Origin of the sequence: Arthrobacter phoenicis (genome assembly GCF_047238215.1) — a bacterium.
Taxonomy (GTDB): Bacteria; Actinomycetota; Actinomycetes; order Actinomycetales; family Micrococcaceae; genus Arthrobacter.
In genome coordinates this window covers 1,201,503-1,258,622 of sequence record NZ_JBDFMK010000001.1, presented here as the reverse complement: position 1 = coordinate 1,258,622, position 57,120 = coordinate 1,201,503, and the positions used below count along the sequence as shown (strand labels likewise).

Annotated in this window: 49 protein-coding genes (2 of these 49 running past the window's edge); 18 read left to right on the top strand and 31 right to left on the bottom strand. The window is 69.7% G+C overall.

The genetic code is table 11. The features are described from left to right. The 6 genes from ABC337_RS05745 to ABC337_RS05720 form a co-directional block, all read right to left on the bottom strand. Nucleotides 1-296, bottom strand: partial view of a sugar phosphate isomerase/epimerase family protein gene (locus ABC337_RS05745; protein ID WP_412884788.1) — the 5' portion only. The gene continues 460 nt to the left of window position 1, outside the view; only the first 296 of its 756 coding nucleotides appear in the window; the start codon lies at nt 294-296; the stop codon falls past the left edge of the window. Between the two features lie 42 nt (nt 297-338). Beyond that, on the bottom strand, nt 339-1,232 hold the full coding sequence (locus tag ABC337_RS05740) for a carbohydrate ABC transporter permease (protein ID WP_412884789.1): 894 nt from the start codon (nt 1,230-1,232) through the stop codon (nt 339-341). Further along, nucleotides 1,232-2,194 (bottom strand): carbohydrate ABC transporter permease, encoded by a 963-nt coding sequence (locus ABC337_RS05735; protein ID WP_412884790.1) that lies wholly within the window; start codon nt 2,192-2,194, stop codon nt 1,232-1,234. Before ABC337_RS05735 ends, ABC337_RS05740 begins: the two co-directional genes overlap by 1 nt. Before the next feature lie 10 nt (nt 2,195-2,204). Continuing rightward, nucleotides 2,205-3,515, bottom strand: coding sequence for an ABC transporter substrate-binding protein (locus tag ABC337_RS05730; protein WP_412884791.1), 1,311 nt, complete (start codon nt 3,513-3,515; stop codon nt 2,205-2,207). Between the two features lie 95 nt (nt 3,516-3,610). Then, the gene (locus tag ABC337_RS05725) at nt 3,611-4,414 is read right to left on the bottom strand and encodes a hypothetical protein (protein ID WP_412884792.1); all 804 of its coding nucleotides are present in this window, start codon (nt 4,412-4,414) and stop codon (nt 3,611-3,613) included. Then, nucleotides 4,411-5,493: a Gfo/Idh/MocA family protein gene (locus tag ABC337_RS05720; RefSeq protein WP_412884793.1), complete on the bottom strand. Its 1,083-nt coding sequence runs from the start codon at nt 5,491-5,493 to the stop codon at nt 4,411-4,413. Before ABC337_RS05720 ends, ABC337_RS05725 begins: the two co-directional genes overlap by 4 nt. A gap of 174 nt (nt 5,494-5,667) precedes the next feature. Here ABC337_RS05720 and ABC337_RS05715 point away from each other — a divergent pair, with 174 nt between their 5' ends. Both ABC337_RS05715 and ABC337_RS05710 read left to right on the top strand, forming a co-directional pair. After that, nucleotides 5,668-6,879 carry an ROK family transcriptional regulator gene (locus ABC337_RS05715; protein WP_412884794.1) on the top strand — a complete coding sequence of 404 codons (1,212 nt, stop codon included), beginning with the start codon at nt 5,668-5,670 and terminating at the stop codon, nt 6,877-6,879. Nucleotides 6,880-7,049: 170 nt separating this feature from the next. Continuing rightward, on the top strand, nt 7,050-8,237 hold the full coding sequence (locus ABC337_RS05710; RefSeq protein ID WP_412884795.1) for an MFS transporter: 1,188 nt from the start codon (nt 7,050-7,052) through the stop codon (nt 8,235-8,237). 174 nt (nt 8,238-8,411) lie between these two features. Here the strand turns inward: ABC337_RS05710 and aceB are convergent, their stop codons facing one another. Beyond that, nucleotides 8,412-10,076: a malate synthase A gene (gene aceB, locus ABC337_RS05705; RefSeq protein ID WP_412884796.1), complete on the bottom strand. Its 1,665-nt coding sequence runs from the start codon at nt 10,074-10,076 to the stop codon at nt 8,412-8,414. Between the two features lie 221 nt (nt 10,077-10,297). Beyond that, complete coding sequence (aceA, locus tag ABC337_RS05700) at nt 10,298-11,644, bottom strand: isocitrate lyase (protein WP_412884797.1); 1,347 nt, start codon at nt 11,642-11,644, stop codon at nt 10,298-10,300. Nucleotides 11,645-11,786: 142 nt separating this feature from the next. Between aceA and ABC337_RS05695 the strand changes: the two genes are divergently transcribed. Both ABC337_RS05695 and ABC337_RS05690 read left to right on the top strand, forming a co-directional pair. After that, nucleotides 11,787-13,298 carry a helix-turn-helix domain-containing protein gene (locus ABC337_RS05695; RefSeq protein ID WP_412884798.1) on the top strand — a complete coding sequence of 504 codons (1,512 nt, stop codon included), beginning with the start codon at nt 11,787-11,789 and terminating at the stop codon, nt 13,296-13,298. A 136-nt stretch (nt 13,299-13,434) separates the two neighbouring features. After that, entirely contained in the window at nt 13,435-15,183 is a 1,749-nt protein-coding gene (locus ABC337_RS05690; RefSeq protein WP_412884799.1) for a pyruvate dehydrogenase, read from the top strand. Nucleotides 15,184-15,195: 12 nt separating this feature from the next. Here ABC337_RS05690 and ABC337_RS05685 read toward each other — a convergent pair whose 3' ends face one another. Beyond that, a complete protein-coding gene (locus ABC337_RS05685; protein ID WP_364136458.1) occupies nt 15,196-16,044 on the bottom strand; it encodes a hydroxymethylpyrimidine/phosphomethylpyrimidine kinase in 849 nt (282 codons plus the stop codon). A gap of 142 nt (nt 16,045-16,186) precedes the next feature. On the opposite strand from ABC337_RS05685, the gene ABC337_RS05680 reads away from it, so the two are divergent. Beyond that, complete coding sequence (locus tag ABC337_RS05680; RefSeq protein ID WP_412884800.1) at nt 16,187-17,608, top strand: MFS transporter; 1,422 nt, start codon at nt 16,187-16,189, stop codon at nt 17,606-17,608. A gap of 87 nt (nt 17,609-17,695) precedes the next feature. Here the strand turns inward: ABC337_RS05680 and ABC337_RS05675 are convergent, their stop codons facing one another. The 10 genes from ABC337_RS05675 to ABC337_RS05630 all read right to left on the bottom strand — a co-directional run bounded on the left by ABC337_RS05675 (nt 17,696) and on the right by ABC337_RS05630 (nt 26,474). Continuing rightward, nucleotides 17,696-18,121, bottom strand: a complete 426-nt coding sequence (locus tag ABC337_RS05675) for a hypothetical protein (protein WP_412884801.1) — start codon at nt 18,119-18,121, stop codon at nt 17,696-17,698. Beyond that, entirely contained in the window at nt 18,118-19,020 is a 903-nt protein-coding gene (locus ABC337_RS05670) for a TIGR01777 family oxidoreductase (protein WP_412884802.1), read from the bottom strand. The genes ABC337_RS05675 and ABC337_RS05670 overlap by 4 nt, the downstream gene beginning before the upstream one ends. Before the next feature lie 26 nt (nt 19,021-19,046). Further along, the gene (locus ABC337_RS05665) at nt 19,047-19,706 is read right to left on the bottom strand and encodes a TetR/AcrR family transcriptional regulator (protein ID WP_412884803.1); all 660 of its coding nucleotides are present in this window, start codon (nt 19,704-19,706) and stop codon (nt 19,047-19,049) included. A gap of 114 nt (nt 19,707-19,820) precedes the next feature. Next, nucleotides 19,821-20,783: a hypothetical protein gene (locus ABC337_RS05660; RefSeq protein WP_412884804.1), complete on the bottom strand. Its 963-nt coding sequence runs from the start codon at nt 20,781-20,783 to the stop codon at nt 19,821-19,823. A 192-nt stretch (nt 20,784-20,975) separates the two neighbouring features. Continuing rightward, nucleotides 20,976-21,725, bottom strand: coding sequence for a dienelactone hydrolase family protein (locus tag ABC337_RS05655; RefSeq protein ID WP_412884805.1), 750 nt, complete (start codon nt 21,723-21,725; stop codon nt 20,976-20,978). A 22-nt stretch (nt 21,726-21,747) separates the two neighbouring features. Continuing rightward, nucleotides 21,748-23,046 carry a tRNA guanosine(34) transglycosylase Tgt gene (gene tgt, locus ABC337_RS05650; protein WP_412884806.1) on the bottom strand — a complete coding sequence of 433 codons (1,299 nt, stop codon included), beginning with the start codon at nt 23,044-23,046 and terminating at the stop codon, nt 21,748-21,750. Nucleotides 23,047-23,153: 107 nt separating this feature from the next. Continuing rightward, the gene (locus ABC337_RS05645; RefSeq protein WP_412884807.1) at nt 23,154-23,879 is read right to left on the bottom strand and encodes an SRPBCC family protein; all 726 of its coding nucleotides are present in this window, start codon (nt 23,877-23,879) and stop codon (nt 23,154-23,156) included. Nucleotides 23,880-23,942: 63 nt separating this feature from the next. Next, complete coding sequence (locus tag ABC337_RS05640; protein WP_412884808.1) at nt 23,943-24,992, bottom strand: DUF6707 family protein; 1,050 nt, start codon at nt 24,990-24,992, stop codon at nt 23,943-23,945. Between the two features lie 98 nt (nt 24,993-25,090). Then, a complete protein-coding gene (locus ABC337_RS05635; protein ID WP_290256702.1) occupies nt 25,091-25,630 on the bottom strand; it encodes an NUDIX hydrolase family protein in 540 nt (179 codons plus the stop codon). A gap of 46 nt (nt 25,631-25,676) precedes the next feature. Further along, nucleotides 25,677-26,474, bottom strand: a complete 798-nt coding sequence (locus ABC337_RS05630; RefSeq protein WP_412884809.1) for a VOC family protein — start codon at nt 26,472-26,474, stop codon at nt 25,677-25,679. 42 nt (nt 26,475-26,516) lie between these two features. Here ABC337_RS05630 and ABC337_RS05625 point away from each other — a divergent pair, with 42 nt between their 5' ends. Next, a complete protein-coding gene (locus tag ABC337_RS05625; protein ID WP_412884810.1) occupies nt 26,517-27,173 on the top strand; it encodes a YdeI/OmpD-associated family protein in 657 nt (218 codons plus the stop codon). A gap of 41 nt (nt 27,174-27,214) precedes the next feature. Beyond that, on the top strand, nt 27,215-27,934 hold the full coding sequence (locus ABC337_RS05620; protein WP_412884811.1) for a phosphatase PAP2 family protein: 720 nt from the start codon (nt 27,215-27,217) through the stop codon (nt 27,932-27,934). Here ABC337_RS05620 and ABC337_RS05615 read toward each other — a convergent pair. The 5 genes from ABC337_RS05615 to ABC337_RS05595 all read right to left on the bottom strand — a co-directional run bounded on the left by ABC337_RS05615 (nt 27,931) and on the right by ABC337_RS05595 (nt 35,176). Beyond that, complete coding sequence (locus ABC337_RS05615; RefSeq protein WP_412884812.1) at nt 27,931-29,805, bottom strand: glycogen debranching N-terminal domain-containing protein; 1,875 nt, start codon at nt 29,803-29,805, stop codon at nt 27,931-27,933. The genes ABC337_RS05620 and ABC337_RS05615 overlap by 4 nt on opposite strands. Nucleotides 29,806-29,841: 36 nt before the next feature. Next, the gene (locus ABC337_RS05610; protein WP_412884813.1) at nt 29,842-31,017 is read right to left on the bottom strand and encodes an ABC transporter ATP-binding protein; all 1,176 of its coding nucleotides are present in this window, start codon (nt 31,015-31,017) and stop codon (nt 29,842-29,844) included. Next, on the bottom strand, nt 31,014-32,606 hold the full coding sequence (locus ABC337_RS05605) for an ABC transporter permease (protein ID WP_412884814.1): 1,593 nt from the start codon (nt 32,604-32,606) through the stop codon (nt 31,014-31,016). Before ABC337_RS05605 ends, ABC337_RS05610 begins: the two co-directional genes overlap by 4 nt. 4 nt (nt 32,607-32,610) lie before the next feature. Next, complete coding sequence (locus ABC337_RS05600) at nt 32,611-33,663, bottom strand: iron ABC transporter substrate-binding protein (protein WP_412884815.1); 1,053 nt, start codon at nt 33,661-33,663, stop codon at nt 32,611-32,613. A gap of 163 nt (nt 33,664-33,826) precedes the next feature. Next, nucleotides 33,827-35,176, bottom strand: coding sequence for a glycoside hydrolase family 76 protein (locus tag ABC337_RS05595; RefSeq protein ID WP_412884816.1), 1,350 nt, complete (start codon nt 35,174-35,176; stop codon nt 33,827-33,829). Nucleotides 35,177-35,336: 160 nt separating this feature from the next. Between ABC337_RS05595 and ABC337_RS05590 the strand changes: the two genes are divergently transcribed. Both ABC337_RS05590 and ABC337_RS05585 read left to right on the top strand, forming a co-directional pair. Next, nucleotides 35,337-36,146 carry an SDR family NAD(P)-dependent oxidoreductase gene (locus tag ABC337_RS05590; protein ID WP_412884817.1) on the top strand — a complete coding sequence of 270 codons (810 nt, stop codon included), beginning with the start codon at nt 35,337-35,339 and terminating at the stop codon, nt 36,144-36,146. Next, the gene (locus ABC337_RS05585) at nt 36,143-37,405 is read left to right on the top strand and encodes an acyl-CoA dehydrogenase family protein (protein WP_412884818.1); all 1,263 of its coding nucleotides are present in this window, start codon (nt 36,143-36,145) and stop codon (nt 37,403-37,405) included. Before ABC337_RS05590 ends, ABC337_RS05585 begins: the two co-directional genes overlap by 4 nt. A gap of 40 nt (nt 37,406-37,445) precedes the next feature. Here the strand turns inward: ABC337_RS05585 and ABC337_RS05580 are convergent, their stop codons facing one another. Both ABC337_RS05580 and ABC337_RS05575 read right to left on the bottom strand, forming a co-directional pair. After that, nucleotides 37,446-38,318: a DUF1684 domain-containing protein gene (locus ABC337_RS05580; protein WP_412884819.1), complete on the bottom strand. Its 873-nt coding sequence runs from the start codon at nt 38,316-38,318 to the stop codon at nt 37,446-37,448. Between the two features lie 100 nt (nt 38,319-38,418). Continuing rightward, nucleotides 38,419-39,036, bottom strand: coding sequence for a TetR/AcrR family transcriptional regulator (locus tag ABC337_RS05575; protein WP_412884820.1), 618 nt, complete (start codon nt 39,034-39,036; stop codon nt 38,419-38,421). Between the two features lie 204 nt (nt 39,037-39,240). Here ABC337_RS05575 and ABC337_RS05570 point away from each other — a divergent pair, with 204 nt between their 5' ends. From ABC337_RS05570 to ABC337_RS05555, 4 genes are all read left to right on the top strand, one after another. Continuing rightward, nucleotides 39,241-39,840, top strand: coding sequence for an NADPH-dependent F420 reductase (locus ABC337_RS05570; RefSeq protein WP_412884982.1), 600 nt, complete (start codon nt 39,241-39,243; stop codon nt 39,838-39,840). Between the two features lie 176 nt (nt 39,841-40,016). Next, nucleotides 40,017-40,871 carry a Rieske (2Fe-2S) protein gene (locus ABC337_RS05565; protein WP_412884821.1) on the top strand — a complete coding sequence of 285 codons (855 nt, stop codon included), beginning with the start codon at nt 40,017-40,019 and terminating at the stop codon, nt 40,869-40,871. Between the two features lie 200 nt (nt 40,872-41,071). After that, nucleotides 41,072-43,909, top strand: a complete 2,838-nt coding sequence (gene ppc / locus ABC337_RS05560; protein ID WP_412884822.1) for a phosphoenolpyruvate carboxylase — start codon at nt 41,072-41,074, stop codon at nt 43,907-43,909. A 77-nt stretch (nt 43,910-43,986) separates the two neighbouring features. Beyond that, nucleotides 43,987-44,292, top strand: a complete 306-nt coding sequence (locus tag ABC337_RS05555) for a hypothetical protein (RefSeq protein WP_412884823.1) — start codon at nt 43,987-43,989, stop codon at nt 44,290-44,292. 3 nt (nt 44,293-44,295) lie between these two features. Here ABC337_RS05555 and ABC337_RS05550 read toward each other — a convergent pair whose 3' ends face one another. Next, a complete protein-coding gene (locus tag ABC337_RS05550) occupies nt 44,296-44,961 on the bottom strand; it encodes a DedA family protein (protein ID WP_412884824.1) in 666 nt (221 codons plus the stop codon). A gap of 27 nt (nt 44,962-44,988) precedes the next feature. Then, nucleotides 44,989-45,990 (bottom strand): pseudouridine synthase, encoded by a 1,002-nt coding sequence (locus ABC337_RS05545; RefSeq protein WP_412884983.1) that lies wholly within the window; start codon nt 45,988-45,990, stop codon nt 44,989-44,991. A gap of 203 nt (nt 45,991-46,193) precedes the next feature. On the opposite strand from ABC337_RS05545, the gene ABC337_RS05540 reads away from it, so the two are divergent. From ABC337_RS05540 to ABC337_RS05525, 4 genes are all read left to right on the top strand, one after another. Then, nucleotides 46,194-46,616, top strand: a complete 423-nt coding sequence (locus ABC337_RS05540; RefSeq protein WP_412882304.1) for a transposase — start codon at nt 46,194-46,196, stop codon at nt 46,614-46,616. Beyond that, nucleotides 46,580-47,626: an IS3 family transposase gene (locus tag ABC337_RS05535; protein WP_412882303.1), complete on the top strand. Its 1,047-nt coding sequence runs from the start codon at nt 46,580-46,582 to the stop codon at nt 47,624-47,626. The genes ABC337_RS05540 and ABC337_RS05535 overlap by 37 nt, the downstream gene beginning before the upstream one ends. A gap of 100 nt (nt 47,627-47,726) precedes the next feature. After that, nucleotides 47,727-48,356 carry a helix-turn-helix domain-containing protein gene (locus ABC337_RS05530; protein ID WP_412884825.1) on the top strand — a complete coding sequence of 210 codons (630 nt, stop codon included), beginning with the start codon at nt 47,727-47,729 and terminating at the stop codon, nt 48,354-48,356. A 4-nt stretch (nt 48,357-48,360) separates the two neighbouring features. Then, nucleotides 48,361-49,053 carry an SRPBCC family protein gene (locus ABC337_RS05525; RefSeq protein ID WP_412884826.1) on the top strand — a complete coding sequence of 231 codons (693 nt, stop codon included), beginning with the start codon at nt 48,361-48,363 and terminating at the stop codon, nt 49,051-49,053. Nucleotides 49,054-49,183: 130 nt separating this feature from the next. Here ABC337_RS05525 and ABC337_RS05520 read toward each other — a convergent pair whose 3' ends face one another. Continuing rightward, nucleotides 49,184-50,755 carry an aminotransferase-like domain-containing protein gene (locus ABC337_RS05520; RefSeq protein ID WP_412884827.1) on the bottom strand — a complete coding sequence of 524 codons (1,572 nt, stop codon included), beginning with the start codon at nt 50,753-50,755 and terminating at the stop codon, nt 49,184-49,186. Between the two features lie 59 nt (nt 50,756-50,814). On the opposite strand from ABC337_RS05520, the gene yczE reads away from it, so the two are divergent. Further along, the gene (yczE, locus tag ABC337_RS05515; RefSeq protein WP_412884828.1) at nt 50,815-51,582 is read left to right on the top strand and encodes a membrane protein YczE; all 768 of its coding nucleotides are present in this window, start codon (nt 50,815-50,817) and stop codon (nt 51,580-51,582) included. Nucleotides 51,583-51,607: 25 nt separating this feature from the next. Here yczE and ABC337_RS05510 read toward each other — a convergent pair whose 3' ends face one another. Further along, a complete protein-coding gene (locus ABC337_RS05510; protein WP_412884829.1) occupies nt 51,608-52,447 on the bottom strand; it encodes a DNA-formamidopyrimidine glycosylase family protein in 840 nt (279 codons plus the stop codon). Next, nucleotides 52,440-57,120, bottom strand: partial view of an Lhr family helicase gene (locus ABC337_RS05505; protein ID WP_412884830.1) — the 3' portion only. 389 nt of this gene lie beyond the right edge of the window; 4,681 of the gene's 5,070 nt are visible here — the last part of the coding sequence; the start codon falls outside the window, past its right edge — the gene reads right to left on this strand; its stop codon occupies nt 52,440-52,442. Before ABC337_RS05505 ends, ABC337_RS05510 begins: the two co-directional genes overlap by 8 nt.

The following is a 57,120-nucleotide window of genomic DNA, read 5'->3' as shown; positions in this document are numbered from 1 at the left end:
ATGTCCCCGGCGTCCTGCCAGTGCTCGGCCGGGAGGTACGGGTCGATCACTGTGGTGATGCCGAGGTCCTTGGCGGCGGCGAAGATCTGGTCTTGGTCCTGGCTCAGGAGCGGCGCGTGGCCGGTGGGGGCGGTCAGGCCGTTTTCCGCCAGCGCCGCGCCGAGTTCTGCGGCCGTGGCCACGAAGTTGTAGGGCTCGACCTGGGTAAACCCGATGGCGCTGACCTTCTTGATGGTGCCGGGGAGATCCTCGGCGATGGCGTTGCGGAGGGTGTACAGCTGAAGCGAGTACGACATGGGGTTCCTTTGCGGGGTGAGGGTGGTCGGGTGGGGGCTGGCCTAGCGGCCGGCGAGCGAGCCGCCGATGCCGCCCACGCTGAAATATTTGTTGAGTGTGGCGAACACGATGATCGGCGGGAGCATCATGATCACGGCCAGTGCCATGACGGAAGTCCAGTCCGTGGCGTTTTGCTGGAAGAAGGACTGCACGCCCATGGGGAGGGTGAATATTTCATTGGAGCGCAGGAAGACGATGGCGACAAGGTAGTCGTTCCAGGCCAGCAGGAAGGCGAAGATCGCGGTAGAGAGGACGCCGGGGAGGCTGTTGCGGAGCACCACTTTGGTGAAGGACCCGAAGACCGAACAGCCGTCGATCCAGGAGGCCTCCTCCAGACTGACGGGGATCGAGTCGAAGTACGCCGCCATCATCCAGGTGGCCACCGTCATGGTGGAGCCGACGTAGATGATCGTGATGCCCAGCAGGTTGTCCACTAACCCCATCCCGGCGAAGAGGATGAACAGCGGCACCACCGAGGTGATGATGGGCAGGGACTGCATGACAAAGAGCAGGAGCGAGTAGCCGGACACGGCCCGGCTGCGGCCGCGGGACAGGACGTACCCTGCCGGTGCGGCCACCGCGACGGACACCACCACGGTGGAGAGGGTGGTGATGAGGCTGTTTTGCAGCCAGGTGGCGGCCAGGGTGCCGGAGAAGACGCCGGTGATGTTCTCGAACGTCAGTCCCGTGGCGGTGCTGTGCGGGCCCGGGGTGAAGGCAAGGATCACCGTGACCATGATCGGGATCAGGACGATCACGGTGATGATCAGGATCAGGACGAAGCGCCACCAGCGGCCGCGCTGGCCGGCTTCGGAGAGAGCCCGGCGGGGTTTGCCTGCTGCGCTGGTTCCCGTGGTGAGGCCGGCCTCAGGATGGGCGTGGAGGACTGCGCTCATTATTCGACGCTCGACTTTCGGATCTGGCGGTACAGGAGAACGGAGATGACTACCAGGGTCATGGTCATCAGGAAGGCGATGGCCACGCCGGGTCCGGTCGCGAAGTCCTGGAAGACCGTGCGGTAGGCCAGGACCACGAGGGAGGTCGTGGCGCTCACGGGGCCGCCGCCGGTCAGCAGGTAGATCGTGGGGAAATCGTTGACGCAGAAGATCGTCATCAGGATCCACGAGATGTAGGTGGAGCGCGCGATCAACGGCAGGGTGATCTGGCTGAACTGCTGCCACCGGGTGGCACCGTCCATGCTGGCGGCCTCATACACCGTGGTGTCTACGGACGCGAGGGCCGCGGAGGTCATCATCATCATGAAGGGAAAGCTCACCCAGACCTTGAAGACCATAACGGTCCCCGCGGCGAGCGTTGGGTCCGCCAGGAACAGCGGGGTGCCCATTCCGAGGTTGCGGAACATGCTCGGGATCAGGCTGTCGGGCGTGGCGACTAGCCAGTTCCAGGCGGTGGAGGAGACCACGATCGGAACCACCCACGGCAGCAGCAACAGCACCTTGAAGGTGCCACCGGCGGGGATTCTGGTGCGCAGGAGCAGCGCCAGTCCCAGGCCCACCAGCCACGAGCCGAAGACGCCGACGATCGTGAACCACAGGGTGAACTGCGCCGCTTTCCAGAAGGCCGGGGAGGAAAGGACCGAAGCGAAGTTGTCCGTGCCCACAAAATTTCCGGACTGCAGCAGGTCCCCGTCGTGGGTGGCTTGGATCGCGGCGTAGATCAGTGGATAGCCGTGGATCAGGACCAGGAGGACAACGGAGGGAATCAGCAGCCAGAAGAAGGTCCGGGTGGTCTGCGCGCTGAGCTTGCTCTTGCGCTTCGCGGGGGACACTCCCGGGCCGCCGGGGGCCAGCCCCCGGCGGGCCCGGGCTAGGCCGGACGTGGCGGTGGTAGTTGACATGGCCGGGCCGTTACTTCTTGAGGACCGATTCGAGACCCGACTGGAAGGTCTGAAGCGCGGTCTTGGCGTCGGCCTTGCCGGTCAGGATGGTCTGGCTGAACTGGTTCAGGGCCTGGCCGCCGTCCAGAGCCGCGAGGTTGGCGTTGAGGGTGGAGCCCTGCGAGGCGAAGGTCTTGGCGATGGGCTGCCAGTCCTTGACGATCTTGACGTTGTTCGGATCGTTCGCAAACTCGGGGATCTGCGTGATCGATTTGAAGACCGGCAGCGCAGACATCAGCTTCTGGCTCCAGAGTTCCTTGAGCTGGCCCAGGTAGTAGACCAGGAACGCCTCCGACGCCTCCTGGGACGGCGTGTTCTTGTACATCATGATGTTGTTCGGGAAGACGATGGTGGCCTTGTCCCCGTGGGGGCCGGCGATGGGGTCGGCCACCAGCAGGTCGCCGGAGGTGTCGCCCACGCGCTGCGGGACGTTGACCTGGAAGAGGCCGTACCCGGCCTTGCCGTCCTTCCACTGCGCGGACATGTTGTCGGTGGTGTAGCTGACCGCCGCCGGATCGACGATGCCGTTGGAGACGAGTTCCAGAACGAACTCGATGGCCTCGACGTTGCGGTCATTCAGCAGGTCCAGCTGGCCGTCCTTGCTAAAGACGCCGCCGCCGTTGTTCACCATCATCATGATCATCGAGTGGTTGCCGTAGTTGTTGCCCGCGCCCGCACCGGTGGTGAAACCGAACGCGCCGACCTTCTTCAGCGCCTTGCCGGCCTCCAGCAGGGACGGCCAGTCCGTGGGAAGGGCGACATTGGCCTTCTCGAAGAGTGACTTGCGGTACCAGAAGACGCGCATGTCCAACTGCCAGGGCACGGCGACGTAGCCCTTGTCCGTCTTGAACGGATCCAGCACCCCGGGCAGGAAGTCGTCGTAGGTGCCGTTGCTCTTGAGGGTGTCGATGACCTTGTCGGCGTAGGCAATCTGTCCCTGCTGCTCGAACTGGAAGGCCTGGAAGCCGCCGCCGGTGGAGACGGCCGGGCCGGTCTTGGACGCGATCGCCGAAGAGAAGGTCTGGTAGAAGTTGTTCCACTGGATGATCTGGTAGCTGGCCTTGCTGCTGTTGGCCCCGGAGAAGCCTTCCGCGAGCTTCTTGGCCGCGTCGTTGTAGGCGGGGGTTGCCCACGGCATGTCCCAGAACTTAATGGTGCCGCCGCCCGCGGACTGGGTGGCGGAGCCGCCGCCGCAAGCTGCCAGGAGCGGGGCGCTGGCGGCGGCCGCGGCGAAGCCCAGAAATCCCCGGCGGGAGAAGGCGGAGGAGGATGTGTTGGTCACGATTTTTCCTTTCATGGCCGGTCCGTTGGTGCGGGCCGGCCGTCTCGACAGTGAGTTGATGTGGAAGTTAGTGCTGGTAGTGCGGTTGGTGCAGTTCAGCCTGTGAGGTTCCGGACGAGCGCTGCCACGGCGGCGAAGCGCTCCAGGTCGTCCAGCCCGTTTCCGGAATCGACGGCGGCGTGGAGCCGGAGCCAGCTCCGTCGGTGGGCCGACTCGAAGCGGGTGGGGAGTGTCGTGGAGCCGTCGGCGGTCACAGTGCGGACGTCCGCGGGCCAGGCCGCCGACGCCTCCGGGAGGGTGACGTCGGTCCGGCCGGTCCGGGTGAGGACCGAGATCCTGGCGGTGGAAGGAAGCGCCGCCGTCGTCGTTCCGTGCAGGGCAACGGGCGCGCCGCCCGGCAGCTGCCCCGCTAGCAGGTAGCCGCCAGGCTGCAGGCGGACCATCCGCAGCCCGGAGAGCTCCACCCCGCAGGCCAGCACGGCGCACAGGTGACGGGTCAACAGGGTCCCGGCCGCGGTGCCGGGAAGGGCGTAGGCCACCGAATCGCAGAGGACGGCGTTGGCCATGGCGCCGGCGACGGCGTCCAGGGCGGCGGCCGGCGGGGCGGTGAGCACAGGATTTCCCGCCCAGGCCTGGTCCAGTGCGACGGCGGCACCGGCGTCCGCGGCTTCCGCGGCGATGGCCCGGGGGTCTTCGGCGACGGGTTCGACGACGAGGACTCCGCGGGCGCCGCGGCGGATCGCCGCCGCGGCCCGCCCGGTCCATCCGGCGTCTCCGGCGACCGCAAGGACATCGGGCGCGCCGGCGGCGGGACCGAAGGACACGGGGAGCGACGCGAGCGCAGCCGCCGTCGTCCCGGCGACAGCGGTCTCCGCCGCGACCAGGAACCGGGCGCTCATGCCCGGGCCTCCGCTGCGGCCGCGGCCGCCGGACGGACCCTGCCGGCCGCGGCGTCGGCGATGGCCAGGGCGAATTCCAGGTCGTCGATGAGGGTCGCGGCGGAGGGCGCTGTTCCGGTGCCGCGGGCCAGGGCGGCGAGGCGGCGCCATTCGCCCTCGTAGCCGTTGTGGCCAAAGGGACCGAACACCGTCGTTTCTTCCCGAGTCCGGATCCATGCCGTTGCCGATCCGGCCTGGACGTAGGACGGGGTGAAATCGATCCGCAGGGCGGCGTCGTCGCCGATGGCTTCGAAACTCCAGTCGGGCTCCCAGGTGTCGTTCATGGCGGCGCGGAGTTCGATGGCGGTGTCTCCGGCCTGCAGGGAGAGGACGTAGCCGAAGGGTGCCAGCGCCTCGGCGTGGAGGACCCTGACCTGCGCGAAATCGGGGCAGAAGCGCCGCACCAGGGGCAGATCGTGGATGGCGAGCCCCATCACGCCGCCGGAGAGCATCGCGGCGTCGGCATCGGGGCCGGTCTGAGGCCGTCCCGGCGGGGGAGTGCGGCCCACTACCTCAGTGGCGAAGTCCTCGAAACGGGGGTTGGGCGGCAGCACGATCGAGGAACGGATGGTGTGGACCTGCCCGGGCAGGGATCCCCAGGCGGCTTCCGCCGCGAGCCAGGCCGGATCGAAGGTGTGCATGGCACCGACGATGATCGGCACGCCGGTTTCGGCCGATACGGCGGCGATGGCCTCCGCTTCCTGCCCGCTCATGGCGAAGGGCTTTTCGCAGAGGACGGCCTTCTTGCCGGCCCGGCAGGCGGCGATCACCTGCTCGGCGTGGAACTGGTGCGGGCTGCAGATAGCCACAATGTCCACCTCGGGATCGGCGAGCAGCTCGTCGGTGCTGGTGCTGAAGCGCGCCCCCACCCGCGCCGCCACAGACTCGGCGACCGCCGGGTCAACGTCCATGATGTGCCGTACCCGCAGAAGATCGCCCAGGCGTGCCAGGGAGGGCAAGTGGATTGCCTGCGTGACGGGTCCGCCCCCAAGAATCCCGACTCCCAATGGAGCGGCTGCCGCCTGTGGTTGGCTCGACACGTTGATTACCCCTTCGTAAGGCCGGCCCCGCCGGCTGAAGCCCGCCGCCTGTCGGTGACCTGGCTCACACCCAAGCTAGGGGGACTTTTGACGGGCGTCAAGCAAAAGTTGAAACATTTTCATCATTCTTTCTGCGGTGTGACATGCGTAAGAGCTTCGTGCTATCACTTACTCATGAGTACGACCACCGGTATAGACCCCGCCGCTCCCGACGCGGGCGGCAGCCTGTCCCGCGCCGGTGATCTCTTCCAGATCCTTCGCGACGGCAAGGCCCGGACGCGCGCCGAGCTGGCGCTGTCCACCGGGCTGGCGCGGTCCACGGTGGCGTCCCGGATCGAGGCGCTCATGGTCTCTGGCCTGGTCGGCCCGGCCGGGGAAGCCAGCTCGTCCGGCGGCAGGCCGCCGTCGCGCTTTGCTTTCAACCCGGCCGCCCGTTCGGTGCTGGCAGTCGACGTCGGAGCCACCCACGTGATCGTCGCCGTCACAGACCTCAGTGGCACCGTCCTCGCCGAATGCCGGTTGAAGCAGGACGTCGCCGACGGCCCCGCCGTGGTCCTGGACCGGGTCATCGAGGAAGCGCTGAAACTGCTCGACCGCGCCGGCCGGACCAAACGGGACCTGGCCGGAGTCGGCATCGGGCTGCCCGGGCCGGTGGAGCACGCCACTGGAATGCCGGTCAAGCCCCCGATCATGCCGGGCTGGGACGGGCACGACGTCGTCAAGCACGTCCAGCGTTCCCTTCCGGTCCCTGTCCTGGTCGACAACGACGTGAACATCATGGCCTTGGGCGAACAGACCGCCCACTGGCCCGGGGATGAGAACTTCCTTTTCGTGAAGGTGGCCACCGGTATTGGCGCGGGCATCATCAGCAGCGGGGAACTGCAGCGCGGAGCCAACGGGACGGCCGGAGATCTCGGCCACGTGCGCGTACCCCGAGGCGACGAGGTGCTGTGCCGGTGCGGCAACTACGGGTGCCTCGAAGCGCTGGCCTCGGGGCCCGCGGTGGCCCGCGCATTGCTCCAGCAGGGCCTCGATGCTAAGGACGGTGCGGACGTGCTGCGCCTGGTGGCCGGCGGAAACCTGCAGGCCATCCAGGCGTTGCGTCAGGCCGGGCGCGACCTGGGGGATGTCCTCGCGACCGTGGTGAACCTGTTGAACCCCTCCGTCATTGTGTTGGGCGGAAGCCTCGGCCAGGCCGGGGAGCACCTCATGGCCGGGGTGCGCGAAGTGGTCTACCGGCGCTCGCTGCCCCTGGCCACCACGCACCTGCGCATCGGTCAGTCCCTCGCCGGGGACCGGGCCGCCATCCTTGGAGCCAGCCACATGGTCACCCAGTACGTACTGTCACCGGCCGTTATCGAGGCGACCCTACAAGCGGCCGGCTGAGCCGCCGCAACCTTTCCGCCGATACCTTTCCGCCGATACCTTCCCGCAGACGTCACAGAGAAGCACTGCGGCCGGGCCGCCGTGATAGCAATGGGATTGATGAAAACATATTTCAGCCGGTCCGTCACGGCTCCGACCGAAGGTGCCCGGCCCGGGCGGGTGCTGCGGTGATGGCTGCCGCCAAACAGCCCAAGGCCTGGCTGATCATGCTGGCGATCGGCCTGATCGCCCTGAACATGCGCGGCCCGTTCGTCGCGGTCGCCCCCGTGGTGCAGAAAATGCGCACCGACCTGGGCTTCTCGCCTGTCGAAATCGGCTTCCTGACCGGCATCCCCGTGCTGTGCTTCGCCCTCGCGGCCCCGCTGGCCTCGCTGACCGGGCGGAAGCTGGGGCCTGAGTTCGCCGTGACCTTGACCCTGCTGGGCGTGCTGCTCGGCGTCGTCGTCCGCTCCGCCGGCGGCGGTGCCCTCGTGATGCTTGGCACCGTGATCCTGGGCATCGCCATCACGATCGGCAACATCGTGGTGCCGCTGATCATCCGCCGCGACTTCAGCCCCGCACGGCAGGGCGCGGCCATGGGCACCTACACAGCGGCCCTGAACATCGGCTCCTTCGTCACCTCGATGGTGACCGCGCCGCTGGCCGAGTGGCTCGGCTGGCGCCCGGCGATCGCGGCCTGCGCCCTGTTCGCCGTCGCCGCCGGCGCGGTCTGGGCCCTCGCCGTCGGGCGCCGCTCGATCCGCCCTGAGGCGATTCCCGGCTCGGACCCCGCCAAGGCCACCGGTGCGCCCGCATCACCGTGGATCACCGTGGCCCTGACGGCGGGCTTCGCCGGCCAGGCCTTCTCCTACTACGGCGTCACCGCCTGGCTGCCCAGCCTGCTGGCCGACGAGATCGGTCTGGCCCCGTCCGCGGCCGGCGCCGGGTCCTCGCTGTTCCAGATCCTGGCGATCGCCGGAGGCCTCGGCGTTCCGCTGGCGGCGCGATTCGCGTCGACGACGACCGTGGGGCTCACCCTCGGCGCCCTCTGGCTGACCGTTCCCGTGGGTCTGCTGCTGGCCCCGCAGCTGTGGTGGCTGTGGTCCGCCCTCGGCGGCGTGGCCCAGGGCGGCGGCATCACCCTGATCTTCATCGCCATCATCCAGCTCGCGCGCGACCAGGCCTCCGCGGGCCGGCTCTCCGCCATCGTCCAGGGCGCAGGCTACTCCTTCGGCGCCGTGGCCCCCACCCTGATGGGCTTCGTCCACGGGGTCTCGGACTCGTGGACCGGGCCGCTGCTGATGATTCTCGGCTCGGTGGCCATGTTCAACATCGGCTGCGCTCTTTCCCTGCGGCACATCCCGAAGGCCGCACACTAGGAACCAACACGTCAGGCCCATGACCCGGGATCGGGTCATGGGCCTGACGTATCCGTTCGACGCCGTTGTCGGGCGGGAAAGGGGTTCCGTTGCCGGGCCGCCGCCCCGGATTTCGGGGGCCTGTTGCGAAGGGCGTGGCGGTCCGGCGGACGGAATTCTTTGCGGGACCGCTGGTTAGGCGGCCACCAGGTCCGCTGCCTTGATGGCCGAGTCGGCGCCGTCGCGGGCCTCGTGCAGGTACCGGTCGTAGGCAGGCAGGGTCAGGAAGGCAGGGAACTCGTTGCTGAGGGTGACCTCTTCGAAGATGTCGCGGGCGTCGGCGAACCGGTCCCCTTCGAAGCGTTCCAGCTTGGCGAATTCCTCGTCCAGCATGTCCTCGATCCAGTCGCGGGTGATGACGTCGCCCTGGTCCGTGATGGCCCGGGAGAAGATCCACTGCCACAGCTGCGAGCGGGAGATCTCCGCGGTGGCGGCGTCCTCCATCAGGTTGTGGATGGTCACGGCACCGTTGCCGCGGAGCCAGGATTCGATGTAACGGATGCCCACCTCGATGTTGATCCGCACGCCGCGTTCGGTGATGATGCCGGTGGTGGAGGCGATGTCGATCAGGGCGCGGTCATCGGGGGTAACGTCCTCGCGGAGGCGGTCCAGCTGGTGCGGACGTTCGCCAAGGACGCCGTCGAACACCTCGCGGCATACCGGCACCAGGTCCGGGTGCGCCACCCAGGAGCCGTCGAAGCCGTCGGCGGCGTCGCGGGTCTTGTCGGCACGGACCTTCTCCAGGGCGATGGCGTTGGCCGCCTCGTCCTTGCGGTTGGGCACGGCCGCGGCCATCCCGCCGATCGCCATGGCGCCGCGCTTGTGGCAGGCGCGCACCAGCTGTTCGGTGTAGGCCCGCATGAACGGCTGGGTCATGGTGACCTGGTCACGGTCCGGCAGGACGAACCGGGGGCCGCGGGTCCGGAAGTTCTTGATCAGCGAGAAGATGTAGTCCCAGCGGCCGGCGTTCAGCCCGGCGGCGTGCTCGCGCAGTTCGTAGAGGATCTCCTCCATCTCGAACGCGGCGGTGATGGTCTCGATCAGCACGGTGGCGCGAATGGTTCCCTGCGGGATGCCCAGCAGGTCCTGGGCCAGGATGAAGATGTCGTTCCAGAGACGCGCCTCGAGGTGGTTCTCGATCTTCGGCAGGTAGAAGTAGGGGCCCTTGCCCTGGGCCATCAGCCGCCGGGCGTTGTGGTAGAAATGCAGGCCGAAGTCGACGATTCCCCCGGCCACCGGCACGCCGTCGATCAGCATGTGCTTCTCCGACAGGTGCCAGCCACGGGGGCGGACCACGATGGTGGGCAGCTCCTCGGCGGGGCGCAGCTTGTACTCCTTGCCCTCGGGGGAGGTGAAGTCGATCCGGCGCTCCAGGACGTCGGTGAGGTTCAGCTGGCCCTGGATGACGTTGCGCCACGACGGCGTGGAGGCGTCCTCCATGTCCGCGAGCCAGACCTTCGCGCCGGAGTTCAGCGCGTTGATGGCCATCTTCTTGTCTACCGGGCCGGTGATTTCGACGCGGCGGTCCTCCAGGCCGGGTGCCGGGGGAGCGACCCGCCACTCGGGGTCGTTGCGGATGGCGGCGGTCTCCGGGAGGAACCGGGGATCCTGGCCGCGGGTGATCTGCTGGCGCCGGTCGCGCCGGGCCTGCAACAGCTCCTGCCGCCGCTCCGCCGTCGCCCGGTGCAGCTTGGTGATGAAGGCCAGCGCGTCCGGCGTCAGGACCTCGCTCTGCCGGCAAATCGGCTGGGCGGTCAACGTGATGCCGTTGATGGTGAAGTTGTCAGTGAAGCTGTTCATTTCAAATCTCTCCTTAGAGAAGAAGCAAGTCGACGGCGGCGGTAGGCGGTTCGGGAGTGGGGCGCGAGGCCGAAGGTGCCGGGATTGCGGCAGCCTGCGTAAAAGGGGCCCTGTGTCCGGGTCCGTCCTCGCTCAGCGAGGTCGGACCCGGACATGGGGAATAGCAGGCCGAGCAATGCCGGACCAAAGGCCGGACGCAAGCACCGCCGTCGGGCGAAAGGTTAGTGGAACTGGCCTTCTTCGGTGGATCCCACCAGGGCCAGGGTGGATGCGTTCGGGTTGAGCGCGGTGGCGATGTCGTCGAAGTAGCCGGTGCCGACTTCGCGCTGGTGCTTGGTGGCGGTGTAGCCGCGTGCTTCGGAGGCGAATTCCTTCTCCTGCAGCTCGACGTAGGCGCTCATGCCTTCCCGGGCGTAGCCGTGGGCGAGGTCGAACATCGAGTAGTTCAGGGCGTGGAAGCCGGCCAGGGTGATGAACTGGAAGGTGAAGCCCATGGCGCCGAGTTCGCGCTGGAACTTGGCGATGGTGTCGTCGTCGAGGTGCTTGCGCCAGTTGAACGACGGCGAGCAGTTGTAGGAGAGCATCTGGTCCGGGAACTCGGCCTTGACGGCCTCGGCGAACTTGCGGGCCAGGGCGAGGTCCGGGGTGCCGGTCTCCATCCAGATCAGGTCGGAGTACGGGGCGTAGGCCTTAGCACGGGCGATGCAGGGTTCGATGCCGTTGCGGACCTTGTAGAAGCCCTCGGCGGTGCGAACGGGCTGTCCACCTTCGCGGAGGATGAATTCCTGGTCCCGCTCGTCGACGTCGGAGGTGATCAGGGTGGCTGCCTCGGCGTCGGTGCGGGCGATGACGACGGTGGGGGTGCCGGCGACGTCGGCGGCCAGGCGGGCGGCGTTCAGCGTCCGGACGTGCTGCTGGGTGGGGATGAGGACCTTGCCGCCGAGGTGGCCGCACTTCTTCTCCGAGGCGAGCTGGTCTTCCCAGTGCACACCCGAGGCGCCGGCCTGGATCATGGACTTCATCAGCTCGTAGGCGTTCAGCGGGCCGCCGAAACCAGCCTCGGCGTCGGCAACGATCGGAACCATCCAGTCCTCGACCGTCTGGATGCCCTCGGAGAACTCGATCTGGTCGGCGCGGAGCAGGGCGTTGTTGATGCGGCGGACCACGGTGGGAACCGAGTTGGCCGGGTAGAGCGACTGGTCCGGGTAGGTGTGGCCGGAGTTGTTGGCGTCGGCGGCGACCTGCCAGCCGGAGAGGTAGATGGCTCGGAGGCCGGCCTTGACCTGCTGCACGGCCTGGTTGCCGGTCAGGGCGCCGAGCGCGTTGGTGTACTTGCCTTCCTTGTGCTCCTCGGTGAGCTGCTTCCACAGTTTCTCCGAGCCGCGGCGGGCCAGGGTGTGTTCTTCGGAGACCCGGCCGCGGAGGCGGACGACGTCGGCGGCCGAGTAGTCCCGAGTGACACCTTCCCAGCGCGGGTTGGCAGCCCACTCGAGCTCCAGGGCGGCAGCCTGCTCGGTGGCGGAGTCCTGGGCGGACGGCTGCTGGTTGGGCTCAAATGCTGCGGTCATTACTGATCTCCTTTGATGGCCCGGCCCGGCGGGGCCGCCTCTTCGCGGGAACCCGCCGGATAATCCGGAGCTGTGAAACTTTCTGTGGGATCTACTTTTCTGCAGTTTCAAGAGGCTTTCTAGAAGAAACCTCTGGAAAGAAATGCAGTTCTTCCCGTATTCTCAAAAAATGCATCCGAGCAGCTGGAACCGGCAGACCGCAGCCCCCTCCCTCCCCGCCGAACCTGAGGTGGACGTGATCAGCATGGGCCGCCGGGTCCGGCACCTGCGCAAGGCGGCGGGCCTGACCCTGGACGACCTGAGCGCCGCCGTCGGCACCGCCCCCAGCCAGCTGAGTCTGATCGAAAACGGTAAGCGCGAACCCAAGCTGGGGCTGCTGCAGCACCTGGCCTCGGCGCTGGGCGTCAGCATCGACGAACTGCTCGGCGCGGAGCCGCCCAACCGGCGCGCGGCCCTCGAAATCGAGCTGGAACGCTACCAGCGCAGCCCGCTCTATGAATCCCTGAACCTGCCGAAAATCCGCATCAGCTCGCGGCTGCCGATGGATGTGCTGGAGTCGATGGTGGGCCTGCAGCACGAGCTGGAGCGCCGGCTCAACGAGCAGGTGGCCACCCCCGAGGAGGCCCGCCGGGCCAACGGCGAACTGCGGGCCATGATGCGGGAGCGGAACAACTATTTCCCCGAGTATGAGGCGGAGGCGCAGAAGGTCCTCGCGGCGGTGGGCCACACCTCCGGTCCGCTGTCCCACCACGTCATCGCGGACATCGCAGCGCACCTTGGGTTCAGCCTTCACCACGTGGGCGACCTGCCGCATTCCACCCGGTCCGTGACGGATCTGAAGAACCGCAGAATTTACCTCACGCAGAACGCCCGCAGCGATCACGACCCCCGGTCGGTGCTGCTGCAGGCCCTGGGCCACTACGTCCTGGGCCACCAGACACCCACAAACTACGGTGACTTCCTGATGCAGCGGGTGGCCACGAACTACTTCGCCGCGGCGCTGCTGCTGCCGGAGAAGGCCACGGTGGAGTTCCTGCAGCGGGCCAAGCAGGCCAAGGAAATCGCCGTCGAGGACATCCGGGACGCCTTCGCCGTGTCCTACGAAACGGCCGCGCACCGCTTCACCAACCTCGCCACCGAGCACCTGGACCTGCGCACCCACTTCCAGAAGACCCACAAGAGCGGCATCATCTACAAGGCGTACGAGAACGACGGCGTGACCTTCCCGCAGGACCACACGGGCGCCATCGAGGGTCAGCCGTCCTGCCGGAACTGGACCTCGCGCGTGGTGTTCGACGTCCCGGACAAGTTCAGCGCCTACAACCAGTACACGGACACCCCCGCCGGGACGTACTGGTGCACGGCCCGGACCGAGCGCTCCGCGAACGGTGAGTTCTCGCTCTCCGTGGGGGTGCCGTACGCACAGGTGAAGTGGTTCCGCGGCCGGGACACCACCGAGCGGTCCAAGTCCACCTGCCCGGACGAGAGCTGCTGCAAGCGCCCGCCCGCCGCCCTGGCCTCGGAATGGGCCGGCAACGCCTGGCCCTCGGCCCGGGCCCACTCGCACCTGCTCGCGGCGATGCCGCCCGGAGCCTTCCCCGGCGTGGACGAGACCGAGGTCTACTCCTTCCTCCAGGCCCACTCCGGTTCCTGACCCCTTCTACCGACGCTCCCTCAGGTCTCGTGCGCTATCGCGGGGCGCTCCCTCGGATCCGGGGAAAGGTTTGTCGGAGGGGGCGACTATTGTGGCCAGTGTCAGCTCATCGACTCACACCCCGGGAGCGTGCACTATGGCCAAGGAACTTGCCACCCAGCTTGTCGAACAACTCCAGGCTGCCGGCGTGCAGCGGATTTACGGGATCGTGGGCGACAGCCTGAACCCGATCGTCGACGCCGTGCGGAAGACCGGCGGCGCCGCAAAGGGCGGCATCGACTGGATCCACGTCCGGCACGAGGAGGCCGCCGCGTTCGCCGCCGCGGCCGAGGCCCAGCTGACCGGCAGGCTCGCCGTCTGCGCAGGCTCCTGCGGACCGGGCAACCTGCACCTGATCAACGGCCTGTACGACGCCAACCGCTCTGGCGCTCCCGTGCTTGCCATCGCCTCGCACATCCCGAGCAAGCAGATCGGCAGCAGCTTCTTCCAGGAGACCCACCCGGACCGGCTCTTCAACGAATGCTCGGTCTACTCCGAACTCATCAGCACCGCCGAACAGGCGCCGCGGGTGATGCACAGCGCCATCCAGCACGCCACGGCCCTCCGCGGCGTCGCCGTCGTGACCCTGCCCGGTGACATCGCCGGGCTGGAGGTCGCCGCCGAGACCCCGGCTCCTGCGGCGTTCCGGCCGGCGGTCATGGTCCCGGACCCCGCCAGCGTCCGGGAGCTCGCGGACGCCATCAACGACGCCGGGAAGGTCGCCATCTTCGCAGGGGCCGGCGTCGAGGGCGCGCACGACGAGGTGATCGCCCTCGCGGAACTGGTGAGGGCCCCGATCGGCCACTCGCTGCGCGGCAAGGATTTCATGCAGTACGACAATCCCTACGACATCGGCATGACCGGGCTGCTGGGCTACGGGGCGGCCGCGGAGGGGATCGAGGACGCGGACCTGCTGATCCTGCTGGGCACTGACTTCCCGTACGACCAGTTCCTGCCCGGGACCAGGACGGCGCAGGTGGACCGGGCCGCCGAAAACCTGGGCCGGCGCACCGACGTCGACGTCGCGGTGCACGGCGACGTGCTGCCCACCCTTGCCGCGCTGATGCCCTTGGTCACGCCGAAGAAGAGCCGCCGCTTTCTGGACGCGATGCTGAAGAAGCACGACCGGCTGATGAACAAGGCCGTCGGCGCCTATACGCGCAAGGTCGAGAAAACCCAGCCCATCCACCCCGAATACGCGGCGTCACTGCTGGACCAGATCGCGGCCGAGGACGCCGTCTTCACCGCCGACACCGGCATGTGCAACGTCTGGACCGCCCGTTACATCAACCCGCTGGGCACCCGCCGGCTGATCGGCTCCTACCTGCACGGCTCCATGGCCAACGCGCTGCCGCACGCCATCGGCGCGCAGCTGGCCTACCCCGGCCGCCAGGTCGTCTCGGTCTCCGGCGACGGCGGCCTGTCCATGCTGCTGGGTGAGCTGATCACGGTGGCCGCGCACCGGCTGCCGGTCAATGTGGTGGTCTTCAACAACTCCACCCTGGGCATGGTGAAGCTGGAGATGCTGGTGGACGGCCTGCCCGACTTTGGCGTGGACGTCCCGGACGCCAACTACGCGCAGGTGGCCCGGGCGCTGGGCTTCCACGCCGTCCGGGTCACCGATCCGGCGAAGATCGCCGACGCCTACCGGGAAGCGTTCGCGCACCCCGGCCCGTCGCTGGTGGAGCTGATCACGGACCCGAAGGCACTGTCCATCCCGCCGAAGATCAAGGGCGCGCAGGTGCTGGGTTTCGCCACGGCCATGTCCAAGGTGGTGCTCAACCGCGGCGCGGGCGAGGCCGTGAGCATGGCCCGCAGCAACCTGCGGAACATCCCGCGACGTTAAGGCGGTGGCGGCTTAGCGCGGGCCGCCCTGCCAGAGGGCGTCGAACGGGGCGCCGGAGGCGACCCGGTTGCGGATGCCCGCGGTCACGAAGTCCTTCGCGGCGCGGGCGGCCTCCAGCGGGGCGGCGCCCTTGGCCAGTTCGGCGGTGACCGCGGCGGCCAGGGAGCAGCCGGCACCGGACACGGCGACGTCGCCGACCTTCGGGGCAGAGAGCACCTCGAGGGTCTCGCCATCGTAGAAGACGTCGACGGCGTCGGGACCGGCCAGGCGAACGCCGCCCTTGGCCAGCACGGCAGCGCCGCTGAGTTCGTGGATGCGCACGGCCGCGGCCTTCAGGGATTCGACGTCGGTGATCTCCAGCCCGGAGAGCGACTCGGCCTCGAAGTGGTTCGGCGTGACGAAGGTGGCCAGCGGCAGGATCTGCGCCTTGAGCGCCTGGTCGGTGTCCAGGGCGTGGCCCGGCTCCTGGCCCTTGCAGATGAGCACGGGGTCCAGCACCACATTGCGGAAGGCGCCCTCGGACAGGGCGGTGGCCACCGTGGAGATGGTGTCGGGGCTGCCCAGCATGCCGATCTTGACGGTGTCCAGCACCGACGGCGCGCCGGACCCGGCGCCGTAGGCCGCCGTCGTCGCCTCCAACTGGTCGGCGATGACCTGCTGGTCCACCGGCACGAAGCGGTGGTTCCAGTTGTCCTTCGGGTCGAAGGAGACGATGCAGGTGAGGTTCACGATCCCGAAGACACCGAGTTCCTGGAAGGTCTTCAGGTCCGCCTGCGCGCCGGCGCCACCGGTGGCCTCGGAACCGGCGATGGTCAGGGCGACGGCGGGGGTGGTCTGGGTGTCCACGGCGTTGGAAGTCATGGCTCCATCCTGCCATTGCCTAAAAGTGCTCCGCATTGTGCGCATGACCAATATGAACTAAACGGGAGTGTTCTGGATCACGGGACGTAAGGTGGCGGGCGGCGTTGCTCGCTGGCGGCGCCGAATCCAGGAAGGTTCATCGATGAGCACCCAACCGACCGAAGCGGCCCAGACCCGGAAGGCCGTCGGCAACATCCTCAAAGGCTCCGCGGGCAACCTCGTGGAATGGTACGACGTCTACGTCTACACGGCCTTCGCGGCCTATTTCCAGTCCCACTTCTTCAACTCCAAGGACGACCTTCAGGCCGGGCTCGAGGCCATGGCCGTCTTCTCAACGTCGTTCCTCATGCGCCCCATCGGCGCCTGGTTCTTCGGCCGCTACGCCGACCGCAAGGGCCGCAAGGCGGCGCTGACCCTGAGCGTGACGATGATGTCCGCCGGGTCCTTCGCCATCGCGATCCTGCCCACCCAGCAGGTGATCGGGCTGTGGGCCATGATCCTGCTGGTCCTGATCCGCGTCCTCCAGGGCTTCTCCGTCGGCGGCGAATACGGCACCAGCGCCACCTACATGTCCGAGGCCGCCACCACCAAGCGCCGCGGCTTCTTCTCCAGCTTCCAGTACGTCACGCTGATTGGCGGCCAGATGCTGGCCCTGCTGGTCCTGGTGGTGCTGCAGAACGTCATGCCCAAGGCCGATCTCGGCGAGTGGGGCTGGCGGATTCCGTTCGCGATCGGCGGCGTCGCGGCCCTGGTGGTGCTGTGGCTGCGCCGTTCCATGGAGGAAACCGTCTCCGAGGAGCAGATCAAGGCCGCCAAGGTCCCCGCCGTTCCGGGCCAGGCCCAGCCGGGCACCATGAAGCTGCTGTTCACCAGCTACTGGAAGCCGCTGCTGGTCTGCATCGGCATCACCCTCGGCGGCACGGTGGCGTTCTACACCTACACAAACTTCATCCTGAAGTTCATGAACGACACCTCCGGCATCGCCAAGACCGACACCTCGGTGATCAACTTCTGGGCTCTGTTCATCTTCATGCTGCTCCAGCCGGTCTACGGCATCATCTCGGACAAGGTGGGCCGCAAGCCGCTCCTGCTCTGGTTCGGCATCACCGGCGTGCTCTTCACCTGGCCGCTGCTCTCCACCCTCGCGGGCACCAAGAACCCGTTCACGGCCTTCCTGCTGATGATGGGCGGCCTGCTGATCGTCGGCGGCTACACCTCCATCAACGCCCTGGTGAAGGCCGAGCTGTTCCCAGCGTCGATCCGCGCCCTCGGCGTCGGCCTGGGATACGCGATCGCCAACTCGCTCTTCGGCGGCACCGTCCCGCTGATCGGCGCGGCGCTGCAGAAGGAAGGCCGGGAAGACCTGTTCTTCACCTACGTCACGGTGGCCATCGCGATCTCGCTGCTGGTCTACATCTTCGCGCTGAAGAACAAGAAGTCCACGCACCTGGACCACGAACAGGGCCACGCCTGGGACCAGCCGGCTACCGTGGGCGCGGGCGCGGGCGTTGCCGCCTCGCCGGAGCGGGACGACGACGGCGTGCTGGACACCCCGCGGCGGTAGTAGTCGAAGCGGGCGGGCGTGCGGATGGCGGTTCACCCCGGCTGAGAGTTGGGTAAGTACGACGACGGCGCGGAGCCGGCTACGGGATCAGACCCCAGGAGCCGGCGCCGCGCCGTCGTCGTTCCTAATGCGGACCAGGCGCCAGACACTGAACCGGCCCAGGCCCGCTGCGGGAACCATGGCCATGAAGCCCAGCAGCGTGGGCGGTTCATCGTAGACCCAGAAGGGCATTGCGATGATTCCGCCGAGCAAGGCGAAGGCGCCCACATGCCACCACTGGTTCCGCACCGGCCGGAGCGCGGCGGCCAAGGGCAGGCCGAGCGCCCACCCGATGACGGCGGCTGGAATAGCCCCAAACATGAGTGCCGCTAGGAAGAGGGACCCGGCATCGAGTGCTGACGGCGGCAGGAACAGGGTTTGCAGGCTGAGGAACAGGCAAAAGCTGACGTGGGTGACCAGAATCCCGACCCAGATGGCACTCGGGACCAATTCCACTCGGATCGGGCGTTTCATCTCCGACGCCCGCGGCTGGCGATCAGCGCCGTGTCGAGCGTTGGGTAGCGGTAGGTGAAACCCGCGTCGAGGAGTTTGCGGGGCTCGACCCACCGGCTTTTCAGGACCAGTTCGGTTTCGGTGCGGATGATGATTGCCCCAATCTTCAGCAACCAGGCGGGCGTAGGCAGCCCCAGCGGCACCCTGTAGATGCGGCGCACAGAACGCATCAGCTCGCGGTTGCTGACCGCTTCGGGGGTGGCGACATTGACCGGGCTGTCCAGCTCCGTTCGGCTGTGGAGGAAGCGGATGGTCCGGTACAGGTCTTCGACGTGGATCCAGCTGAACTTCTGGGTACCGGGGCCCATGCGGCCGCCGAGACCCAGCCGGGCCAGGGCGGCAAGGGGCCGCATCACGCCGCCACCGGGGCCAAGGACGATCGCGATCCGCAGCGCCACCTTCCGGGTTACCGGTGTAGGGGCTTCCGCCAGTGCCGCTTCCCAGGCACGGGCCACGTCGACGGAAAATCCCTCGCCGAGGTCGCCGTCGTCTTCGGTTTGTGGCCGGTCCCGGGCGTCGCGGTAGATGGTGCCGGTACTGGCGTTGAGCCAGGTCGGCGGGGGAGCGGAACACCGGGAAAGTGCTGTTCCCAAAACACGCGTCGTGGAGACCCGGGACTCCAGGATCTCGGCCCGGTTGCGCCGGTTGTAGCGGCAGTTCACCGTGCGGCCGGCGAGGTTGACCAGCAGGTCCGCCCCCTCGAGAGCCGCCGTGATGGCGGCCTCGTCGCTCCACGTCGCCGACGCGAGCGGGGACCGGCCTATGGTCCTGACCTTCCACCCGTCTTCTGCGAAGCGGCGGGAGAGGTGCTTCCCAATAAAGCCGGATGCCCCGGCGATGACTACTGTCTTGTTCTCCATGAATCCCCCAATTCGATGATGGTGCGTCAGTCGGTGCGGAGTGTGCTGGCCAGGCCGGTCGCATCGTCCAGGATTTTTCCCACTCCGGGGATTCGGGCCAGGGACACCCCGCGGGCTACCAGCGGGGCGATGCCGTCCACCAGAATCCGGGTCCGGCGTTGGTCCTTCGAGGTGTCGTAGACCCAGAACAAGGTGACTCCCATGTAGGCCAGCCAGAGCAGGCCGGGCAGTTCGGAGCGAAGACGCCGCGGTGGTGCAGGTGCGGCTCCTTCGACGACGTTCACGAAGATCTGTTGCGCGGCCTTTCGAGCGTCGGACGAGGCCGGGTTGAAGGGGTTGGTCGGGGACGTGGGGCGGATTGCGGTGGCGATGAATTCGGCGCCGAAGCGATGGTAGGGCGCCATGGTGTCGATCCCGGCGTGCATTGTCGCCTTGAGCCGGCCGCTGAGGTCGTGGATACCTTCGAGGGCCTCCGCTGCACGGGGGGCGTGGTCGGATTGGATCTGTTGGTAGAGCTCCTGGACGAGCTCATCCTTGGAGGCGAAGTAGTAGTACGCGTTTCCGACCGAGACCCCGGCTTCGGCGGCGATTGCCCGCATGGTGGTCTGCTCGAAACCGATGTCGCGGAACATTCGTAGCGCGGTTTCGGCCACCCGTTGCCTGGTCTGTTCGCTCTTCGCCGCCATGCTTCCCCATTTCTGAACGTGTTCAAAAAGTATTGCACGGAATTTGAACGTGTTCAATAAGTGCAGCTCTTCGCCATTTCGACGGTCAGCTGCCCGACCGACGGGCGGAAGCGTCTATCCGGCACGGAATCGTCGAAGCGGGTTCGGGTCACCGTCCCCGGCCTTGCCGAGAGCGCGCAGGACCCGGTATTTGAATTCCACCTCGTTGAAGAGGTCCTTCCACTCGATTCTCAGGAAGGTCCAGCCCTGCTCCATCAGGGCCTTCTCGCGCCGCCGCTCGGCAAAGACGGCGTCCGCCACCGGACCGTAATCGAAGTACTTGGCCCGCCCGTCAAACTCCAGAGCCACCCGGAGCTCCGGCCAGGCAAAGTCCATCCGGTGCTCGCCCAGCGGCGTGCGGACTACATATTGCAGCTCGGGCGGATCGATCCCCAACCGGTCGAGCAACTCCCGGGTCAGGCTTTCGCCGGCCGACTCGGCCCTCGGGTCAGCCAATTCCAGGGCGCGGCGCAGTGCCAGCACGCCGTTTCGCCCGGCGAGCCCTGCACACATGGCCTGCAGCAGGTCCATGTCGGCGCCAAGGCGTGCGGCGTGGTCGACCAGGATGACGGACTGCTGCACGGAGAACATCCGGCAACAGTCCACCACCGTGCGTTCCAGCGACGTACAGGGCAATCCCGCCACGAAACACAGATCGCCGCTCGCCAGGGCTCGGGTATGGGCGGCGACGTCGCGCCCATGGGAGACCGGGGACGGTGTGCCCGCCTGGGTGAGATGGACCCGCTGCTCGGCCTTCCACAGGTTCAGGCCGTGGAGGGCGGCAGCGGACAGGTGGCTGTAGGCGAAGCCACCGGCCGACGTCGTCAGTGTCCCCAACGCGTGCGCGAAGACCAGTTGACGACGCCGGGCGCTGACGTCGAGGGTCCGCCACCACTCGCCACGGGCGTAGCAGCCGCGGCGCACCCGGACGAGACCGCCATACTGCACTAGCCAGGCGATGCTGCGGGCCGTGAATCCGGCGGCAAGGAGCTGGTCTGTGCGCCACAGGTCCGGTGTTGGCGGAAGTATTGGGGCCATGCCACCAGCTTCGGGGCGGCATCCGGGGTCAGCCAGGGCAGTACGTGGCTATGTGGATACCCGCCGCTTCGACGGTGCCCTGCCGGGTAGACGTTCACCAGCGTCTATGTGGCAGGGAACCGTCGAAACGGGCGGGCGGGGAAGGCGGGGGAAGGGAAGGGGACGAGGTCCGGAGGGCCCCGGGTCCTGTTCCTAGCCCTTGAGGGTCGAGTCCAGCAGCTCCCGGAGTTCGCGGAAGTGCCGCTCGGTGGCTTCCGGGTGGAAGGCCGAGGTGTCCGCCATCGAGTAGCCATGCGGGGCGCCCTCGTAGATTTTGTTGCTGGCGGTCAGGCCGGCGGCGTTCAGCGCCTCACCCAGTCGGGCGACGGCGTCGGTGTCCATGCTCCGGTCCTTGTCCGCGTGGCCGAAGACGAAGGTGGCCCGCGCGTGCTCCAGGCCCAGGTGCGGGCTGTCCGGCTCGTCCGTGGCGAGGCCGCCGCCGTGGAAGCCGCCGCAGGCCGCGACCTGGTCCGGGTGGGCGTTGGCCGTGCGGACCGCGAGGCGGGCACCCATGCAGTAGCCGGTGACGCCGATCGGTCCCTCGGAGACGCCGTCGAGCTCGCGAAGATCGCGGACCCAGGCGTCGATGTCCGGGACGGCCTTGTCGCTGGTGAGGCGGCCGACGCGCGGGAACGCGGCGGCGCCGGCGGCCTCGCGGCCCTCAGGGGTGCTCATGTCGCCGGCCGGGGCCAGCTCCGTGGCCGTGCCTTCGCGGTAGAAGACGTTCGGGGCCAGGACAACGTAGCCCCAGTCGGCGATCCGCTGCGCCATCTCCTGGATGCGCGGGCGGAGGCCGAAGGCGTCCATGTAGAAGATGACGCCCGGGAACGGGCCCTCACCGGTGGTGGGGCGGGCGACGATGGCCTCTGCTGTGCCGTCTGCGGCAGGAATCTCGATGAACATCGGGTCAGCCTACCCGACGGGCCTAGGAGTAGTACCGGCGCAGGGTCTCCGCCTTGAACTCGAAGAAGCTGCCGTCCTCGATGGCGAGCCGGGCGTCGTCGACCATCTTCACCACGAAGCGCTCGTTGTGGATCGAGATCAGCGTGGCGGAGAGCATCTCCTTGGACTTGAACAGGTGGTGGATGTAGGCCCGGGAGTAGTTCTGGCAGGCGTAGCAGTCGCAGCCCTCCTGCAACGGCCCGAAGTCGCGCTTGTACTTGGCGCCGGAGAGGTTGAACCGACCGTCCGGGTGGTAGAACGCGGAATTGCGGGCCACCCGGGTGGGGGAGACGCAGTCGAAGGTGTCCACGCCGTTTTCGATCGCCGTGAAGATGTCGTCCGGCTCGGAGATGCCCAGCAGGTGCCTGGGCTTGTCCTCCGGCAGTTCCTCGTTGCACCAGCGCACGATCGTGCCCAGGTTCTCCTTCTCCAGTGCGCCGCCGATGCCGAAGCCGTCGAAGTTCATCGCGCCGAGTTCCCGGCAGGCCTTGCGGCGCAGGTCCTCGTACTGGGCGCCCTGGATGACGCCGAACAAGGCCTGGTACGGCTTGCCGGTGCGTTCTTCGGTGAGCCGGAAATGCTCGGTGATGCAGCGTTCGGCCCAGCGGCGGGTGCGCTCCAGGGATTCCTCCTGGTAGCCGCGGGAGTTCTGCAGGGTGGTCAGCTCGTCGAAGGCGAACATGATGTCCGCGCCGATCTGGTGCTGGACGTTCATGGAGATCTCGGGGCTGAACCGGTGCTTGTCGCCGTTGAGGTGGCTCTTGAACCACACGCCGTCCTCGTCCACGTGGGCCAGGCGTTCCTTGCCGGGGGCGACGGCGTCGTCCGGACCGGACGAATCGACTGATTTCATGTCGATGACCTTCTTGAAACCGGAACCCAGGCTCATCACCTGGAATCCGCCGGAGTCCGTGAACGTGGGCCCCTGCCAGTTCATGAAGGCACCCAGCCCGCCGGCCTCGTCGAGGATGTCTGCGCCGGGCTGAAGGTAGAGGTGGTAGGCGTTGGCGAGGACGGCCTGCGCGCCGAGGTCCGCGACAGCTTCGGGCAGCACGGCCTTGACCGTGGCCTTGGTGCCGACGGCGATGAACGCGGGCGTCTGGATCTCGCCGTGTGGGGTGCTGATGGTGCCGGTGCGGCCCAGGAACTCCCCGCCGTTCTCCGCCACTTGCTCCGGCGACGGCGAGCAGGTCTCGCTCAGGCGCTTGCCCACCCGGAAGGAGAAGTCGGACTGCTTGGCGGGCAGGGCGGAGGAGGGGGTGGTTTCAGGATTCGCAGGCACCGTTCAAGTGTGCCAGTTGCCGCGCCGAAGCCCCACCTCAGGGAGGGGCGCCCCAAGTGGGTCGCCGCAGGTGGCCGCTCCGGCTGCGCCGCCTCGGCTGCCCCGCCTCAGGCGACGGGGTCGGTGGAGGGGTAGTTCGCCGCGCGCCAGGAATCCCAGGCGGCGCGGATCTCCTCGAGCCGGTGCGCGCCGAGCCCGTAGGTGGACACGATCACCAGGGACCCGCCGTCGGGCCGGAGCTCGGGGATGGCGGGCTGGTCGGCGATGATCACCAGGCCCTCGCCGTGCTCGGCGTAGCCCTGGACCGTCAGGCCCATCTGGTGGTTGCTGCGGAACCAGACCTTGCCGGAAACCGCCTCCCCAGTGGCCAGGGTCAGGGAGTAGGGCTCGCCGGCGGCCGGGACATCGCCCGCACCGAGCTTGTCGATGCCGGAACCCGCGGTGCCGGGGACGGCGAAGAACAGCGTCTTCCGGTGGTCGTTGGGGTGGCGTTCCAGGGCGAAACGGAGCTGGTGCAGGAAGGTCAGCCAGCCCTGGGTGATGTCCTCGTCCCAGGCCGCCCACTCGGAGTTGTGGTCCACGGCGGCGCGGGTGATGCTGACCTCGGTGCCGCCGGGGACGGGTTTGAGCGTGAAGATGTCACCGCCGTCGACCACCAGGGAGGTGTGGTCCGCGCTTTCGATGACCTTGGGGCCGAAGTAGATCGCGTTGATCTCCGCCGCCTGGTCCTCGGCCTCCCAGCCGTGCCACTGGGCCACCTTCGCGGGTTCCCGCAGCATGGTCCAGACCTGCTGCGCGTCGGCGTTGATCACCACGGACAGATTGTTCGTCATGGGCCCGAATGTACTCCGACCCCCTGCCCGCGGGTAGGGCCGGGCCGGACGGAGTGCCGGTGATCAGCCGCGGACGAAATCCAGTTCGTTGGTGATCCGGCGTTCCAGTTCGGCGCCGCCGATGGTCTGCGATCCGCCGTGGGCGCGCAGGAACAGCAGGGCCTCGAGCCGCAGCAGCCGCCATTCCCGCTCGGCGTCCCGGTTGGAGTTGTCGATGGCGCGGAAGATTTCCTTGTCGTACAGGTTCGGCTCGTTCAGCGACCGCTGCCGGACCTTGGCATTGATCCGGGCCTTGAACGGGTCCGTTTCCATGGCGTCCGGGGCTCGGAGGAACTTCTCGTAGACGGCGGCGCGTTCGTCGTCGCCGCGCTGCCGGCAGATGTAGCTGGCCAGCGCCAGGGCGGCCTCCACGGAGGCCCAGCGGCCCGGGTTGCCGTCGAACGGCAGCACGGTGAGCAGGTCGGCGACGGCCAGGGCGTGCTCGGCGTCGCCGAGGACCACGAAGAGTTCGTGGGCCAGGTCGCTGAGGTCCTTGAGGCAGCTGCCGGACTTGGTGTTGATGCCCTTGGCCAGCCGGTCGCTGAGCAGCAGCACCCCGGCATCCTTGGGGTGCGCCTCGGCGGCGGCCTCCACGACGGACTCGGGCGTGCCCTCGGCGGTGGGGATGAGGGCCAGGTCCGCTTCGCTGGGGCCGACGACGGCCGGCGGCGAGGCGGGCGGCGGGGGCACGACGACGACGGCGGGCAGGGACTCGCCGCCGTCGTCCTGCGCGGGGGCACCGGCGTCGTCGTTTGTAGTGCCGGACTCCTCCGCATCGGGCGCTGAAGGAACGTCGGCGGGGGACTCACTGGCCGAGGCCGTGGACACTCCCGCGGATTCCGGCGCGGACGCCGGTTCCTGGATCAGCACCGTGGACCCGGCCGCGATGCGGAGTACGCCGCCGCCGGTCAGGGTGGCCCGCACCAGGGCGGGGGTGCCGAAGTCGTCGTTATCGACGGCGACGCTGGCGATTTCGGCGGTGCGCGTCGCGTCGGGCAGGAGCAGCAGATCCCCGGTCCGCAGAGATCCCGCCTGCCGTTCTCCATAGTTCACGGAAGTTGTGGGGTGGGTCATCTGGAGTCCTCAAATTCTTTTCGGTCCGCCCACCAGTCTACAAAGACCGGCGCGCCGGATCGGGGACGCGGGACGGCTGGGCCCCGGCGCCGCGGAAGCTAGTGGCCGACGCCGGCGAACGCGAGGGCCTGCCGGATTAGGGCGCCGCGGCCGCCGCTGAACTCGAGCTGGACGTCCGAGCGGAGCACCTCATCCGGGGTCATCCAGGTCAGTTCGAGCGCGTCCTGGCGCGGGGAGCACTCGCCGGTGACCGGGATGACGTAGGCCAGGGCGACGGCGTGCTGCCGGTCGTCCGTGTAGCCGGTGTGCGAGGGGGAGGGAAAGTATTCGGCCACGGTGAACGGCACGGGGCTGACCGGCAGCTGCGGGAACGCCAGCGGGCCGAGGTCTTTTTCCATGTGCCGCAGCAGCGCGGCGCGGATGGTTTCGCGGTACAGCACCCGGCCGGAGACCAGGGAGCGGACCATGGTGCCGTCCTCGTCGGCCTGCAGCAGCGTGCCCACCTCGTTCACGAACCCGAGCGGGTCCAGCCGGACCGGCACGGCCTCGACGTAGACCATCGGCAACCGGCCCCTGGCCTCGAAGAGGTCGTCGTCGGAGAGCCAGCCGGGATTCGGGTCGGGGGTGCGCACGTTCATGCTTAAGTTCTACCCCATCCGGGCTGGACGGACGTGGTGGACGGGGTCAGTCCGCCGCCGGGGCCCGGGAGATCCAGAGTGGGTGGGCGTGCGCGGCGCCGGCCTCCGCGTCGGGGTTGGCCAGGTGCAGCAGCGGGATCGGGGACTCCTCCACCAGGGCGGCATCCTCCCCGGCGTCCTCGAGCCGGCGGCGGAGTTCCCCGAGGTCGCCGGCGTACTCGAACGCGAGTCCCGCCGCAGCCTGTCCCGAACCCGGTGCACCCGTCCCGATCATCAGGATCCCGCCGTTCTTGGCGGTGAAGGACTCCGCTTCCTCCGCGCTGCCGGTGCCGGGCCCGGCGCCGGGGATGGGGCGCGGGCGGGCGCCGATGTCCCGCAGCGTACGGGCGGCGGTGGCGGGATCCGCGGCAAACCAGAGGCCGACGACGGCGAGGTCCGGATCCGCGTCCGGCGCGCCGCCCCAGCCGCCGTCGGCCGCGCGGACCGCGGGGTCGGCCAGGAAGCTGAACCCGTCGGCTGCGGTGATCTTGCAGGTGGAGCCGTGCTCGGCGTCGAGGACCTCCGCCCGGGTGCCCTGCCCGGAACCGTCGGGAGCCCCGGCAGTGCCGGCGGACTCCGCCGTGCGGCGGGCAAACTCGGCCAGGTCTCCGACCTCGACGCCGAAGTCTGTGCTGCCGTCCTCCGCGGAGCCGGCCTCGGCGAAGTGCAGCGCCAGGCGGCCGGACCCGGCGTCGAACTCGCGCCAGGTGGCGTCGTCCACCGTCTTGACCAGGCCCAGCGCGGTCAGCAGCCGCTCCCATTCGTCCATGCGGGAGGTGTAGTGGATGGGACGGACGCGCAGCATGGGGTCTCCCTCGTGGGTGTGGGCCGGGAGCACAATAGTGCCATGGCTGTTGAGCTGATGGAACTGCTGGTGAAGGACGCCGCCGCGTGGCGGGCATGGCTGCAGGACCACCACGGGACCAGCCCCGGCGTGTGGCTGGTGCTGCACAAGAAGGGCGGCTCGGTCACCGAGCTGGACTACGAAGCCGCGCTGCAGGAGGCCCTCTGCTTCGGCTGGATCGACGGCCAGGGCCGGCGCCGGGATGAGGAGAGCTCGTTCCAGCGGATGACCCGCCGGGGTCCGAAGAGTGTCTGGTCGGCCCGGAACGTGGACCGGATCGCCCGGCTTGAGGCGGAGGGGCGGATGGCGCCCGCGGGACGCGCCGCCGTCGAGAGCGCCAAGGCGGACGGCCGCTGGGAGGCCGCGTACGAGGGTCAGGCGACCGCCGAGATGCCGGCGGACCTTGCCGCGGCGATCGCGGCGGACCCGCGGGCGCAGGCCATGTTCGAGGTCCTCACCTCCGTCAACCGGTACGCGCTGATCTACCGGATCAACGCCGTGAAGCAGGCCGCCACCCGGGAGCGGAAGATCGCCGGGTTCGTCGAGATGCTGGCCCGGTACGAGACTCCGCACCCGCAGGCGCGCAAGCCGGCCCGCCCGGAGAATCAGCGCCCTGCGAATCAAGACCCAAAGAGTTCGGGCCCGGGGAGTTCCCGGTAACCGCACGGAGGGCGGACAGCCGGATGTGGCAAGGTGGACCAGTGCCTATCACCGAACGCCAGCAGCAGCGCGGAGCCCGCCGGACCCCGCCCTCGCAGCGGACGGTGTTCTTCGCCGCGGCGGCGCTGTTGGTGGCCGGGGAGGCCGTCTTCTGGCTGATGGTGGCCAGCATCCAGACCAACTCCGGGCTGGCCGTGTTCGACGGCGGGATCCACGACGCCCTGGTGGACCACCGGTCCCCGCTGGCCACCGCCGTCCTCACGGCCGTCAGTACCGTCACCGCGCCGGCCGTGCTCACAGTGATCGGCGGCGTCTTGGCCCTGGGATGGGCGCTGCTCCGGCGCGAACTCTGGCGCCCCGGGCTGTTCCTGGCGGCGGTGCTGGCCGCGGCCGCCGCCACCACCCTGGTCAAGCAGATGGTCTCCCGCGCCCGGCCGTCCGCCTCCGATTTCCTGATGGGCCCGGACGATGCGCTGTCCTTCCCGTCCGGCCACACGCTCGGCGCCGGGGTGTTCCTGCTGGTCCTCGGGTACCTGCTGCTCGGCAGCGCGGCCGCCCGCCCGGCGCGGCGTTCGACGGCGGCCCTGGCCCTGGCCGGCGCCGTGCTGGGAACGCTGGTGGTCGGCTTCAGCCGGCTCTACCTGGGCTACCACTGGCTGACCGACGTGGTGGCCTCGCTGGGCCTGGCGGTGGCGCTCGCCGGCGTCGCCGTCCTGGTGGACGGGCTCCGCAGCGCCCGGCGCACGTCGCCGGACGCCTAGAAGGCCACCCCGAGGGCCTGCGCCAGCACCACGGCCGAGGCCGAGGACCACGCCTGCGGGTGGCACGAGGCCGGGTACGGCACCGCTGTGCCGGACTCAGCGGCGGTCACCCCGGCGAAGAGCTCCGGGAGGCGGTGGCCGAAGGCCGTGGACGCCGCCAGCAGCCCCTCGGCCAGCACCCGTGCCTCGTCGGTGAATCCCTCGGCCAGGAGTCCGCGCACCGCGATGGCCGTGTCGTGGCTCCAGACCGATCCGCAGTGGTAGCTGAAGGGCCAGAACCCGGTGGCCCGGCGGGACAGGGTGTGCAGGCCGTAGCCGGAGAACAGCTCCGGGCTCAGCAGCCGATCCGCCACCAGTCGCGACTCGGCGGGGTCGAGGATCCCGGTGCCGAGCAGGTGGCCCATGTTCGAGCCGGGAACATCCAGCGGGGTGCCGTGGCCGTCCAGGGCCATGGCGGGGAACCGGCCGCCGTCGTCCTCCACCCAGAAACGGTCGCGGAAGGCGTCCCTGAGGCCCGCGGCGAAGTCCCGTAGCTCCGCGGCGCCCGGTTCGCCGTAGGCGTCGAAGAGGTCCGCGGCCTCCAGGGCGGCCTGGTAGGCGTAGCCCTGCACCTCGGCGAGGGCGATCGGCCCGTCTGCCTGCCGCCCGTCGCGGAACTGCATGGCGTCGCGGGAGTCCTTCCAGCCCTGGTTGCTCAGTCCGTGGCCGGAGGTGTCCTGGTAGCTGAGGAATCCGCCGTTACCGGCATCCCGTCCCGCCGCGCCGGCCGCCAGCAGCCAGTCCGCGGCGCGCGCGGCGTTGGGCAGCAGGGAGCGGACCGCGGCGTCGTCGGTGCCGGCCCGGCCGAGCTCGCCGAACAGGCACAACCACAGCGGCGTTGAGTCCACGGCACCGAAGTACACCGGCGGCAGCCGCAGCGCCTGGCTCTCGAGAATCAGTTCCTTGGCCCGCAACTCGTGCAGGATCTTGCCCGGCTCCTCCGCCGCGGCGGGATCCGTCTTCGTGCCCTGGTGCGCGGCGAGGGCCCGCAGGGTGCCCGTGGCGAGGGCCGCGTCGAAGGGCAGCAGCAGCCGCGCGGCCCAGAGCGAGTCCCGGCCAAACAGGGTGAAGTACCAGGGGGCGCCGGCGGCGAGGAACGGGGCGTCCGGGGCCGCGCGGGTGGCCAGCCGCAGCCCGTCCAGCTCATCCAGGGAGTTATCCAGCAGGGCACCCAGCGGCCCGGCGGGGCGGTCGCGGACGGACCGGGCCGCCGGGACGTGCGCGGGGACGACGGCGTCGCCGGTGTCCGTCAGGGTGGCCTGCCACTCGGCCTCCATCGGGCGCCCGGCGGACGCGGTGCCGCGCCAGACGAGGCAGCCGTCCTCCACCCGGCCGGGGGCGGCGACGGTCAGGGTCTTGCCCTCCTCGGCCCACCGCAGCGAGGAGCCGTCCGCGGACACGGGCTCCAGCGGCTCCCGGAAGCGGCCCAGCCGGATGGCGGCCATGTCCGTGAAGTCGGCGGCCAGCCGCACCCGGAGTTCGGCCTCCAGCTGCGGCAGCGAGGTGGACAGGCGGAGCGAGACCCGGACGGCGCCGGGAGTCACGGTCCAGGTCTGCACGAGTTCGACGGCGGGGTCCTCGGTGGGTCCCTCGATGCCGCGGACCAGGCCGCGCACGGTGAGTACGCCGCCGGGCGCCGGCTCCACGGTGGCCGGCTCCGGGGCGAAGCCGTTGACGGTGGTCTCGGCCCGGCTCAACATCCGGGTGTCGCCGTGGAGCAGACCGGTGAACCAGCCGCCGCCGTCGGCCAGCCGGCCCTCGGCGTCCAGCCACAGCTGGGTGGGGGCGGCCACGGAACAGTGCTGGCGGTGCAGGGCTGGTTGTACGCTCATCCGACCAGCCTAGGACCCCGCCGCCCCGGGAGGGCCCTAAGCCTGCGGGGTGTCCTCTACCGGGAAGGCCACGGCCTCGCCCACCACGCGCAGGCACAGCTCGGTACCGGGCCGCGCGATCGAGGCGTTCCAGTGCCGGATGGTGATGATTTCGCCGCCGCCGGGGTAGCGGTGGTCCGCGACGTCGCCCTCGGCCAGCTTAGATGGGACCGGGAGCTGAAGCCGGACCGTGGTTTCGGGGCCGAAGTAGTCGGTATCCACCACGGTGCCGCGGATGGGGCCGTCCTCGGCGATGCGGATCTGTTCGGGCCGCAGCATCAGCTGGACCCGGCCCTGCGCCGGCGGGCGGCGGACCGGGATGCCGCCGAGGGAGCAGGTGGCCAGGGACCCCTCCATCCAGGCGTCCAGGATCACGGCGTCGCCCAGGAACTCCGCCGTCGCCCGGTCCGCAGGGCGGGTGTAGACCACGAACGGATTGCCGATCTGGGCGAGCTTGCCGCCGCGCATCACGGCCACCTGGTCCGCGAAGGAGAGCGCCTCGGCCTGGTCGTGGGTGACCAGGATGGTGGTGACCCCAGCATCCTGGAGGACCTTGCCCACGGTGCGGCGGGTGGCCACGCGCAGGCCGGCGTCGAGGGCGGAGAACGGCTCGTCCAGCAGCATCAGCTCCGGTTCGCGGGCCAGGGCGCGAGCCAGGGCCACGCGCTGCTGCTGGCCGCCGGAGAGCTGGTGCGGCCGCCGCTTGGCCATCGCCGGGTCCAGCGCCACCATCTCCAGCAGCTCGGCCACCCGGGCCTTGACACCGCGGTGCCCGCCGGAGAGCTTGCCGGCGTCGAGCCCGAACGCGACGTTCTGGCCCACGGTCAGGTGCGGGAAGAGCGCGCCGTCCTGCGCCACGTAGCCCACCTGCCGCTTGTGCGCCGGGACCCAGGTGCCGTCGCCGGCCACCTTCTGCCCGCCCAGGGAGATGCTGCCGGTGTCCGGGTGCTCGAACCCGGCGATCAGCCGCAGCAGGGTGGTCTTACCCGACCCCGACGGGCCCACGATCGCCGTCGTGCCGCCGCGGGCGACCGAGAGGTTGACGCCCTTAAGCACGGCCTGGGAGCCGAAGTTCTTGGTCACGGCCGCGACCTCAAGGTGGCTGTTGGTGCTGGGCGCCACGGAGGCGGCGATCCGGGGTTCCGGGAGCCGGGAGGGCTGTTGTTCGGTCACTGTCCCGCTGCTTTCTTGGACTGCTGGAAGAGGAGGTAGGTCATCGGGGCGGAGAGCAGGATCATCAGCAGCGCATACGGTGCGGCGCCGGCGTAGTCGATCTCGCTGCTCTTGCTCCAGAATTCGGTGGCCAGGGTGCGCGTGCCGTTCGGGGAGAGCAGCAGCGTGGCCGTCAGTTCGTTCACGATCGCCAGGAACACCAGCGCCGCGCCGCCGGCCGCCGCCGGGGCGGTCAGCCGCAGGGTGACGCGCAGGAACGCCAGCAGCGGCGGCTTGCCGAGGGCCTGCGCGGCCTCGTCGAGTTCCTTCGGTGCCTGGGCCAGCCCGGAGCGCAGGTTTACCAGCGCCCGCGGCAGGAACAAGAGCACGTAGGCGGCGATCAGCAGCGTGGTGGTCTGGTACAGGTCCGGCGCCACCCGGATGCTGACGGTAACGAAGGCCAGGCCGACGACGATCCCGGGCATCGAGCTGGTGACGTAGTTCGAGAGCTCCAGGGCCTTGCTGAACCAGCTGGGGCGGCGCACCGCGAGGTAGGCCATCGGGAACGCGACGACCGTGGTGGCGGCGGCCCCGGCGAGCCCGTAGCCCAGGGTCTGCAGCAGGGCCGGCAGGAACTCTTCGGCGGACCAGATCTCCGCGCCGCCGGCCACGATCCAGCGCACCACGAAGGTCAGCGGCAGGCCGAACGCCAAGGCGGTGACGGCCAGCAGGAACAGCTGGGCCGGTGCCTGGTAGAAGCGCAGCGGCAGCCGCAGGGCCCTCGCCTGGGCCCCGGAGCCCACCCGGGCGTAGCGGGCGGTGCCGCGGCCGCGGACCTCCACCAGCAGCAGGATCAGGCAGAAGAACACCAGCACGCTGGCCAGCATGTTGCCGGCGGCCCCGTTGAAGGTGGACTGGTACTGGACCATGATCGCGGTGGTGAAGGTGTCGAAGCGGATCATCGCGAACGCGCCGTACTCGGCCAGAAGGTGCAGCGCCACCAGCAGCGCACCGCCGGTCATCGCGATCCGCAGCTGCGGCAGCACCACCCGGAAAAACGCCCGCCACGCGCCTAGCCCCAGGGACGCCGCGGACTGTTCAATCGCCGGGTCCAGCCGGCTGAGGGTGGCCGCGGCCGGAATGTAAACCAGCGGGAAGTAGGACAGCGTGGCGATCAGGACCCCGGACCACAGGCCGCCCAGCGACGGGACGGCCGATACCCAGGCGTAGCTGTTGACGAACGCGGGGATGGCCAGGGGAGCGGCCAGCAGCACGGCCCACCCCCGGCGGCCCTTGAGCGTGGTCCGTTCCACCAGCCACGCCCCGCCGACGCCGATCACCAGGCAGAGCGGGACGGTGAAGATCATCAGCAGCACGGTGTTCAGCAGCAGCTCACCCACCCGTGCCCGGAAGATCAGGCTGACGGCGGTGTCCCATCCGGTGGCAACGGTCATCACCGCCACGTAACCCAGGGGAAGGAGGGAGAACAGGGCGATCAGGACCGCCAGGATGGCCACCACGGACACGCCGAACGGCGGGCGGGGGCGCTTGCCCCGGCCCGCCGTCGTCGTGCTTCCGGTGGTCCCGGGAGCCGCCAGCGTCTTGGTCACTGGTTTAGAGCAGTCCTGCCTTGGTCATCAGATCGGTGACCTTGGCGGAGTTGAGCTTGGCCGGATCGACCTTGGGTGCCTGCAGGTCCTTGATCGGGACCAGCTTGTCGTTCGACGGCACGTCGGAGGCGATCGCGTATTCGAAGGAGGTGCCCTTCTGCAGGATCTCCTGGCCCTTCTTCCCGGTGATGAACTTCAGGAAGGCCTGGGCCGCGCCGGCGTTCTTCGAGGACTTCAGCACGCCGCCGCCGGAGACGGAGAGGAACGCGCCAGGGTCCTGGTTCTTGAAGAAGTACGGCGTGACCTTGTTCGAGTTCTCGCCGGTCTTCGCCTGGTCGCCGTAGTAGTAGTAGTGGTAGATCAGGGCGGCATCGACCTCGCCGGCGTTGACGGCCTTCATGGCGGTGCTGTTGCCCTTGTAGGACTTGTAGTTGTCCTTCATGCCCTTGAGCCAGGCCTCCGTGGCGGCCTCACCCTTGAGTTCGAGCAGGGCGGAGACGATCGCCTGGAAGTCGGCGCCCGACGGCGACGCGGCCCACTTGCCCTTCCACTCCGGGTTGGCCAGATCCAGCATGGACTTGGGCAGCTTGTCCTCGCTGATCTTGGTCTTGTCATAGACCAGGACGGTGGAGCGGGCGGCGATGCCGGTCCACTTGTTGGTGGACGGGCGGAATTCGGAGGGAACCTGGGCGACGGTGGCCGGGTCCACGTCGGCGAAGAGGCCGGCATTCTCCACCTGGGCCATGGCCGGGGAGTTCTCGGTCAGGAAGACGTCGGCGCGGGTGGCCTGACCCTCCTGGATGATCTGGTTGGACATCTCGGTGTCCGAACCCTGGCGGAGGGTCACCTTCACGCCGGTCTCGGCGGTGAACTCGTCCACCCACTCCTTGGTGAGGGATTCATGCTGGGCGTTGTAGACCGTGATCTCACCGGAGGGCTTGCCGTCGGCACCGGCACTGCTGCCGGAGGAGGACGAACCGGAGCCACAGGCTGCGAGGCCGAGTGCGGCGGTGGCGGCGAGGGCGACGCCCGCCAGCGCGTTCTTGCGGATCTTCATGGGGCTGCTTTCTGCAAGGAAAAGGTCGTAGGAACCCGCCTCCGTGAGCGGGAGGTTAGGGCATGCTCACTACAAAAAACTGTAGGTTAGCCAAACCTAAGCAACCAAGCCGAGAGCGTCTTAAGTGAGGGAGATCACACGAATTACGAAACTATTGCGTGACCTAATTGGTTTCGTTTACCCGCGGGGCCGTGGCGTTGACCACCGCGGGCGGTTCATCCGAGTGTTCCGCGTGCGCCTCGCTCGCCTCTTCTTCGCCCGGCTGCCCTTCCGATGGCTGCCCTTCAACCGGCTGCCCGGCCTCGTCGGCGTCGCTGATCATGGGCAGGCGGGACGCGATCGAGGCCGCGGCCTCCAGCACCATCCAGGCCTGCAGCTGGGTGGAGAGTTCGACGTCGGCCCCGGCCGGGTAGGTGCGGCGCGCGGGCAGCTCGGGCCGGGCGGAGAAGACCAACCGGGCACCGTTGCGGGCCAGCGGCTCGTTGGCGCCGACCACGCGCCGGCCCTCCCAGAAGGCCTCCGCCGTGTCCGTGACCAGCCGCGCCGCCGTCGCCCGGGTCTCCTCCGGAAGCCGCTCGTCCACCGCGGCGAGTGCCAGGTAGCGCACCAGGATCCCGCTGAAGAGACCGCCGTCGCCCGTTCCCTCGCCTCGGACCACCTCGCCGTGACGGCCCAGCAGCGGCGCGTCCACGGTGAGGTGCTCGCGGACCGCGGTGATCAGTTCCTGAGCCCGTGTCAGGTTCGCCTCGCCGCCAAGCTCCAGCAGGGCCCCAAGCACCGGCCCCTGGTTGTAGGTGTAGACGGCCTCCTCGAGCCGGGGCTCCCCTTCCGGCACGATCCGCAGGCCGTCCCGGTAGAGGCCCTGCTCCGGATCCAGCAGCCTGGCGTCCAGCCAGTCCAGCAGCGACTGCGCGCGCGCCGCCTGCCCGGTCCGGGCGTAGTGCAGCGCCACCGGCCCGGTCGCCGGGGTGTTCTTGAAGTCCCGCTTCTTGCTCCAGAACGTGCCGCCGCCCAAATCGTCGGTGGAGGCGGCGTCGAACTGTGCCCCCAGCCGGGTGAGCACGCGGGCGTTGCGGCGGCGGCCGGCGCTCTTGCGGCCGTCCTCGGCCAGGAGCTCCAGCCGCCGGGTGGCCAGGGCCAGCCAGGCCATGTCGTCGTAGTAGTTGTTGACCACGGTGAAGAGGTTCCGCACCCGGATGCCGTTGAGCAGGCGGGACGCCAGCTTGCCGGCGCTGGGCAGGTTCTTGCCGTCGAAGTGCGCCGGGGTGTGGCCCGCGACGCCGAGTTCCCGCCGCCCGGCGTCGACCAGGCAGTCCACGTAGTGCGCCTGCCACCAGTAGTGCCAGGGCCGGGAGAGGTTCTTCATCCGGCCGGAGGGACGGACGATGGCGCCGATGTGCGTGCCGGGGAGGAAGAAGAGGCGCTGGCCGAACAGCCGGGTCACCGAACGCGCGGCTTCGTCGGCGCGGAAGGACCAGTTCGGGGCAGGGGAATGGGCGGCGGCTGCGGTCATGGTCCCAGAGTAGTGGCGGGGGCGCCCGCGGCGCGGAATCTCCACGAATGGGTGCGCTCTGTGTCAATTCCAGTTAACGTGTACTAACTAACGTTTCCGGACGCCGAGGCCCGGCCGCCCTTGTGCGGCCGGGCAGGGGTTTCCACATCAAGGAGGATGTATGGACGTCTTGGGTACCGTCGCACTGATTACGGGCGGCGCGTCCGGGCTGGGCGCCGCCACCGCACGCAGGCTCTACGACGCCGGGGCCTCGGTGGTCCTGGTGGACCTGCCCGGCGCCGCGGGGGAGAGCCTCGCCGCCGAACTGAACGGGATGGAAGGCGCTGGGGCCGGTGCTGGCGCGAACCGGGCCGTGTTCGTGCCCGCGGACGTCACCAACGAGGAGCAGGTGCAGGCCGCCGTCGACGCCGCCGCGGAGCTGGGCCCGCTGCGGATCGTGCTGAACTGCGCCGGGATCGGCACCCCGGGCAAGGTCCTGGGCCGCGACGGCGTCCTGCCGCTGGAGGCCTTCAACCGCGTCATCCAGGTCAACCTGGTGGGCACCTTCAACGTCATCCGGCTCGCCGCCGCCGCGATGGCCACCACCGAGCCGGTGGCCACGGAGCTCGGCGGCCCCGAACGCGGCGTCATCATCAACACCGCCTCCGTCGCGGCCTTCGACGGCCAGATCGGCCAGCCCGCCTACGCGGCCTCCAAGGGCGCCGTCGCCGCCATGACGCTGCCGATCGCCCGCGAACTGGCGCGCTCGCTGATCCGCGTGGTGACCATCGCGCCGGGCATCTTCGAGACCCCCATGATGGCTGGGCTGCCGCAGGAGGCGCAGGACTCCCTGGGCCACCAGGTGCCGCACCCCTCCCGGCTGGGCCGGCCCGCGGAATACGCCAACCTCGCCGCGCACATCGTGGACAACGCCATGCTCAACGGCGAGACTATCCGGCTGGACGGCGCCATCCGGATGGGCCCGAAGTGACGCTCGCGATGGACCGCGTGCAGGGAGCGCAGGCGCAGGGGGACCGGGCGCGTGAGTCGGCTGTTTCCGGGGCCGCCGGCGGGCTTCCGGAGCTGCCCGGCGCCGATTTCTTCGGCTACGAGGCGCTGCTGAGCGACGTCGAACGCGCCAAGCTGGCCGAACTGCGCGGCTTCCTGGCCCGCGAGGTGGCGCCCTACGCGGAGGATTGGTGGAACCGCGCCGAATTCCCCGCGCACATCCTGCCCAAGCTGGCCGCCCTCGAGTTGAGCACGCCGGTCCAGCGCGGCTACAGCAACCTCTTCGCCGGGATCGTCATCGCCGAGATCACCCGGGTGGACACCTCGCTGGCCACCTTCTTCCTGGTCCACCACGACCTGTTCGTCGAGTCACTCTACGAATTCGGCTCCGAGGACCAGCGGGCGCGGCTGCTGGCGGACGCGGCGAGCCTACGTACCACCGGGGCCTTTGCCCTGACCGAACCGGACCACGGCTCCGACGTCGCCGGCGGCATGGAAACCAGGGCCCGGCGCGTCTCCGGCGGGGATGAGGGCGACTACTGGGTGCTCAACGGAGCCAAGCGCTGGATCGGCAACGGGACCTTCTGTGACTACATGCTGGTCTGGGCCCGCGACGAGGCCGACGGCGCCATCCGCGGCTTCATCGTCGACGCCACCCTTCCCGGGGTGAGCCGCAGCCGGATCGAGAACAAGATCGCGCTGCGGACCGTGCAGAACGCGGACATCGTCTTCGACGACGTGCGGGTGGCCGAGGCGGACCGCTTCGCCGGCATCAGCAGCTTCGAGGACACCAACGAGCTGCTGCGCGGCTCCCGGATCATGGTGGCGTGGCAGGCGGTGGGCCAGCAGCTGGCCGCGTTCGACGTCGCCCGGCAGTACGCCGTCGAACGCCGCCAGTTCGGCCGGCCGCTGGCGAAATTCCAGCTGGTCCAGCAGCAGCTGGTGACCATGCTGGGCAATGCGGTGGCGAGCACCGGGATGATGGTGCGGATCGCCCAGCTGGAGGACGCCGGTGCCGCGGACATGCCGCAGGTGGCTCTCGCGAAGTCCTACGCCAGCGCCCGGATGCGGGAGACCGTGGCGATGGGGCGGTCGCTGCTGGGCGGCAACGGCATCGTCACCGACTACCGGATGGCCAAAATCTTCGCCGACGCCGAGGCGATCTACACCTACGAGGGCTCCTTCGAGATCAACAGTCTGATCGCAGGCCGGGCGGTCACCGGGGTCTCGGCAATCGTCTAAAGCCACCCGACCTTGGCCGGGCCGCAGTGCGCTGCGTCCGTCAGCTGCCGGCGGCGTCCTCCGGGGCGCCGTCGGGCACCCTTTCCCCGGCCTCGATCCGGTAGTCCAGGCTGTTGTTCTTCACCGGCATGGGGCAGGTGCCGTACGGGGTGAAGGCGCTGGGATAGTTGATGGCGCGGTTGAAATCCAGGATCACGCTGCCATCCGGCCTGGGCCGGGCGGTGGAGACCTTGCGCCACTCATCGGTTGAGTCGCCGTTGGTTTCGTCGTGGAACGTCACCGTCAATGCCCCCAGCTTCTCCTCCTCGGCCTGCAACCGGTACTCGTGGCTGCTGCCGGGCAGCCGGAACACCAGCTCTCCGACGCTGCGGTGCACCCCGTCCACCAGCGGGTTGGCGGTGCCGATCGGGACGTCCACCGGCTCCGGGTACGGCTCGAACCGCGCCTCCACCGCCAGGCCCGGCCGGTAGCCGAAGGTGGGGACGCCGCTGAAGCCGGTGAATACCGGGGACCTGGAGTCCCGGGTCCGGATGGCGTACTTTCCGCCGCGCATGGCCAGTTCCACCCGCACCCGGGTCCCGTCCGAGCCGCCGAACTGCACCCAGATCAATGACTCCTCGTCGGCCAGGACCGCGCTGATGGTCCCGTCCACCGGCTCCCCTGTCTCTACCAGGGTCAGGCCGTCCGACGCCGCCGCGGTGAGGAACGCCGTCGTGCCGTCCGTCCACCAGAGGCCCGGCACCAGTTCAAGGGTGGACGCCTCCTGCGCGAGCCACTGGAACGACGTCAGGGTCAGCCAGCCGTACTCGGTGGCCAGGGCGGCGTCGCGGTTGGCGCGGAACCGCCGCCAACGGGCCAGCTGCGGGTCGGATGCTTGCTGCGGGTCGGCGTCCTGTGCGTCTACGGGGGTCATGGTCAGCTCCGGGGGTTTCTGCCCAACTGACTGGCAGTAGATGTCGTTTTGAGGGCCCAAAACGGCATCTATTGCGAGCTGGTTGGGCGGGGCGGGTGATTCAGGGGACGGCGACGGCGGCAGCCACCAGTTGCTCCGCGGTGGCCTTAGCGGCGGCCGCGGCGGCGGGGTCGGCGTCGAGCACCCCGCTGGCCAGGCCGCCGTCGAGGATCAGGGTAAGGCTGCGGGCGAGCACCTCCGGATCTCGGGCGCCGGCCTCTTCGGCAAGCTCCGTGATCCAGGCCAGGATGGACTGCTTGTGCGCGACGGTCCGTTCGTGCACGCGGGTGCCGGAGGGGGACTCGGCGGCGGCGTTGATGAAGGCGCAGCCTCGGTACCCGTCACGGCGGCAGGCCGTGGTGAGGGCGTCGAACAGTCCCACCAGCTGGCGGGTCGGGTCCGGGCCGGCGGCCTCGGCGGCGGCGTGCAGCTGACCGGACCAGACGCCGTCCACGTGCTCCAGGTAGGCCAGGATCAGGTCGTCCTTGGCCGGGAAGTACTTGTAGAACGTGGCCTTGGCGACGCCCGATTCGGCGATGATCGTGTCGATTCCTGCGGCCCGCAGGCCGTGGGCGTAGAACAACCGGAAGGCCGTGGCCAGGATCCTCTCCCGCGCCTGGCCGGCGGGCGTGCGGACCGCCTGCGGGGCGGCCGGGGCGGGCGCTGCTGCTGGACTCATGCCCTCCATGCTACAGACCGGTCTGTCTGCGCGCCCTTGTGCGTAGACAGATCTGTCTGATAGCGTCCCGGCAAGAGGTAGACAAGCCTGTCTGCATAGAGCCCCCATCCCCAGTGAGGTCACCATGAACATCGCAGTCTTCGGCACCGGACCGTCGGCCCCGCCGTCGCCGCCGCCCTCGTCGCGCTCGGCCACGACGTCGTCATCGGCACCCGCGACCCGGAAGCCACCCTGGCCCGCACCGAGGCCGGCCCCATGGGCGGCGTCCCCTTCGCCCAGTGGCACGCCGAGCACCCCGGCATCCGGCTGACCACCTTCGCCGACGCCGCCGCCGGGGCGGACCTGATCGTCAACGCCACCAACGGCTCCGGCTCCCTCCCCGCCCTCACCGCGGCCGGCGAGGAGAACCTGGCCGGCAAGGTCATCATGGACATCGCCAACCCGCTGGACTTCTCCCAGGGCTTCCCGCCCTCGCTGGACCCGGTCAACACGGACAGCCTCGGCGAGCAGCTGCAGCGCGCCTTCCCGGCGGCCCGGGTGGTCAAGACGCTGAACACCATGAACGCCTCCGTCATGGTGGACCCCGGCAGCGTGGCAGGCGGCGACCACTCCGTGTTCGTCTCCGGCAACGACGCCGACGCGAAGGCCAAGGTGTCCGGCCTGCTCGCAGACCTGGGCCACCGCGACATCATCGACCTCGGCGACATCACCACCGCCCGCGGCACCGAGATGCTGCTGCCGGTCTGGTTGCGCCTCTGGGGCGCGCTGGGCAACGCGGACTTCAACTTCAAGATCGCGCGCTAGGGCGGCTCGCGGGGAGGCGGGGTCTCCGGAGTGAGGTCCGGGGCCAAAGGTCCCGGGCCTTGAAGCGGCCCGGGTGGAACACTGGGTCCATCTGGCGGCCCGGCACTCCCCGGCCCGCCTCAGGCGGCCGAAGTCCCCGTGCTGCGGTCGTTCCGCCCGCCACCCGAGGAGCCGTTATGAACCCGATGGATTCCGTCGTCGCCGCCATCGAACGCCTCGACGGGCTGGACGGGCCGGCGTCGGCCCTGGCCGGCCTGGTCGGCAAGGCGGTGCAACCCCGCGCCGTCCGCAACCTGCTCAGCGGCACCGTCCTAGGCCACCCGCTACACCCACTGCTCACGGATATCCCGATCGGTGCGTGGACCATGGCCTCCGTCCTGGACGCCGTGGGTGGCAGGGAGATGGAACCGGCCGCGGACCTGCTGGTGACCGTGGGGATCGCCGCAGCCGTTCCGACGGCGGCGGCCGGCCTCAACGACTGGTCGGACACAGCCGGAAAACCGCGCCGGGTGGGGCTGGTCCACGCCGCGGTGAACACGGTGGCCCTGGGCCTCTATGCCTGCTCCAGCGCCGCCCGCTTCCGGGGCAACCGCGGCGCGGGGACGGCTCTGGGCCTGGCGGGGCTGGGAGTCCTGACCTTCGGCGGATTCCTCGGCGGCCACCTGAGCTTCGCCAATGCGGTCAACGTCAACAGGACCGCGGACCGGACCGGCCCCTCGAAGTGGACTCCGGTGCTCGACGACGCCGAACTCCCCGAGGGAGGGTCGCGCAAGGTCGAGGCGGGCAAGGTCACCGTCCTCCTGTACCGGACCGGCGGGGCGATCCTGGCCATCGACAGCGTCTGCAGCCACGCGGGCGGCCCGCTGGAGAAGGGGACAATCGACGACGGGTGCGTGGTCTGCCCCTGGCATGGAAGCACGTTCCGGTTGGCGGATGGCGACGTGGTCCGCGGGCCGGCCACACGGCCGCAGCCGGCCTATGAAACCCGGGTCAACGAGGGGCGGATCGAAGTCCGGCGCCGGACGGCCTGACCGCCGTCGGGCCCGGAACGGGTGACCGCCGCAGGCCCGGCGTCATGCCCGGAGCCGGCCCCCGCCGTCGTGCCCGTCCGGCCCAGCCACCGGGACGGATTCCCAGCGTGGCGCGTGAGGCGGGTAACATCCCAGAGGTAACCCGGCTCACAGTATCCAGCGCAGTGTACGAGCCACCTCGAATCTCGAAAGATGCTTCCATGGCTGACACTGCACTGACCTCCGGCCTCGAGCTGGCCGACGACCTCGCCGCCGAGCTGCGCGCCGATGTCCGCCGGGTGTCCACGCTCCTGGGCGAATCCCTGGTCCGCCAGCACGGCCCCGAACTCCTCGACCTCGTGGAGCAGGTGCGGCTGCTGACCAAGGAATCGAAGGAAGCCGCCCGGGGCGGCGCGGACGCCACCGGGCCCTGGAGCTCGTACGACGTCGTCGCCCAGGTCCGCGAACTCCTCGGCTCCCTGCCGCTGGACCAGGCCACGGACCTGGTCCGCGCCTTCGCCTTTTACTTCCACCTGGTCAACGCCGCCGAGCAGGTCCACCGCGTCCGCGGACTGCGGAACCGCCAGGAAAAGGACGGATGGCTGGCCAAGGCGATCGCCGAGATCGCCGAGAAGGCCGGTACCGGCGTGCTGCAGGACGTGGTCAACGCCCTGGACCTCCGGCCGATCTTCACCGCCCATCCCACCGAGGCCTCCCGCCGCTCGGTGCTGGACAAGGTCCGGCGGCTCTCGGACATCCTGGCCGAACCCACCGCCGAGGGCACCGCGGCCCGCCGCCGGCAGGACCGGCAGCTGGCCGAGGTGATCGACCAGATGTGGCAGACCGACGAGCTCCGCCAGGTCCGGCCCACCCCGGTGGACGAGGCACGGAACGCGATCTACTACCTGACCGGCATCCTGACGGATGCGATGCCGGAGATGATGTCCGACTTCGCCGACCTGCTGGCCGAGCACGGCGTGACCCTGCCGGTGGGCACGGCGCCGGTCCGCTTCGGCTCCTGGATCGGCGGCGACCGGGACGGCAACCCCAACGTCACCGCCGCCGTCACCCGCGAGATCCTGCAGATCCAGAACCAGCACGCCGTCCGGATCTGCATCGAACTGATCGACGGGCTGATCTCGATGCTCTCGAACTCCACCGCCCTGGCCGGCGCCGACCAGGCGCTGCTGGACTCGATCGACGTGGACCTCAAGAACCTGCCCGGCCTGGACCGGCGCGTGCTGGAGCTGAACGCCCAGGAGCCCTACCGGCTCAAGCTCACCTGCATCAAGGCCAAGCTGCTGAACACCCGCCGCCGCGTGGCCGCCGGGTCCACACACGAACCCGGCCGTGACTACGCCGCCACCGCGGAACTGCTGGCCGAGCTGGAGCTGCTGGACACCTCGCTACGCAACCACCAGGGCGCACTCGCTGCCGACGGCGCCCTGGCCCGGGTCCGGCGCGCGGCGGCCTCCTTCGGCTTGCACCTGGCCACCCTCGACATCCGCGAACACGCCGACCACCACCACGACGCCGTCGGCCAGCTGATGGACCGGCTGGGCGGACCGGGCGTGCGCTACGCCGAGCTGAGCCGGGCCCAGCGGCTCGAAGTGCTCGGCGCAGAGCTGGCCTCCCGCCGGCCGCTCTCCGGCCACCCGATCAAGCTCGACGGCGCCGCGGACGGCACCTACGACGTCTTCCGCGAAATCCGGCGCGGGCTGCGCACCTTCGGCCCCGACGTCGTCGAAACCTACATCATCTCCATGACCCGCGGCGCCGACGACGTCCTCGCCGCGGCCGTCCTCGCCCGCGAGGCCGGCCTGGTGAGCCTGTTCGGCGAGGCGCCCTACGCCAAGCTGGGCTTCGCGCCGCTGCTGGAAACCGTCGAGGAGCTCCGCGCCTCCGCCGAGATCGTCGACGCGCTGCTCTCCAACTCCTCCTACCGGGAACTGGTCCGGCTCCGCGGCGACGTGCAGGAAATCATGCTCGGCTACTCGGACTCCAACAAGGAATCCGGCGTCATCACCAGCCAGTGGGAAATCCACAAGACCCAGAGCAAACTGCGCGACGTCGCCGCCAAGCACGGCGTCCGGGTGCGGCTCTTCCACGGCCGCGGCGGGTCCGTGGGCCGCGGCGGCGGACCCACCTACGACGCGATCCTGGCGCAGCCTAACGGCGTGCTCGACGGCGAGATCAAGTTCACCGAGCAGGGCGAGGTCATTGCGGACAAGTACTCGCTGCCCGAGCTGGCCCGGGAGAACCTCGAACTCTCCCTGGCCGCCGTGCTGCAGGGATCCGCGCTGCACCGGGCGCCGCGCACCACCAAGGACCAGCGCGATCGCTACGGCCACGTCATGGACACCGTCTCCGACGCCGCGTTCGCCCGCTACCGCAGCCTGATCGACGACCCGGACCTGCCGGCCTACTTCGTGGCCTCCACCCCGGTGGAGCAGCTCGGTTCGCTGAACATCGGCTCGCGGCCGTCCAAGCGCCCCGATTCCGGCGCCGGGCTGGAGGGGCTGCGGGCCATCCCGTGGGTGTTCGGCTGGACCCAGTCGCGGCAGATCGTGCCCGGCTGGTTCGGCGTCGGCTCCGGACTGAAGGCCGCCCGCGAAGCCGGCCACACCGAGCAGCTGGCCGTGATGATGGAACACTGGCACTTCTTCCGTTCCGTGCTCTCCAACGTGGAAATGACGCTGGCCAAGACGGACATGGACATCGCCGGCTACTACGTCTCCACCCTGGTCCCGGAGGAACTGCACCGGATCTTCCACTCCATCCGGGCCGAGTTCGACCTCACCGTGGCCGAGGTCAGGGCCCTCACGGGGGAGAACCTGCTGCTGGACGCCCAGCCCGGGCTCAAGCGCTCTCTGGAGATCAGGGACCAGTACCTGGACCCGATCAGCTACCTGCAGGTGGAGCTACTGCGCCGCATCCGGGCCGCGGGGTCCGGGTCCTCCGACGCCGAGATGACCGGCGGGGAGATCGACGAGCGGCTGCAACGGGCCATGCTGATCACCGTCAACGGCGTCGCCGCGGGCCTGCGCAACACGGGATAAAGCGCGCCGGGTGAGCGGGTGCTACCGGGGAACTGTCGGGTCCGAGGGAGCGTCAGGCCGGCCGATAGGCTGGGAGCATGCCCTCGTTCCAGACCAGACTGAAGATCACCGGCCTTCGGCCGGGTAACCCGCCGGAGGCCGTGATGGATGCGGCGGTGGAAGCCCTGGGCACGCGCCACCACGTGGAGGCCCACCAGCTGGAGCTGGCAGGCGGTGTCCCGCAGCTGAACCTGCGGTTCCTGGTGGAGGCCCCCGCCTACGCGGCGGAGAACAGCCAGGCGCTGGAGGCGGCCGCCATGATGCGCGACGCCGTCGAACGCGTGGCGCTCACGGGGAACCTCACGGTGCTGCGGCGCAACCGCGGCCGCTGGGCGCCGGTTTAGGCTCTAGAAGTCCAGCTCGACGTCGGGGTCCGTCTCCGCGTCCCCGTTGTTGCCCGGGCCGGCGCCGCGTTCCACCACGGGGGAGCGGCTGCCGCGGCGGCGCGTGACCACCAGCCCGACGACGGCGCCGATTACCAGGCCCAGCGCGACGCCGATCAGGGAGCTCGCCCAGAACGGCAGCTTCGTGGCCGAGCCGGTGGCGTAGCCAAGGCCCACCGACCAGACCGCCCACAGCGTTCCGCCCAGGGCCGCGCAGAAACTGAACCCGCGGGTGGAGACGTTCGCGATCCCGGCCGCGGCCGTCGTCGCCAGCCGGCCGCCGGGGATGAAGCGGATGCCGATGATGCCGCCGTAGGTGGACGAGCGACCCGCCTTGGCGATCGCCTGGTGGATGCCGCTGTGGAACTTCCGGCCCCAGCTCCAGCGGTCCAGGACGTGGCTGAGCCGGCGTTTGAAGAGTTGGAAGACCAGCAGGTCGCCCAGCCAGGAGGCGACGGCGGCCAGCAGGATGATCAGGAAGACGTTGGCGCGGCCGTCGGCGCAGAGGGCACCGCCGGTGATGATCAGCATCTCGGACGGGACCGGAGGGAAGATGGCGTCGCCGACCACCACGGGGACGATCCAGAAGTAGATCGCCGAACCCCAGGTATCAGCATTGGCCAGGTCCATGGCCACAAGTTACCGCATCCGGGGCGGTTAGTCGGCGCGGGCCTCGGAGAGAGTCAGCCGGCTGCGGTATTCGACGGGCTTTCCGGAGACCGGGTCCACGAAGCGGATGCCGCGGGCCAGCAGCTGCAGCGGCTTGGAGTAGTCGTCCGGGGTCTTGTCCAGCAGGTCCGGGTAGAACGCGTCGTTGACGATCCCGAGTCCAAGGGAGGCCATGTGCACCCGCAGCTGGTGGGTCTTGCCCGAGTGCGGCTCTAAGCGGTACAGGGCGCGGCGGGGGCTGGCGTCCCGGCGTGCGCCGCCGTCGTCGGTGCGGTTGGGGGTGCCGTCGTTGGGGCCGCCGTCGTCATGCGCCGCCGCGAAGGTACGGAGCCGCTCGATCCGGGTCTCCGTGTTCGGCTCACCCTCGATCACCTCGGCCAGCAGGTAGCTGCGCGACTTGGTCATCCGGTTGCGCACCACCACGGGGAAGTCGACGGCGGGGTGGCCGGGGGCGGGCTCCGCGGCGGAGACGCACTCGTATTCCTTCTGGACCTGGCGCTTCTCGAACAGGACCTGGTACTTCCCGCGGGTCTCCGGGTTGGTCGAGAGCAGCAGGATTCCGGCGGTCATCCGGTCCAGCCGGTGCATCGGGATCAGGTCCGGCAGCTGCAGTTGGTTCCGCAGCCGGACCAGGGCTGACTCCTGGATGTAGGTCCCGCCGGGGGTGGTGGGCAGGAAGTGCGGCTTGTCGACCACCAGCAGGTGCTCGTCCTGGTGCAGGATGTTCAGCTCCACCGGCATCCGGGTTTCCGGTGGCAGGGTGCGGTAGTACCAAATGAACGTGTGGTGCCGCAGCGGGGTTGTGCGGTCCAGCGGGATCCCGCCCTCGCCGACGATCTCGCCGGCGTCGAACCGGTCCGCGATGCCTTGCGGGTCGATGTGGCCCCAGCGGTGCATCATGTAGTCCATCGCGGTCTCCCACGGGCCCTCCTCCGGCAGCCGCAGGCGGGTCGCATTCACGCCGTCGCGCACGGGGAGGGGGGATTGCATCACCGGTCCATTCTACGCGGCGGGGTTCCGCGGGCCTCCGGCGTCGTCCGCCTCCCTGCCGGTTCAGCCAATTCGACGGTTCCCCGCCGGCTCGACGTTCCTGCCCTGTGTGTCAGGCTGTTGTGTGACAGGTTTCCTGTCGTTCACGGTCGGGCGTTCGGGGCGGGGAAAGGTCCGTAATGGATTTTGTGATCCCTTCGCGTGTGTCTAACCGGAGCCACTTCACTCTCGCGCAGAAACACGCGATTCTCGAGGAGTACGACAAGTGCCTTGAACGCGGTTCCAGGACCGCGTTCAGCAGGGCGGTCGGCATCACCGATGGAACTCTTCGGCTCTGGGTCCGGCAGCGTGAGGCCGGGGAGTTGAGGTCCAATGCCGCGCCAGGAAGTGAGGACCAGCGCTTGAATGCCGGAGATAAGCAACAGCTCAAACGGGTCTTGAGAGAGAACGAGATCCTTAAAGCCAAACTGGCCCGGTCCGAGGCCGCGGTGGACATTCTGGGAAAAGCTTCCGCGCTCTTGGACGCGATGGCCAGGAGCGCGGCGGCAACGGACCCGCACCTTCCGGACCCGGACCCGGGCCGGCCCGAATGGTTGATCCCAAAGTCTGGAAAGGAATCGCCCTGACCTTTGCCGGGCACCTGGTCTCGGCCGGCTGGTCAGCGGTGAGGACCTGCGCCCTGCTCGGTCTTCACCGCACCACCTGGTACCGGCATCTGAACCCCGCTCCTCCCGCCGGAGTCACCCTCCCGCATAAGGGCCGGGCCTACCCGAACCGGATCAGCACGGCTGAGGCTAAGGAATTCATGGAACGGCTCAACTCCGAGGACTACGGGAACCTCTCGGTCACCCAGGCCTACTACCGGATGCTCGATTCCGGGCGCTGTTCCTTCTCGATCGCCTCAGCCCACCGGATCGTGGCCGCGCACGGGCAAAACGGGGACCGCCGGGTTCAACGCGGCGGCACCGGCTCCCGGCAACGGGTCAAACCTGTCCTGAACGCGGACGCCCCGAACCAGCTCTGGAGCTGGGACATCACGATGCTCCACGGGCCCGGGAGACACACCTACCGGCTCTACACCATCATGGATGTCTACTCCCGCAAGGTCGTCGGGCACCGGGTTGAACACACCGAAACAGCCGCCCTCGCCGCCGCCCTGATCCGGGACGCCGTCACCGGAAACCACCACAGCCCCACGGTCCTGCACGCCGATAACGGGGCCCCGATGCGGGCCGGCACAACCCTGGACCTGGCCCGGGCACTGGGCATCGAGCTCTCCTACTCCCGGCCCCGGGTCTCCGATGACAACCCGTACTCGGAGTCCCTGTTCAAGACCGTCAAATATGACCTCGACTTCCCCCGCCGGTTCCAGGACCTGGACCACGCCCGGGACCACATGGCCGCGTTCTTCACCGACTACAACACCAACCACCGCCACAGCGGACTGAACTACTACACCCCCGACACCGTCCACCACGGCCGGATCGAGCAGGCACGCAGCCAACGCCAAGCCACCCTCGACGCCTCCTACAACCGCAACCCGCACCGATACCACCGCAAACCCACCGCACCCGGAGCCCCACCCCCAGCCGGCATCAACCACAAACAAACCACCCAGCTGTCACAAACAGCTTGATACATACCGCCTGACCGTCTTTCCGGCAGGGAACCGTCGAGGCGGACCGACGACAAAATATTCCTTGACAAATAAATCTGTCGGTGACGAAACTTGAACCATGCAAGCCATTGAGGTGATCGAGGATGCGGCGGCCGCGGAGGCCACCCTGGATCCCATCCGCACCCGGATCCTGCGCGAGCTGGCGGACCCGGGCTCCGCGACGCAGCTCGCCGCCAGGCTGGGGCTGCCCCGGCAGAAGGTGAATTACCACCTGCGGACCCTGGAGCAGCACGGCCTGGTGGAGCTGGTGGAGGAGCGGCGGCGCGGCAACGTCACCGAGCGCATCCTTCGGGCGACGGCGTCGTCGTACCTGATCTCACCGGCCGCCTTGGCCTCCGTCGCCCCGGACCCGCGCCGCTTCTCGGACCGGTTCTCGGCCTTTTGGCTGCTGGCGCTGGCCGGCCGGCTGGTCCAGGAAGTGGGCCGGCTGATCGCCGGGGCCGCGGCCGCCCGGCAGGAGCTGGCCACCTTCGCGATCGACGGCGACATCACCTTCAGCTCCGCGGCGGACCGGGCAGCCTTCGCCGAGGAACTCGGCGACGCCGTGACCCGGCTGGTCGACAAGTACCACGACGGCGGTCCCGGACAGCAGGTGCCCTCCCGGCCCGCGGGTCGCCCCCACCGGCTCGTCGTCGCCCTCCACCCCGCATTGAAGACCCCATCCCCAACCCCCACAGCCAAGGACTAGGACCATGACCGACAACCGTGAATTCGAGATCGTTTACGACACCGAGCTGCCGGGCACACCGGAACGCGTCTGGGAGGCCGTCACCGCCGGCACGCCGGCCTGGATGTTCCCCACGGACCAGTGGCCGGCAGTGAAGACGGTGGAGGAGTACCCCTCGCACCTGGTCTCCCGCATGGAGGGCCCGGACGGCTGGTTCAACCAGCTGGAGCACGTGCTGGAACCGCTCGAGGGCGGCCGCGCCCGGCTGCACTACGTCCACAGCGGGATCTTCGCGGACAACTGGGACCAGCAGTACGACGGAGCGAGCAAGCACACGGCGTTCTACCTTCACTCGCTTGGCCAGTACCTGAAGCACTTCGACGGCAGGCCCGTCGTCTTCACGGACATCCAGGCCCCCGCCGCGTCGCAGACCCCGGACGGTTTCGACCGGCTCAAGGAGGCGCTCGGTGTCGCCGGCTCCGCCCAGGGCGACACCGTGGAGCGTGAGCTCGACGGCGTGGGGCGCCTCGCGGGCGAGGTGGACTTTGTGAACGAGAACTTCCTCGGCCTCCGCACCGCGGACGCCATGTACCGGTTCTTCGGGCGCAACGCCTTCGGCGCGTCGGTCGGCATGACGGTGCACGACTTCAGCGGCCACGGCGATTCAGAAGAAACGGCCCGGGCCTGGGCCAACTTCTTCGGGAAGGTATACGCCTAGGACCCACCTTCCATCGCTTCGACGATTCCCTGCCGGATGGACGTTGCTGAGCGTCGAATCTGCGGGGAACCGTCGAAACGGGCGGGAGCGGATGTCGAAACGGGCGGGGGCGGTTGTCGGAGCGGGCGCGTCAGGCGATGGCGGCTGAGGGTCCGGGGGCGACTGGCCGGCGCAGTTGCGGGGACCGGTCCAGCCGGTCCTTGGCCTCGCGCAGGGCGAGGACCGCGGTCTCCAGTTGCTCCGGCGGCAGAGTGAACGGCAGGCGGAGGAACTGGTCGAAGGCCCCGCCGACGCCGAAGCGCGGCCCGGCGGCCAGGCGGAGGCCGACGTCGGGCGCCACCACGGCGAGGCCGGTGCTGACCGGGGCCGGCAGCCGGCACCAGACGGACAGTCCGCCGACTGGCCGCTCCGCCCGCCAATCGGGGAGGTGCCGGGCGATCAGGTCCAGCAGGACGTCCCGGTTGGTGCGCAGCGACTCCAGGCGCGCCGGGAGCGGCTCGTTCAGGTCGCGGACTAGGTGCGCGGCGGCCAGTTGCTCGACCACCGGGCCGCCCAGGTCCAGGACGGTCCGGGCCGCGGCGAACCGCTGTATCAACGGCTCGGCCGCGCGGATCCAGCCCACCCGGAGGCCCGCCCAGTGCGACTTGCTGAGCGAGCCGATGGTCACCACAGAGGGGCTGAACGCCGCCATGGGCGTGGAGGGCAGGCCGTCGAGGTTCAGTTCCCGGAGCGTCTCGTCCGCCACCAGCACCGTCCCCGAGGCTGCTGCCGCGGCGGCGAGCCGGCGCCGCTGCGCATCCGGCATCAGGCGGCCGGTGGGGTTGTGGAAGTCCGGGACCACATAGGCCATCGCAGGCCGCTGCTGGAGCAGCGCCGCTTCCATCGCCTCGAGATCCCAACCCGGGTTGCCTGATGTGGCATCGGGCCCGGCATCGTGCCCGCTTGAAGTGCCCGGACCGCCGGAACTGCCCGGACCGCCCGATTCTCCCGACCCGGCTGCGTCCCCGGCCGCGACAGGCATCGCCACCGGAACTGCCCGGCACCCGGCGGCGCGGATGGCGTCGAGGGCATTCGGGTAGCTGGGGTGCTCCACCAGCACCTTCCCGGACCGGCCCGCGAGGGTGCGCAGCACAATGGTCAGCGCATGCTGCGCCCCGGACGTCACCAGCACCTGGTCCGCCGTCGTCGGCACCCCCGCGGCGGTGTAGCGGTCCGCGATCGCCTCGCGCAGCGGCGCCACGCCGAGCGCGTCGTAGCCAAATCCCGGCAGCAGGGCCGGCAGTTCGGTGAGCGCGGCGGCGAAGGCACGGTGCACCACCTCGCCGCTGGCCGGAAGCGAGGCGTACGCCAGGTCCAGGACCCCCTCCGGCGCGGCGAGCCCGGGCGCACCGCTCAGCCTGCGGCCGGTCTCCAGCGGGTGCGCGCCCCGGGCGGGAATCCGGCTCCGGCTGCGGCTGCCCTGGCCACCGCTGAGGTAGCCCTGCTCGCGGAGCAGCGCATACGCGGCCGTCACGGTGGTCCGGCTGACGCCAAGGGTCCCGGCCAGGGACCGCTCGCTGGGCAGTGCGACGTCCAGCCCGATCCGCCCGTCGAGGATGAGCAGGCGGACGACGTCGGCCAGCTCGCGGTAGGCGGGGGAGGCCCCGGCGTTCCAGCTTCCCAGCAACCGGCCGAGGGATGCGGGGGTCAGCGATCCTGTCATAGGGCCAGTATTTCAAACTGGATATGGAATTCAAGGCCAGTTTGCGACAGGATGGGTCCATGATGACGCGCAGACTTACCCAGCTCCTGATTGGCCTCGTTCTCTATGGCATCTCCCTCGCCATGGTGATCCGCGCCAGCCTGGGCACCGCGCCGTGGGACGTGCTCCACCAAGGCCTGGCCGGGAAGACAGGGCTCAGCCTGGGCACCGTGGTCGTCATCGTCAGTTTCGTGGTGCTGCTGCTCTGGATCCCCCTGAAGCAGTGGCCCGGGATCGGCACCCTGGGCAACGCCGTGCTGGTGGGGGTCTTCGCCGACATCGGCCTGGCCGTCATCCCGAAGTTCTCGCACCTGGGCGGCCAGGCCGCGCTCCTGGTCGCCGCCGTCCTGCTGAACGGGCTGGCCTCGGCCCTCTACATCGGGGCCGGGCTAGGCCCCGGCGCGCGCGACGGACTGATGACCGGACTCGCACGGCGCACCGGCTGGCCCGTCCGTGGGGCCCGCACCGGAATCGAGGTGGTGGTCCTTGGGGGTGGCTGGCTGCTGGGCGGGTCGGTGGGGCTCGGAACGGTGCTCTACGCGCTGGCCATCGGACCCCTGGTGCAGCTGATGCTGCCCCGGTTCACCATCGCCGACCCTAAGAAGGGCGCGCCCGAAACGCATGGCGCCGCTGGTGGGCCGGCGTCCCAAGCAACGGCCGACGCGGCGGCAGCGCCGCACGACGCCGGTCACGCCGTCGCGGTCGAAGGCACCGCCGAGGGCGCCGCAGACCTGGCCCGGACCGACCCGGAGGAAGCCGTCGCCGGCACCACTGCGCCGGCGTCCTAACCGTCCTCAGCTCCGTCCGCCCGGCTCAGGTCCCCTCGGGAGGCGGCTGGCAGGTCGGGCAGAAGTAGATGTCCCGCTCCTCGGTCCCGGTGGCCTTGGCCAGGACGCCCCTGCGGATCGGGGTCCGGCACTTCAGGCACGGCTGCCGTTCCCGGCCGTAAACCCAGTACGGTGGCCGTCCTTCGCTGCGGCCCACCGGCATGCCGCGGGCGTTCAGGATGGTGACCCGCCGGCCGGGACCGAGGTTCGCGCCCAGCATGACCTTCGCGTCCATGATCATGGCCGTCAGGTCCGGGACGGCGGAGACGGGCGCGGCGGGATGCACCTTGGACAGGAAGCACGCCTCGCACCGGTAGATGTTGCCGATCCCCGCCAGGTTGCGCTGGTCCAGGAGGGCGACGCCTATCGGCACCTCCGGGGCCGCGAGCAGCCGCTTCTCGGCCTCCGCCAGGTCCCAGTCGGGGCCGAGCAGGTCAGGGCCGAGGTGCCCGACGACGCTGTCTTCCTCCGCCGTCGGCACCACCTCCAGGACGCCGAGGGAGAATCCGACCGCGTCCGCGGTGGCGGTGCGGAGCACGCACCGGGCGGTGAACCCGGGTTTCCGCCAGCGTCCGCCCGGCGGGTAGACCTGCCAGGTGCCCTCCATCTTCAGGTGTGAATGGATGGTCAGCCGGTCCTGTGGGCGCGGCCCGGCCACCCGCATCAGCAGGTGCTTGCCGCGAGGGACCACCTCCTCCACGGTCCAGCCGCCGAGCTTGAGGGTGGCGAAGCGGGGCACCCTGAAGTCGGTGGCCAGCAGTTCCTTGCCGGCCAGGGCGGCGTGCAGCTGGGCGGCGGCACGGAAAACGGAATCTCCCTCAGGCACGGATTCTCAGTCCCTTCGGGGTGGAGTAGGCGCCGGCCTGCGCCAGGGCGGCCGCTACCGGGGTGTCCAGGATGCCATGGCCGTTGACCTTTTCCATGATCAGTTTGTCGACGGCGCCTCGCTTCACCACGCCCACCAGGGCAGCCCCGGCGGCGGCCAGCACCGCGGGATCGGCGCTGAACGCGAGCAGTGTCTTCCCGCCGCGTTCGACGTAGAGAACCAGGGCACCGTCGACCAGGACCACCAACGCCCCCGCCTTCCGCCCGGGCCGGTGCCCGGTCCCGGCCTCGAGGTCCTGCGCCGGCCAGGCCAGGGCGGCGCCGTAGGGGTTGGCCGGGTCCGTCGCCGCCAGGGCCAGGGCCACCGGCTCGGCCTTGTGCACCTCGGCGTCCTCGACATAGGAACGCAGCCGGTCCACCGTGGCCGGGACCGCGAACTGCGCGGCGCCCAGCTGTTCGATGAAGTAGCCGCGGCGGCAGCGGCCAGCCTCCTCCAGCCGGGCCAGCACCTTGTACATCAGGCCGAAGCCGCCCAGGATGTTCTCGGCCATGACCGAGCCGCGCGTGACCACGCCGTAGCGGTCCAGCAGCAGCTCGGCGGTGGCGCGGGCGTGGATCGTGGCGTCCAGCTCGGGTTCCGGCAGCGCCGACCATCGGCCGGCTGCCAACGGCGGCGTCGGGGTCGCCGCCGACGCGGACCCGTACCTGCCGCCCGTCAGGCCCGGGGAGCCGAGCAGCCCGGAGCCGTGCGAGCGGCCCAGCCGATTGAGCCGCGGGGCGCGGGCCCGGGGCGCGCGGCTGACCTGCCGGTGCGCGGTATGGCCGCCAGCGATCAGGGCCCGGACCGGCGCGAAGGTGTCGCCCGTGATCCGGCCCGCCCAGGCCAGATCCCAGAGGGCCGAGACCACGTCCTTGTCGCTAAGGACACTGTCCATCCCGCCGGCGATCTCGGTCAGCTGCCGGAAGAAGTAGCCGCCGCCGTTGGTCCGCAGGTGGTCGAGCAGCCGCTGCTGGGCGTCCCCTGGTTCAAAGTCGGGTGCCGGGTTGAGGGTCAGGTCGGCGGAGTCCGCCAGGTGCAGGCTGACCCAGCCGTCGTTGCCGGGCAGCGATCCGGCGCCGGACCAGAGCACCTCGCCCGCGGCCATGAGCTCGTCCAGCATGGCGGGCTGGTAGTTCGAGACCCGGCTGGCCAGGACCAGGGGTTCCCAGGCCGAGGCCGGTATCGGCACGCCGGAGAGCTGGTCGATGGCGGTGATGATGCCGTCCAGGCCGCGCAGCGCCGACTGCCCGCGGCTGCCGGGGACGCGGACGTTCTGCCACGCGGGGAGGAACCGGCCGTAGGCGGACGGGTCCACGGGCTCCACCTCGGCGCGCAGCGCGGCGAGCGACCGCCGCCGCAGTTTCCGCAGCACCTCGGCGTCGCACCATTCACTGGTTCCCGCCAGGGACACCGTCTCCGCCGTCTGGCCGGCGTCGTCGGAGGAGCCGGCCGGCGGGGCGTCGGGTGCGGTGACGTGCGGACGGAACTCGCCCTCGACCACACGGCCGTCGGCTCCCAGCCGCTTCAGCGCGGTGCCGACGACGGCGACGCCAAGCCCCAGCCGGGCCGCGGCCTCCGCCGCGGTGAAGGGTCCGTGGGTGCGGGCGTAACGGGAGACCAGGTCGCCCAGCGGGTCCGCGACGGGTTCGATGAAGGCCAGCGGCACGCCCATGGGCAGCGGCACCCCGAGGGCGTCCCGGAGCCGGGCGGCGTCCTCGACGGCGGCGAACTTTTCCGTCCCGCCGATGTTGACCTTGATGGCGCGGTTGGCCCGCTGCAGCGCGGCCAGGTGCGTCGTAGCCTCGGCGGGCGTCGCGCTCGCGGCCACCGCGGGCGCCGGAGCCTCACCGGCAGCGGCCCCGCCGTCGTCGGACGCGGCCCCGCCGTCGTCCGCAGGAGCAGGCGCCGCAGAAACCTCGGCAGAAGCTTCGGCGGTCTCGGCGGTCTCCAGCCGGGCGGCCACCTCCTCGGGCGTGAGCGGGCCGAGCAGCCGGAGCAGGTCGGCCACGCCCTCCACGCCGCGCATCTGTCGGCCGGGCGCCAGGCGCTGCAGTTCGCGTTCGGTTTCGTCGATGACCTTGGCGTCGAGCAGTTCCCGCAGCTCCACCCGGCCCAGCAGCTCGTTGAGCAGGGTCGAATCGAGGGCCAGGGCGGCGGCACGTCGCTCGGCCAGCGGCGAATCGCCCTCGTAGAGGAACTGGGCGACGTAGCCGAACAACAGGGACTTCGCGAACGGCGAGGGCTGCTGGGTGGTGGTCTGCAAGATCCGGAGCTCACGCCGTTCGATCGCGGTGGCGATGTCCTTGAGCGCGGGCAGGTCGTAAACGTCCTGCAGGCACTCACGGACCGTTTCCAGCACGATCGGGAAGGTCGCGTACTTGCGGGCCACGTCCAGGAGCTGGGCCGAACGCTGCCGCTGCTGCCAGAGCGGCTGCCGCTTCCCTGGCGTCTGCCGGGGCAGCAGCAGGGCACGGGCCGCACACTCGCGGAACCGGGAGGCGAACAGGGCGCTGCCGCCCACCTCCGCCGTAACGATCTGCTCCAGTTCCTCCGGGTCGAAGAGGAACAGGTCCGCGCCGGGCGGCTCGTCGTCCATCATCGGCACGCGCAGCACGATGCCGTCGTCGGCGGCCATCGCGGAGCCGTCCATGCCGTAACGCTGGTGCAGCCGCTGCCCCACGGCCAGGGCCCAGGGCGCGTGCACGGGCATGCCGAACGGGCTGTGCAGCACCACCCGCCAGTCGCCGAGTTCGTCGTGGAACCGTTCCACCACCAGCGTGGTGTCGCTGGGGACCACCTCGGTGGCGGCCTTTTGCTCGGCCAGGTACTGGATTAGGTTGTTCGCGGCGAAGTCGTCCAGGCCGCTGGCCTTGCAGCGTTCGGTGGCGGGCCCGACGTCGGACGCGGAAAGTTCGCGGATGAACGCGCCCAGGGCGCGGCCCAGGTCCACCGGCCGGCCGAGCGAGTCGCCGCGCCAGAACGGCAGTTTGCCGGGCTGGCCGAACGCGGGGGAGACCAGGACCCGGTCGTGGGTGATGTCCTCGATTTTCCAGCTGGTGGCGCCGAGGGCGAAGACGTCGCCGACGCGGGATTCGTAGACCATCTCCTCGTCCAGCTCACCCACCCGGCGGCCACCCTTGGCGGTGGACTTGGCACCGGAGCCGCCCTCGCCGGAGGACCCTGTGCCTTCCACCTCGGTACCGATGATGTACACGCCGAACATGCCGCGGTCCGGGATGGTGCCGCCGGAGGTGACGGCCAGCCGCTGAGCTCCGGGACGGCCCTCGATGGTGCCGTTGTTGCGGTCCCAGACGATCCGGGGCCGGAGTTCCGCGAACTCGTCCGAGGGGTAGCGCCCGGCCAACAGGTCCAGGGTCGCCTCGTACGCCGAGCGGGGGAGGGACGCGAATGGCGCGGACCGGCGCACGGTGGCGAACCATTCCTCCACGTCGATCGCGCCCAGGGCGGTGGCCGCGACCGTCTGCTGGGCCAGGATGTCCAGCGGGTTGGCCGGCACGTAGAGCCGTTCGATTTTGCCGTCCAGCATGCGTTCGACCGTGATGGCGGTGTGCACTAAGTCCGCGCGGTGCTTGGGGAAGAGGACGCCCTGGGAGATCTCGCCCACCTGGTGCCCGGCACGGCCTACGCGCTGCAGGCCGCTGGCCACCGACGGCGGGGATTCCACCTGGACCACAAGGTCCACGGCGCCCATGTCGATGCCCAGTTCCAGTGAGGAGGTGGCCACCACGCAGCGCAGCCGGCCGGACTTCAGGTCGTCCTCGATCATGGCCCGCTGGTCCTTGGACACGGAGCCGTGGTGGGCGCGGGCCAGCACCGGATCCACCCCGGCCGTGCTGCCGGCCTGAGCCATCATGTGAGCGGGGGTGTTGCCGGGGCCGGACGACGCCGGGGTGCCCCGGCCGCCGCCGGCAGCGGCAGCGGCGCCGGGAGAGTCGGTGCCAGAGCCGCCGTCGTCCCAGCCGCCGCCCTCGGCCATCAGCTGCCGCTCGACGTAGATCTCGTTCAGCCGGGCCGTGAGGCGTTCGGCGAGCCGGCGGGAGTTGGCGAAGACGATGGTGGACTGGTTGGCCAGCACCAGGTCCACGATCTTTTCCTCCACATGGGGCCAGATCGAGGCGTGCGGCTGCAGCCCGGACGCCGGACCGGAGTCAAACGCCCCGGCCGCGCCCTGCAGGTCCGACATGTCCTCCACCGGGACGGAGACGGTCAGGTCCCAGGTCTTCTTCGAGGGCGGCGCCACGATTTCCACCGGCGCTGATCCGGCGAGGAACTGGGCCACCAGCTCCTTCGGCTCCACGGTGGCGGAGAGGCCGATCCGTTGCGCCGGCTTGGGCAGCAGGGCATCCAGCCGCTCCAGCGAGACGGCCAGGTGGGCTCCGCGCTTGGTCCCGGCGACGGCGTGCACCTCGTCGACGATGATGGTGTCCACCTCGTCCAGGGTCTCGCGCGCCTTGGACGTCAGCATCAGGAAGAGCGATTCCGGGGTGGTGATCAGGATGTCCGGCGGGGTGCTGAGCAGCGCCCGCCGGTCCGCGGCGGGGGTGTCGCCGGAGCGGACGCCCACGGTGGTCAGCGGCGCGGGCAGGCCGAGGCGCTTGGCCGTCTGGGTGATG

Coding starts and splice junctions, on each gene's coding strand:
- ABC337_RS05740 (WP_412884789.1), bottom strand. CDS start 1,232: ATGAGCGCAGTCCTCCACGCCCATCCTGAGGCCGGCCTCACCACGGGA.
- ABC337_RS05735 (WP_412884790.1), bottom strand. CDS start 2,194: ATGTCAACTACCACCGCCACGTCCGGCCTAGCCCGGGCCCGCCGGGGG.
- ABC337_RS05725 (WP_412884792.1), bottom strand. CDS start 4,414: ATGAGCGCCCGGTTCCTGGTCGCGGCGGAGACCGCTGTCGCCGGGACG.
- ABC337_RS05715 (WP_412884794.1), top strand. CDS start 5,668: ATGAGTACGACCACCGGTATAGACCCCGCCGCTCCCGACGCGGGCGGC.
- ABC337_RS05710 (WP_412884795.1), top strand. CDS start 7,050: ATGGCTGCCGCCAAACAGCCCAAGGCCTGGCTGATCATGCTGGCGATC.
- aceB (WP_412884796.1), bottom strand. CDS start 10,076: ATGAACAGCTTCACTGACAACTTCACCATCAACGGCATCACGTTGACC.
- aceA (WP_412884797.1), bottom strand. CDS start 11,644: ATGACCGCAGCATTTGAGCCCAACCAGCAGCCGTCCGCCCAGGACTCC.
- ABC337_RS05695 (WP_412884798.1), top strand. CDS start 11,787: ATGCAGTTCTTCCCGTATTCTCAAAAAATGCATCCGAGCAGCTGGAAC.
- ABC337_RS05690 (WP_412884799.1), top strand. CDS start 13,435: ATGGCCAAGGAACTTGCCACCCAGCTTGTCGAACAACTCCAGGCTGCC.
- ABC337_RS05685 (WP_364136458.1), bottom strand. CDS start 16,044: ATGACTTCCAACGCCGTGGACACCCAGACCACCCCCGCCGTCGCCCTG.
- ABC337_RS05680 (WP_412884800.1), top strand. CDS start 16,187: ATGAGCACCCAACCGACCGAAGCGGCCCAGACCCGGAAGGCCGTCGGC.
- ABC337_RS05675 (WP_412884801.1), bottom strand. CDS start 18,121: ATGAAACGCCCGATCCGAGTGGAATTGGTCCCGAGTGCCATCTGGGTC.
- ABC337_RS05670 (WP_412884802.1), bottom strand. CDS start 19,020: ATGGAGAACAAGACAGTAGTCATCGCCGGGGCATCCGGCTTTATTGGG.
- ABC337_RS05665 (WP_412884803.1), bottom strand. CDS start 19,706: ATGGCGGCGAAGAGCGAACAGACCAGGCAACGGGTGGCCGAAACCGCG.
- ABC337_RS05660 (WP_412884804.1), bottom strand. CDS start 20,783: ATGGCCCCAATACTTCCGCCAACACCGGACCTGTGGCGCACAGACCAG.
- ABC337_RS05655 (WP_412884805.1), bottom strand. CDS start 21,725: ATGTTCATCGAGATTCCTGCCGCAGACGGCACAGCAGAGGCCATCGTC.
- ABC337_RS05645 (WP_412884807.1), bottom strand. CDS start 23,879: ATGACGAACAATCTGTCCGTGGTGATCAACGCCGACGCGCAGCAGGTC.
- ABC337_RS05640 (WP_412884808.1), bottom strand. CDS start 24,992: ATGACCCACCCCACAACTTCCGTGAACTATGGAGAACGGCAGGCGGGA.
- ABC337_RS05635 (WP_290256702.1), bottom strand. CDS start 25,630: ATGAACGTGCGCACCCCCGACCCGAATCCCGGCTGGCTCTCCGACGAC.
- ABC337_RS05630 (WP_412884809.1), bottom strand. CDS start 26,474: ATGCTGCGCGTCCGTCCCATCCACTACACCTCCCGCATGGACGAATGG.
- ABC337_RS05625 (WP_412884810.1), top strand. CDS start 26,517: ATGGCTGTTGAGCTGATGGAACTGCTGGTGAAGGACGCCGCCGCGTGG.
- ABC337_RS05615 (WP_412884812.1), bottom strand. CDS start 29,805: ATGAGCGTACAACCAGCCCTGCACCGCCAGCACTGTTCCGTGGCCGCC.
- ABC337_RS05600 (WP_412884815.1), bottom strand. CDS start 33,663: ATGAAGATCCGCAAGAACGCGCTGGCGGGCGTCGCCCTCGCCGCCACC.
- ABC337_RS05595 (WP_412884816.1), bottom strand. CDS start 35,176: ATGACCGCAGCCGCCGCCCATTCCCCTGCCCCGAACTGGTCCTTCCGC.
- ABC337_RS05590 (WP_412884817.1), top strand. CDS start 35,337: ATGGACGTCTTGGGTACCGTCGCACTGATTACGGGCGGCGCGTCCGGG.
- ABC337_RS05580 (WP_412884819.1), bottom strand. CDS start 38,318: ATGACCCCCGTAGACGCACAGGACGCCGACCCGCAGCAAGCATCCGAC.
- ABC337_RS05575 (WP_412884820.1), bottom strand. CDS start 39,036: ATGAGTCCAGCAGCAGCGCCCGCCCCGGCCGCCCCGCAGGCGGTCCGC.
- ABC337_RS05565 (WP_412884821.1), top strand. CDS start 40,017: ATGAACCCGATGGATTCCGTCGTCGCCGCCATCGAACGCCTCGACGGG.
- ppc (WP_412884822.1), top strand. CDS start 41,072: ATGGCTGACACTGCACTGACCTCCGGCCTCGAGCTGGCCGACGACCTC.
- ABC337_RS05555 (WP_412884823.1), top strand. CDS start 43,987: ATGCCCTCGTTCCAGACCAGACTGAAGATCACCGGCCTTCGGCCGGGT.
- ABC337_RS05550 (WP_412884824.1), bottom strand. CDS start 44,961: ATGGACCTGGCCAATGCTGATACCTGGGGTTCGGCGATCTACTTCTGG.
- ABC337_RS05545 (WP_412884983.1), bottom strand. CDS start 45,990: ATGCAATCCCCCCTCCCCGTGCGCGACGGCGTGAATGCGACCCGCCTG.
- ABC337_RS05535 (WP_412882303.1), top strand. CDS start 46,580: ATGGTTGATCCCAAAGTCTGGAAAGGAATCGCCCTGACCTTTGCCGGG.
- ABC337_RS05530 (WP_412884825.1), top strand. CDS start 47,727: ATGCAAGCCATTGAGGTGATCGAGGATGCGGCGGCCGCGGAGGCCACC.
- ABC337_RS05525 (WP_412884826.1), top strand. CDS start 48,361: ATGACCGACAACCGTGAATTCGAGATCGTTTACGACACCGAGCTGCCG.
- ABC337_RS05520 (WP_412884827.1), bottom strand. CDS start 50,755: ATGACAGGATCGCTGACCCCCGCATCCCTCGGCCGGTTGCTGGGAAGC.
- yczE (WP_412884828.1), top strand. CDS start 50,815: ATGATGACGCGCAGACTTACCCAGCTCCTGATTGGCCTCGTTCTCTAT.